Here is a 57,671-nt window from a genome sequence, read left to right as displayed (position 1 = left end):
CTTGTTCCATCCCTCTAAGATAACTTAGAGGTTATTTGTGTATCATAATGCCCCATAAATCTACTTAAACTATAAATATCGATACCGTTTCGTATTTGCTTTTGTGCGAAGTAATGACGACAATCATGTGGTGAACATTGAATTTCTTTTCTCACATCGACATTGTCACAATACTTTTTGAGTATCTCATTAATACGTGAACGAAATAAACGCATAGCAGATTAATCTAAGAAGTAATAATCCTCTGTTTCATCCGCTTGTCTATGTTTAAACCGCTCCTTCTTCATTTTTTCATATTTACGCATCACTTTACTAATGTACACTAGACGTTGCTTAGAGCCTTTTCCATGAATGAGAATGTGTCTACTTGCTACACACTTCCTCTACTTTGATGTCATACAGCTCAGAAACCCTCACACCAAGTGTCAAAAAGCATAATTAATATAGCTTGTCTCGAACATTAGAATAAGTCTCCTCCTTCACATCGTTTATAATGCGAGATACCTCATCATCATTGAAGGTTACAATGGTCGTCTTTTCCTCTTTCAAATTCTTAATCCTTCTCATTGGATTCTCTTGCTCATTAATGTATTCTGCTTTTACAAGATACTGAAAGAATACTTTAATGGTTACGAGGTAATTGTTAATTGTACTATTGTTCTCCTTCCTTACTCTTCGTCTCTCTTAAATGTATCTTTTAATGTGAAGCGGCTTCACATCCTCTACATGACTTACACCTAATTCATCTACCATGAAGTCTTTTCAAACGTTTAAGCGGTACAGACACACCCTAATATAAGCCTTTTTCCGACCTAATATTTCATGATTCAACTTAAAATCATCAATCATTTCAATTATTTAAGTCATAAAAAACTCCCTTTCATTTGCTAAATAACGCAAATAAAAGAGAGTAATTTTAAATAGTCAATTGTTGCCGGTAGTAAAAAACGATATTAAGAAAAGCGGCTAAAAGTCACTTATACCAATGCTTTCAGCTTACTTTTTATACATTGAAACTGTTAACCTATTCCCACTCGATCGTTGCAGGCGGTTTAGAAGTTACATCATAAACGATACGGTTTACGTTATCTACTTCGTTAACGATACGAACCGAGATTTTCTCTAACACATCCCAAGGGATACGTGCCCAGTCTGCTGTCATACCGTCGATGGATGTTACTGCACGGATACCTACGGTATAGGAATACGTACGAGCATCGCCCATAACCCCTACACTCTTCATGTTAGGAAGAGCGGTGAAATACTGCCAAATTTCACGATCAAGACCTGCTTTAGCAATCTCTTCACGCAAAATGTAGTCAGAGTCACGAACGATCTTCAGTTTTTCTTCTGTTACTTCGCCAAGTACACGAATTGCTAGACCCGGACCTGGGAATGGCTGACGCCATACGATCTCTTCTGGCAATCCACATTCTTCACCGACTTTACGAACTTCGTCTTTGAAGAGTGCATTCAGCGGCTCAATAAGCTCAAATCTCATGTTCTCAGGAAGTCCGCCTACATTGTGGTGAGATTTGATGGTTTGCGCTGTAGCTGTACCACTTTCTACGATATCTGTATAAAGTGTTCCTTGTGCCAAGAATGTGAAATCATCGAATTTGCTGGACTCTTCATCAAATACGTAAATAAATTCGTTACCGATAATTTTACGTTTTTGTTCTGGATCATCTACTCCAGCAAGCTTGGACATAAAGCGTTCACGAGCATCAATTTTAACCACTTTCATATCGAATTTTCCTACGAAAGTTTCCATTACGCTCTCTGCTTCTCCTTTACGAAGAAGACCGTGGTCGATAAACATACAAGTAAGTTGATCGCCGATTGCTCTGTGAAGCAGTGCTGCTACTACAGAAGAATCAACGCCGCCGCTGAGGGCACAAAGCACTTTTTTGTCGCCAACTTGTTCACGAATTTCGTTAATTTTGTCTTCGATAAAAGTCTCCATGCTCCAGTTGCCTTCGCAACCGCACACGTTATATAGGAAGTTACGGATCATATCGTTACCATTCAAAGAATGACGCACTTCTGGGTGGAACTGAACTGCATAAAATTTACGTTCTGGATGGCTCATTGCTGCAATTGGAGCACTTTCCGTTCCCGCATCAAGTTTAAAACCTGTTGGCAAGGAAACAACGTGATCTCCATGACTCATCCATACGGTTTGATTTAATTCAAGACCTGCTACAAGGTCAGATCCTTCGTTAAACAAAACATCTGCTTTACCATACTCACGTTTGTGAGCACGTTCTACTTTACCGTCTAATTGCTGGGCCATCATCTGCATACCATAGCAGATACCGAAGATCGGCAATCCCAGGTCATAAACAGCAGGGTCTACATGCGGTGCATTCTCAGCGTATACACTGGATGGTCCACCGGAGAATACGATCCCTTTTGGTGCTAGTTCACGTATCTTCTCTGCAGGTGTGTTATATGGAAGCAACTCGCTGTATACTCCGAGATCGCGGATTCTTCTTGCGATTAGTTGGTTATACTGTCCCCCGAAATCTAGAACAACAACAATTTCATTTGGCTTTATCATTACCGTGCCTCCCTCAATTCAATGAGATTAATTATACTTGCCGACAAAACCTGACGTCAAGGAAAGCTCACTTTCTTCTTATTAATAAAATAATGTAAGAAAATGTATGTTGTAAAAGGTGGTCATACCTCCCACTCTCCTTATTACTTTTAAGGGAATTATTCACAAAATTCTAGCCATCCGCAAGCAGCACTGTAAAAAAGCGATGCTCTCTCCTCGGGAAGGACTTGCCGGGCTGTAGACCATCGTTTCCCAGTCTTTGGCGAACTGCTGTAATTCCTCATGCAGGGCGTCCTCTTCCACAGGCAGACCTGCGATATATTCCCGCAGCGTAAGTCCGCTGGCCCGCTCACCATAGCGTTTAGCAAGCATGTCCCATACGGGAGTACCGATGTGAAGCAGGCGCTCTCGGTCTGGAAAAGTCCGGCGAGGCCAGATCATCCGAAGCCGGAGCTGTATAACTGGGCCATAAAAATATCCCGCTGTAATCACAGCTGCAAGCAACAGCACCACTGCAGCAGACCATGCTAGTGTACTCGGCTGAGCAATGCTTTTAAGCCCTGTCTGAAAGAAAGTCATTAACTGACTCAGATCTATAGCAAACTCGCCATTCTTCATAGTCCCCGTTTTCGGTTCATCAGCAGCGGATGCCGCTTGCAGTTCAGCTGCCGGATCGAAGCCAGGTGTCGCTTCAAATGGAAACCAGCCGGCTCCCGGAAAATACACTTCCACCCAGGCATGTGCATCCCCTTGAGTAACGGTGTACTTGTCCGGCTCTTGTTCATCTTGCTGACCTGGAGCAAACCCCTGTACATATCTTGCAGGAATCCCTTTACTCCGCAGGAGAATCACCATGGCTGAAGAAAAATGATTACAATACCCTTTCTTGGTTACAAACAGAAAATCATCCACAAAATCTTGATCTACTGCCGGAATACGTGTATTCAGTGTATACGTATAGTTCGATTTTAAATAATTCGATACAGCCATGACCGCGTCATAACGCGTATTTGTATCACTAGTTATTGAATTCGCCAGCTTCGTAACCCTTGCAGGTAAACTAGATGGAAGCTGAAGATTTGTCTTCTGGATCGAAGCGGGATCTTCTCCCACCGCTTTACGAAGCATCGTTTTGTCTTGTACAGGAATCAGTACATCCATACTATAATGCTGAATCGGCTGTGCTTTTTGCTTATCATCAAATCTTACATTCCCCGAAGATATATCGCTCCATATGTATGGAAAGTCAGACTCGTTACCGTTTCCTGTTAATCCATTTTCCTTCTTTGTACCGTCTCCCATACTATCTCCGAACGATAATCGCACAGGGACCCCGCCTACAAAAATATCAGATCCGCCTTTAGCAGGTTCCTTAAGGCTAATTGTCTGTTTTACGATATGAAAATACGGGTTCTCTTCAATCTCGTCCTCTCTGAGTCTCTGCTCCGTACTGATGTATTCAAAGGATTGACCTGCTGCTTCATTCAGCTTCCAGCTTCTCCCGTCGTAGATACTGCGAGATTGACCTCTCCAGTATGCCCGAGCAGGAGTTGTTGCCGTAAAATATACGGTATTACTCTGAATAAGCGGAGCTCCCATGTCTCTCCCTGCCGGATCATACCCTGTCGTTGAAAAAGCAGGTACTGCATTCGTCTTCGTGTCAGAACTCGACCACTCGGAGATCTTGTCCCATATCCTTGTCAGGACTTCTTTATTTTCTACTTTCGCAGGAATTGCAGAAGCAATAGACGATGTCATCATCGTCGTTACAAGCACTGTCACAATCGCTGTCCCAGCCCAGATCAAATGAGATTTTCTATCCTTTACCAGCACTTTTGCTGTCCCTAATAATCTCGGCATTTGCAATAAGGATTGTACTAACAGAAAACAACAAATCGTACGTATCATCCCGCCTGGGGAATAGATACCGCTCAGCAATTCCATACAGAGTAAATAGACAATCGTAACGACACCAAACAGAAACACGGTCCGAAGCTGAACAGCCAACATTTGAACAGAGGTCACAAAAAGCGTCCATCCGATCACAGCGGTGACCGCTCTTGTTTCTTCACTCACATTCCGAAAATGTCCTGATCTCCCCCAGCGTGCGATATCGCTTTGAAGCGTATAAACATAATTAAATACCCAGCTCTCTCCTGCAGATGGGACCAGCATCCACCATAAAAAAAACAGGGCACAACCTGCTCTTAGAAAGATCATGTATCGTAGAGGGATATGCAGACTGCCGATCAGAAGGAGCCCTGCCGTAAGGAGGAACATGACCCTCATCGAAGCAGGAATGTCGGTCTGCTCTCCGAAGCCAGCGGGCATGAGCCACTCCATAAACATGATATATAACAAAAAAGAGATGCCAACGCGGTATAACCAAGGTTCGATATATCCTTTTCCCTTTACATTTAGATCTGTTGTCTCCACCCGTGTTCCTCCTCTCCATCCTTTAGACAAGCTCAGAAAGAAGCAATCGTCTTCACCCGAATCTGGTCCTTCTCTAGCTCTGCCGCTAACGAGTTTTCTCTGATTTGATGTGTCTTATGTTCCTGTTTCCAATCTGTCATTTCATAGAGCCGAACACGTACTCCTTGTGTATTTAGCTCCCTAGCCAGCTTTGAATTTTGCTCATTTAAACTGCCGGTGACCATATATACTTCTGTCCCTGCGGGTAAGGAGAGATCCCGTGTATTACGTAACCCTTCCCCTGGTTCCAACCGGGCTAAAAAATCCAACTGATGGAGCAATTTCCCCTTAGAAAATACGGCTTCACTCGTGTTTATCTCCCCTTGAAACGATGCTCTCCCCGATTGGACAACATAAGTGGCTACTAGAGACGTTTTCCCCTTGTTATATGCATCCCTTAACATACTTGCACAAAATGAGATTGCTGAATCATAGGCTTGCCATGACAGTTCATTTCCTTGCTCCTCTTTTCTCTTATGCATGTAAGAATCTTTTCCATTATCCAGCAGGAGATATATGTTATTAGCAACACTTTTTTCTGGGATACGAACTTGAAGTTTTCCTTTTCTTGCGGAGCTTTTCCAGTGTATAAAACGAAATCCGTCACGAGGGGTATATTCCCTCACTTCATACCCTTTCCACTCTTCTACCACACTGTTTCGGGTGTGCTGCGGATGCTGCGATTCTCCGTAACCTTCTTCTAATCCCGGATGACCTGGGTGGAAGGAAGGGTGTACAATCAGCTCTCCCGGCGCATGTACACGTCTGTTGCATGTAAACCAGCCGAATGCATCTCCCCATGTGATTTTACAGTGTTCATAAGAATACACTCCCCGGTGTACTGCTTTTAGATAATAAGAATAAGAACATTCATAGCTGCGTTTGCGAGGAAAAATAATATGAGTATGTTTGAAAGGAGCGACCTCTTCTTCAATCTTTAACCACAATAAAGGCAGCCAGCTATTTATGCTGACATGAATTCTAACTTCTGCTCTCTCTCCTGCTGTCACTCTGTCCGGCTGAAATTCTCTTGTTATGTGAACATGCCGAGGACCGATAAACTGAGCTAACACACCGTAACAGATCAAGATCATACAAGATACCAACAGGAATAGCAGAGTCTTTCCGCCTTGAATCTGGTATAGAAAAAAGAGAAGGCTCGTTAGTAAAATCATAATCAGCGGACTGATCATGGTTCTCCACATAAACTCACCCCCTCATTCTTGAGGACTGTACAGGGATAGGGATGTGCTGCAACAAGTCCGCTATGATACGTTCGGCATCGGAAGTTTGCACCATCTCATATCGGGTACGAATCCGGTGCGTTAAGACAGGCAAAGCAACTTCCTTCAAATCATCAGGAATGACATAAGTTCGGCCATTCAGGTAAGCAGCTGCTTGAGAAGCAATCATCCATGCAAGACTTCCTCTCGGGCTGATCCCGAGTAAAAGGTCTTTATGTTTGCGTGATGCAGCCGCAAATTCAGCAATGTATTTTTTGATTACAGGATCTACAAAAACACCAGACACTTCACGCTGCATCTTAACAAGTTCTTCCGCTAACATGACAGGTTTTACGAGAGAACGAGAACCTGACTCCTGCCGATTCATGATCTCGATTTCCTCATCAATACCAGGGTATCCAAGACTTAATTTGATAAGAAAACGATCGAGCTGAGCTTCCGGAAGACGATAAGTACCTTCAAATTGCAACGGGTTCTGAGTAGCCATCAGCAGGAAAGGCCTCGGTAATGCATAAGTCGCCCCATCCACAGTAACACTCTTCTCTTCCATTGCTTCAAGCAACGCTGACTGGGTTCTAGGAGAAGCACGGTTGATCTCATCCCCAAGAACAATGTTCGCCATTACCGGACCCGGACGGTATTCAAATTCTCCCGTTATGGGCTTATATACAGAAGTTCCTGTCACATCAGAAGGCAACACATCAGACGTAAACTGAATTCGGCCAAAACTCGCAGAAAGGCAGGAAGCCAGTGTGCGAATCAGCTTTGTTTTCCCCGTACCCGGCACGTCTTCTAGCAGCACATGTCCTCCTGACAGCATCGCGATGAGAATGAATCGAACTTCTCGCCGTTTACCTACAATGACGCTCTCTACTCGCTCAGTCACTCTCTCAAGCAGCTCTGCAGCATATTCACTAGACTTCATATATTCCATGGCCAGCACCCCTCCTGTATCCGCAGTATGACTCGTTTTTCAACAACTCTATTTCTACTCTTCTGGTTTCTATTCTATGTTTGCTAGTATTCCCCTTACATAGAGTAAATAGACATCGAGATACAAAACAAAAAAGCCTGGAGAGAATCTCCAGACTTTACTATAAGCATGATATTCAATTACTTGGATGTGTCTGTATCTTTTACAGGTTGTTGTTCTTCGACTTCTTTAATCGCATTCTCGCCGTCCTCAACTTCTACTTTAGACGAAAGGAACCATCCGAGTGCAGCAATCGCTACAAGGACGAAATAGAATGAGATTTTCCAAATGCTGTTATGCGGGAAGTGAGAATCAATTAAGCCAACATCCGGATGCGCCAGCGTAATCACTGCAAGCTTAACCCCTACCCAACCTACGATCAGGAATGCCGCGACCTCGAGGCCCGGACGTTGCTGCAGAAGTTTCACGAAGAAGGTTGCTGCAAAACGCATAATGATGAGTCCGATAAATCCGCCGAGGAAGATAACAATGAACTGTCCTCCGTCCAAACCGCCGATGTTTGGAAGTCCACTTGGAGGCAGTGCAACAGCTAAAGCTACAGCTGCCAGAATAGAATCTACAGCAAAAGCAATATCCGCAACTTCTACTTTAAATACAGTCATCCAGAAGCCAGATTGTTTCTTGGGCTTTTTCGGTGCATCTTGTGCCTCGTCCGTCTTTGTCTTTCCTTTAAGGAAATGCTTGATGGTGTGGTTAATGGAAATGTACAGGAGATAGATCGCACCAAGCGCCTGTACCTGCCAAACGTCAACCAAGAAGGAAATCAGGAATAAGGATCCGAGCCTGAAGAAAAAGGCCCCCACTAAACCATAGAACAAAGCTTTCTTACGTCGATCTTCTGGTAAATGTTTCACCATAATGGCAAGGACTAGCGCATTATCTGCGGCAAGCAGCCCTTCTAGTACAATGAGTACAAGAAGTACCCAGCCATACTCTAAGAATAAATCCATAAATACATCCTCCTAAAATAATAAAAATAAAAAGAGACCTTGCCGGCTTGGCAAAGGTCTCCAACAAAAAAGAGACCTCTACCACAGAGTGTGGTAAAGGTCTCGCTAACAACGAATGGTTGCCAACAAAGCCGGGGATTTTCTCCCGAACTGACGACTTTGCTGTAACAGCTACTCCCCTTTAAACACGTTCCTGCTTAACTGATATGATGATCAGCTAAACCGTGTAATAAACATATAAAAATCAAAGCTTATAGTCAAGAATTATTTATAAAACTCTTCTAGCGCAAGCAGCAACATTTATCTTCCCTATATCACTGAACCCGATATGCAGACTAACTCGCTTTTATAATAAATTCAGCTTGATTCCGATCGATTGACTTAATCTTATAATCTGCGGCAGAAAGAAGATCTCGAAGGGAAACCCATAGAGAGCCCGATTTCATCTCTACTCGGCCTTCTATTGAGTCAAGCAGTTGCTGTGCCGGATCCACTGTAATCTCATTGCCAGCCCATTTAGCCGTTGCGTACCGATCGATACCGTTCCACTTCACTGTACCCCCATATCGCTCCACAAGAACTCGAAGCGGAACCAGAAGTTCGCCTTCAACTTCCTGATATTCACCAGGTGCAAGCTTCGTCACAAGTTTCCCTGCTTCAATCACAAGGGAAGGCCCTGTACCAAATAGAGCAGCATTCTCAGTGATATGATTATTTATCCATTCTTTGCTTGGCTGCATCATTTTTTCTTGAGAATTTTGCTTCTTCACTTGAAACTGAACGGGTTTCTCCGCAGGATTCAGGCTTGTAAATTCATAATTTTGCGCTTGGTAATATTCAATGATGGCAGGTAACGCTTTTACCGTCTCCACATGGCTCCCTCCATCATGCAGTAATACGACTCGATCACCACTCACTGCTGACTTTGTTGCATTCTTAATAATTTCCTTAGCAGGCACATCTTTTTTAAGTGAATCTCCACTATCCACATTCCAGTCAGTAACGACATAACCTGCTTGTTTCATGAGATCGAAATAAGTGGTATCAAAATGACCATAGGTTCCCCCGGGTGCACGAACAAGCTGAGGTCGCTCTCCTGTGATTCGCCTAACTGCTTCCTCTGTTTGCTTAATCTGTTTCCAAAAATCAGGGAAAGAGCCGTACAGTTTATCATATTTATGATCATAAGTATGATTCCCAATGACATATCCTTTTTCATGCATGCGATTAATTAATTCAGGATACACTTCGACTTGCTTTCCTAATACAAAGAATGTAGCGGGAACTTCATATTTATCAAGAATATCTAGAACAGCTTCCGTATACTTTCCCGGTCCGTCATCAAATGTTAAATACACTTTTTTCGAACTAGACAGAACGAGATCAGCTTCTTGTTTTTTGGCAGTTAAAGAGGTCGAATTTACAGGTTGCGTATGAACGGCCTGCTCTAGACTCGAGTGAACCGTAGATTTAGTTAATACCGTATGTACTACTTTTGATATTGTTTCTATTCTCGCAGAGTCCACTTCATTATCTATATACACAGCTTGAGAATTCACGACGCTCGATAAGAAACTTTTATCCTGAAGAGCAACCGCTAAAAGAATGATAAAGCCTGCGATTACTGTATAACTGAATTTTTTCCATCTGTTTTGTTTACCTATTCTTCTCATATCGCTTCGCCCCCATGGTCTTTATATGAATGGTTCATAGATTTTAAGATTTATATATTCAGTCTATGAGGGTTTCTTATAAAAAAGACTACTTTTGAGTGCTTTTAAAAAAGAGATTTATAGGTGAATATATTTACATTTCAAGCGTTTCACTTTCTCCTGTCAGGGTTGATGAATGAGTAAGCAAATAAAAAACCGACTCCTAAAGAGCCGGTCCTGATGTTAACACACGTACTATATTATATCTCACAGACTACATATGTTTAATATACTCCAGTGCTTCTTCTATATGACCTTTCACTTTCACTTTCCGCCATTCTTTCCTAAGTATGCCTTGTTCATCAATAACAAATGTCGAACGTACAATACCCATGTATTCTTTGCCGTACATTTTTTTGAGCTGCCACACATCATACAATTCAGCAACCTTATGATCCTCGTCCGATAATAGAATGAACGGCAGATTGTATTTCGCAATGAACTTTTCATGTTGTTTTATGGAATCTCCACTTACTCCTATGATGACTGTATTTAACGCTTCAAATGAGGTATGTTCATCCCGAAATTGGCACGCTTCATCTGTACAGCCCGCTGTCATGTCTTTCGGATAGAAATATAATATGACTCGTTTTCCGCGAAAATCAGACAGCTTCAAAAGCTGATCTCCCGTGCCCTTTAGCACGAAATCTGGTGCTTCAGAACCGATCTTTATACTCATGATGTCAGTCTCCTTTAAAGTTATCGTATTTCTATCAATTGATTGTATCCATAAAAAAAATTATAATGGAAGTTATCTAATGAAATTTGTGTTAATTCATCCAAAATTATACCATACTACTTTAACGCAGGAAGTCAACGGCCAGAGCCCTAACTGGCTTCACTCCATAAGATGGAAAGGGAGAACGTTACATGAACAGGAAGACGAAACGAACCGTATGGATGGTTCTCGCAGTAATCGTTGTTACTGCCGCCCTACTCGCAGTTTATTATTTTACTTCTGTTGTTAACGAACTACAAGATTTGAACAAAGAAGGAGAGAGTTCTCCTTTTTACAACGTAGAGAAGGTAGATCAGGAAATCACCCCCGATCCCCCTAAATGGGAAGGTAAAGAACCTGTTAACATCCTGCTTATGGGCGTAGATGCCAGAGGTCTAACAGAAGGGGAGATCCCTCGCTCAGATACCATGCTTGTAGCCTCCCTTAACCCAGTCAACAAAAAAATATCTCTATTCTCTCTCCTGCGTGATACATATACAGACATCCCTGGGTACGGAAGAGATCGAATTAATACGGCAATTACCCATGGCCCCAATGTAGCAATGCAGGCAGCCGGTGATCTACTGGGGATTCCAATTCAGTACTATATATATACTGATTTCCAAGGTTTTATTGAACTCGTTGACGCTGTTGGAGGCGTTGATTTTGTAGTCGAAAAAGATATGAAATATACAAGTAAAGCAGATAAACATGAGTATGATATTGATCTCAAGCAAGGAATGCAGCATCTCGATGGTGAAAAGGCTCTGATGTATGTACGATTCCGGCATGATGCTTTGTCCGATTTCTCTCGTACCGAACGTCAACGTGAACTCCTGAAAGCCATTGCCGATAAGATGCAAACAACAACTTCTATAGCTAAACTACCTTCCATTCTTAATGAAGTAAATCCTTACATTGATACCAACCTAACCCTTAACGACATGTGGAAGCTGGCCTCTGTGGGCTATCAGAGCAGCATGCAAGGGAGCGAACAAGTTCCTCCTATGAAACTTCTTGTTGAAGAGCGAATTGGCGGCGCTGCTGTCCTTACCGTGAGAGATAAGGAAGAACTTAAATCATACGTCCAAGAAGTCCTTGAGCCTCAGGTAACCGAACCAGATAACAAATCCACGGTTGATAAGTCAGCCAGCGGAGAAGAATAATACAAAAGACTCTTCCTAAGAGCTATGGTTTCACAAAAGGGAGATGTTATAATAGATATGAACTTGGTGAGGGCAGCAGATGGCTGCCCTTTTCCATTGTACATACCATACTCTTGTGGTGACTTGCTTCAAAGAAAGGATGAATACAAATGAATCGTTCCAAATCGGAGCAGTATTATGCAGAAGCACTTGAACATATTGTCGGCGGTGTAAACAGCCCTTCTCGCTCGTTCAAAGCAGTAGGCGGCGGAGCCCCTGTCTTTATGAAACGCGGACAAGGTGCTTATTTTTACGATGAAGATGATAACAAATATATTGATTACCTTGCGGCATATGGACCAATCATTACCGGTCATGCTCACCCGCACATCACCAAAGCAATTACAGAGGCAGCTTCCAATGGTACGCTCCTCGGTACTCCTACCGTACTCGAAATCAAATTAGCCAAAATGCTAAAAGAAGCGATCCCTTCCATGGATAAAGTTCGTTTTGTGAACTCAGGTACCGAAGCGGTCATGACCACGATCCGGGTAGCACGTGCATATACGAAACGTAATAAGATCATTAAATTTGCGGGTAACTACCACGGCCATTCAGACTTGGTCCTTGTAGCGGCAGGCTCTGGCCCTTCTACTCTTGGCATACCAGACAGCGCAGGGATTCCTGCAAGTATTGCACAAGAAGTGATCACGGTTCCTTACAACGATCTGAGCGGACTTGAAGAAGCACTGCAAAAATGGGGTCATGATGTAGCTGCTGTCATGGTAGAACCAATCGTTGGTAATTTCGGAATGGTTATGCCAAAACCAGGCTTCCTCGAAGGTCTGTGCAAGCTGGCACATGATCACGGGGCACTCGTTATCTATGATGAGGTTATTACCGCATTCCGCTTCCACTATGGTTCGACGCAAACGTATGGAGGGCTTGAAAACCATGATCTTATTAAGCCAGACCTTACGGCTCTTGGTAAAATCATCGGCGGCGGTCTTCCTATCGGCGCTTACGGCGGTTCCAAAGAAGTGATGGAACAAGTGGCTCCGCTTGGACCTGCTTATCAAGCAGGCACTATGGCAGGTAATCCAGCTTCCATCTCCGCAGGTATTGCATGCCTTGAGGTGCTTTCCCAGCCAGGAGTATATGAAGAGATGGAACGTCTCACTATTAAATTAACGGAGGGAATCCAGGCAGCAGCAGATCGTCACGGAATACCACTGACAATTAACCGGGTTCGCGGCTCATTCTCCACTCATTTCTGCGATCATCCAGTAACGGATTATGAGGAAGCTCAGGATACGGATGGAGAAGCATTTGCTTCCTTCTTCCAACATATGCTGAACCGAGGAGTACACCTCGCACCTTCCAAATACGAAGCTTGGTTCCTGACAACGGAACATACGGATGCAGATATTGAAGCTACGATTGAAGCTGCTGATTCATCATTTGAGGCCATGGCTAAAGAAAAATAAAGCAACATGTTAAAGAACCGCCCTTCAGCCAATTTGGAGGGCGGTTCTTTTTTGTATGAGCCTTGATTCATTGCTATCCCCTATACGGGATAAGCCATGACACTCATGAGTGCCAGTTCAGGCTGAGATGTATCAAGCCTGCTGTACTGAACAATAATGGGGATATCGCTTTCCACTATAAGTGCATAAGGAACACCAAGCGGTATAAACTCTCCATCTGCCTGAAGGCTGGCTGTCCTAATGTGAGAAGTTCGCCTAGCGGACACCTTAGTCACATTACACTCGAGCGGATCGCGATCTTCAAAAAAGACAGTAATCGTAAGATTTGCATCCTGTCTTCCTGTATTTAAGACGCAAATACTTTCATGACTTTCAAGCACACCGCTGCTCTGCGGAGGAATGTATCCATCTGGAATAACCCATACGGTGTTACCTTTTGCGGCTTCCGGCTTCATTGAGTTCATCTCTGTATCTCCCTTCTACTTGCTCCATGTAACTATGAAATAGATTCGCTGTCCATTTTTATATTTTAGGGAACATCTATTAGGCTTACTTATTTCGGTACTACCTGTCTCTCAAAGCTTCCGGTGAACGCAAAAACATCGTCAGCGGCTGAATGGCCAGTTCCGCAATAGAGGCGGCTACAATTCCAGCCATTCTTTTGGCTCCGTACTGCGAGAAATGGGTATTATCTTCAACTCCAGCAGGGAAATGAATATATTCCCCAGGCCAAGCCCACAAGAAATCAAGTTTACTGCCTTCCACCCCAGCTTGTTCAAATGCGATCTTGCTGCGAGCAGCGAGATCAATTAAAGGAACATTCTCCTTTTCTTCCAGTTCTTTCATAGCAACAATATAATCCCCGTGTGTATCCATGAGGGTTCCATCTTCGTTAAAGTATCTGCGCTGTACAGGAGTAATGAGAACCGGATAAGCCTCACGCTCTCGAGCTGCCTGAATATATTTACTCAGATATTCCTGATAGGTTGTAAATGGCTTCGTCGCTCTTAGTACATCTGACTTTTCATCATTATGACCAAACTGAATAAAGAGAAAGTCTCCGGCTTTGATGTTCGTGAGTATCGCATCCAGCCGTCCTTCGTCGATGAAACTTTTCGTACTGCGTCCTGAATGCGCATGATTATCTACCGCCACATCATGTTTGAAAAAGGATGGCAGCATCTGACCCCATCCCGCATAGGGATAGCCTGATGCAGGCTGATCACATACCGTAGAATCTCCCGCAATATAAACGGTAAGCGTCTCATTCGCTTCCATTACTTCAAGTGCATTAATCCTCGGAGCGGGTCCGGAAAAAGAAAGTCGTAACGGTTCACCTTCACGAACAACAACACTAAAATTTTCTTCAATCCATTGACCAGGCTGTGTATGAACAGGCGGCAGCATAAGTCTGCCTTCACCTGCCCTTATCTCAGTAATCGTTTCGGTATTGCTGTCACCCATTAGCGTATGGACACGATATGTACCCGGCGGAACATCAAGGATAAAAGCCGCATGAAGCGGAATGCAAAAACGGTCATGAAGTTGTTTTTTAATAGATGAATCCTTCTTAGATGAAGCAGGATCCGTTTGCTCCTGTGAACGATCTCTCCCATATACTCGGTCTATGGATTCAAATCCATAACCAAGTTCCGCATGATAGAGCGTATCTGGAAGGACCCCAGTATAGCCTTCCGCTGCCGTTCCAGGTCCAAAATCAAATTTATAATGAATCATGTAGTGACTTCATCTCCTTCATCTTCCTATCATTATCTGTCGTCATCTACCAATTATCATTTCGCTCTGCTTCGATAATCTGAGGGAGTAACCCCCGTCCACTTTTTAAACACTTGACTGAAATACTGCGGATTCCTTCCAAAACCAAAGGACTCTGCAAGTTCAAATATTTTTGCATCTTTATCTTTATGCCGCATGTAACTGCATGCCTGCTGTATCCGATATTGATTGAGATATTGAGAGAAGCCGATTCCTGTAATTCTCTTAAATACTTTTCCTAAATAGTCCGGATTCATATACAGCTTATGTCTAGCAATGGTATTTAATGAAATGTTCGAATCTGCATAATGACGGTGGACAAGTTCCAAAAGCTGATAGACAATCATTGACTGTCTACTGACTGCTTCCATATTTTTTTCTTTTGAGAGAGGTAAAGACGTATCTAGTAATGAATAGGCTGATCCTTGACTCATATGTTCCATTTGCAGTAAATCGTTCATGTACAAACGCGCCTCCTTTTAAGGAACAGTACATTAGTGTACAAACTTTCTCTGCTGTTTTCTGATGAAGTCAATCTGAATATCTACCTAGAATAAAATTGTAAGCGTTTTAAATTAGAAACATAAAAAGATTCTAAATTCATGAAAAGATCCTAAATTACCTCCTCCATATCGTTCACATTTGGAAAAATAACAAATTACCACATTTAAATCTGTGTTGTTCTTTGAATTTCTTTATTTTGATTATAAACCCAATTCCTGTATATTGTACAGTTTGGATTTGATGAAAGTGAAAAAAGGTTATCCTCAGGGATAACCTCTCAGAGATAACCTTCCTTCATTATTACCAAGCCAAAATTTAAGGATTAATAAAGACCGTTTTTAATTTGGACTGATACTGAACATCAAAACCGAGACTTTCTGCAACAAGAGCAAGAGGTACATAGGTTTTGGATTCTTTACCGACTTTCTGTAAGAAGGCTGGTGTCGCAACTGGAATCGATTGATTATTCACTAGTACGTTCTTTGATCCCATTTTAATTTCTACCGTCTTCGTACCATATGTGATTTTCGTAGATTTCGTCTGATTATCCCATTTGGATTCTGCAGATACGGCTTCTACAATATCCTGAATTGCAATATAGTTCTGATTGTTTTTAAGAACAGGCTTATAAGGAGTAACAAGCTGCTTACCGCTTACGAAAATATTCATCGGCTCCTCCCGATCAGGTATCTGAAGCTTTACATAATCTCCCCAGATCACGTTAGCAAATACTTCAGCGATAGCTTCATATCCATTTTGATTGGGATGGAAGTCACGATGCCTGATCATATGGGTCATCGTTCCCTCTCCTCCGGCAAACTCCTTCGCCACGTGAGCGACTTTTATATGGACTCCCTGCTCGTTCAGCTGGGATGCCACCGCATCCACCGTATCTGTAAATAAAGCGGCTGCACCCATCAGCTTGTTGTATAGAGCTTCATTTCCCACTTTGGGGAGAGGCTGATACTGATCTGCAATCACAAAGAGGGCATCTTCATTTAAGGCGTGCAGATTATTGACAGAAGAGGTTACCTGCTCCGAATAACGACTCAGCAGTTCCTTTACTCGCTCACTCAGCTGAGCATCTGTGAGACTTGTCCCTGTAACCAGTAACTCCGATACATCATTTCCGCCGATCGTAATAGCGATGACATCCGCCTCCGAAACCTCGGTTTGGATCTGCTTTATCTGATCTGTGAAATCTTCTACTCGCGGATCATTAAGTGCCGGCTGAATGGCTGCGGAAGACTTTTTCTCTCCCTTAGCAATCGCATCTGTAAACTGAAGCAGGCCTGTTGTTTTTAATCCCGCAATACCGTAATTGGTAACTTTCGTACGTCCATACAGCAGGGCTTGCTCTTCCAGTCGTTCAACATAACCATAAGGACTTGTTTTCAAATCTTCCATTCCCGGCTCAAAACCGACAGTAATGGAATCTCCCAGCGTTACCATGCGATATTCCTTCGTTATTTCCTGTGCCTGTGCAGACAAGGTTCCTGCCCCTAATAGTAGTCCAATCGCAATAAGCGATATAGAACATGTCCGCACCTTATTTCGAACGTTAGTCCACTTCAACATAGATGATATGTCGCCCCCTTTTCTTAATTCCTTATTTTACCACTTATGCAGGATTACGGGTACACATAAAAAAGAAGTCCTCTCTTCACCTTAAGAGAGGACTTACCAGATTATAGAAAAAGGCATTCAGAATATTCATTCTGAATGCCTTGAATGCCTTTTGTCATTTTTCCTTTTTTATTTTTCTGTTTCTGAATCTGTTTTTTCAACTAAGGGTTTGTTATCGGAAGAATGCTTGGCTTTTTCCATATAGGCGTCATAACGATCGTCTACTTCTTTAGCCATACTGCGATATTTTAACGTTTCTTCTACGATCGGATCCAGCTCGGTCTGAATTCGGATCTCATATTTAGGGGAGACCTGTTCCCGCTCTCTTTTCTCAGGATCTCCATAATCTGGATCACCGTCCGTAAGCATATCGCTCAGCTTTTTCTCAAGCTCATGTGAATCTGGCATATCTGCATTCCTCCTTCACTTGTCTTCTGCGATACCTGTGGCTTTCGCTTCTTTCAGGACAGTAATCAGTTCATGATGCAGCTTTCCATTACTTGCTGCAACATGGCGCACCGACAGATCATAAGGATGCCCCGCCGTGCTTGTTACCATACCACCTGACTCCTGAACGAGTAAGGCACCTGCTGCGATATCCCATGGATTCAGTCCAATCTCTGTATATCCGCTCAGTCTGCCCGCCGCAACATAGGCAAGATGCAGTGCGGCAGATCCGCCTGCTCGTAAATTACGGACTTTGGGAGCCAAAGCCTGCACTGCTGCCATATTCATAGGCAAGGCGAAGCTTGGGTCCGGCGGAAAACCGACGGCGATAAGTCCATCGGTTAGTTGCTCTTCTAAAGACACTTGCATACGGTTTCCATGTACATAAGCCCCTTTACCTTTTTCAGCTACAAACAACTCGTCTCGGATGGGATCATAGATCACGCCTACAATGACCTCTCCGTGATGTGCGAGCGCAATGGATACCGAGAAGAACGGAAATCCATGAACAAAATTCGTTGTTCCGTCTACCGGATCTACAATCCATAGAAACTCCTCATCTTTGACCGCTTGCAAAGCAAGATTAGAAGCATCCGGACCTGGCTCTACGCCTTCTTCCCCAAGAATAGCATGGTCTGGAAAATGAGTAAGAATTAATCGGCGGATCATTTGCTCCGCCCCTTTATCCACTTCAGTAACAAGGTCCTGCTCAGAATATTTTGTCGACATTTTCAGATTAGAACCAACTTTGCTCTTAATCCATTCCCCTGTTTTCGCAGCAGCATTAATGGCAACAGCCGTATAACTCTTACTTGAAACTACATAAGGAGTCTTCTGATTTTCATTCAAAACAATCACACTACTTTCCTCATTTCTAAGAGAACACCATGATAGAAAATATTCAGTTTGCTTACTCTTGCTTACTATACTAACGTTTCAGGAGCATATCGGTTACCCACAAAAGTCCTGATTCACAAAATTGTACGAATTAGAGTCAGGGCGTTACACGAATGGTAGCTCCATCTAGAATTTCGATGCCTTCCCCCGTCAAAGTCTTAAACGCATCCATGAGCCCAAATAACGCTTCGTCCTTACGTTTTGCTTCAATCATAACATCAAGGAACGGCGTATCCTTCGCAATCTCTCTTAAAAAAGTAAGCAGCGGTTCCAGCTCCACTCCATCTGCATGACTACGGATGTCTTTTTCACTCTTAGGACTCGAAATGTGGACTTTAGGAGCTAAAGGAGTCTCTGGCAGGGTATCCGCCTGAGCGAAGGGAGTTCTCCAGGTAGCCTGAATCTCTTTCCACAACTCCCAAGGTTTCTCTCCATTATTATTTACCCACTGGTGGTGAATATCTAAAACCATAGGAAGACCTGTTTTCTTGCAAACCTCAAGAGTCTCCACCGCGTTAAATGTCTTATCATCATTCTCAAGTGTCATTCTTTCCTTGATATCGGATGCCAAGGTACTAAAATTCTCTATAAAACGTTCAGCCGAGCGCTGTTTATTACCATAAGCTCCGCCGATATGTATATTGTTCTTTGCCGTAGCATCCAGCCCCATAGCATCCAGCATAGATTTGTGATGCTGCAGATCGCGGATCGAATTTGCCAAGACGTCCTCGCGCGGTGTACTAAGCACAGTGAAATGATCTGGATGAAAGGACACTCTCATCTTGTTCTTTTTCACAAAATCGCCTACCTCCCGAAATGATGGAGTTAATGCTTCAAACGGATTCCAGTCCTGCAAATCTGCATGTGTGGCCAGCGGGATTAGTTTCGAAGAAAAACGGTACACCCAAATCTGATAAGCGAGGTTGTGCCTAAGTAATCTTAAAGTGTTATGTAAATTTTCGGCAGCAATACGCTCAAGTTTGCGAATGGCTGCCTCTCGATCTCCAATTTTATTAAAACTAGCCATTGTCATCGTCTTGGATGGAGAAGCATTGTTTACAAGAACAGACATAGCTACATAACCAAAGCGTACGATCATATGACGAGACCTTCCTCTCACGGTAACCTTAATAGTACAGATTATACCCGTAAGAGACTTGTTAAAACCCTGTTACTTCTGCTTCAATTCTTCGTTTGTTCTCCAAAGAACATTTCATAAGCAAGCTTTGTCTGAATTCGTGACTCTTCTTCTGTAAGCTTACGCTCAAGAATCATCTCCACCTCGGTCACTTCTTGATTCTGAAAGTTAATTTCGGCAATGCAGCCTACAATTTTTACAATTGCAATCGCCACGTTATCCGGGGTATATGCAATTACTTTTTGCCCTGTAGGAAAGACGCGCAAGCCCTGTTTCACCATTTTGCCTCTTCCGTATTCTAGAAGCTCGTACAACTCTTGTTCACTCTTAAACTTACATACTGAATTAAACTCGGTCTGAAATCCCATGACTTGTCCTCCTCTTTCATTCTCTTATTTTCTTTTCGTTATAGCAAAAAGGGGAAGTCATCGCTCCCCTTCCCGCTTACTTCTTATTTATTATTTTCGTACTGCAATGCTTGTTTCAGTTCATAACGTTCTAGAGCAAGCTCAATCATACGATCAAGAAGCGCCTTATAGGAAATACCTGTTTCACGCCACAATAGAGGATACATACTGAATGGGGTAAACCCAGGCATTGTATTGACTTCATTGATAAGAATCTTTCCATCCGAACGGCGAACGAAGAAGTCTGCACGAGTAATTCCGTTTCCTTCAATTGCACGGAATGCACTCAGTGCTGCTTCGCGAACTTGATCTGCTTTCTCTTCATCAAGAGGAGCTGGGATCAGCATTTCGGATTGTCCATCCGTATACTTCGCTGCATAATCGTAATAATCGCTTGAAGATACGATCTCGCCTGGGACGGAAGCAATTGCTTCTTCATTACCAAGTACGCTGACTTCCACTTCTCTTGCATCGACAAACTCTTCTACGATGACTTTGATATCATAGCGAAGGGCATAGTCAACTGCTTCAATCAGTTCTTCCCGATTGCGTGCCTTGGAAATACCTACACTTGATCCAAGGTTTGCCGGTTTAACGAACATGGGGTATCCAAGCTGGCCTTCCATATTCACAATGAGTTCATCGCTGGAACGTTTCCACTGAATATGATTAAAATAAGCATACTCACACTGCTCAATACCAGCCTGTGCGAATAATTTCTTCATCGTTACTTTATCCATACCGGCAGCAGATGGCAGTACACCAGCACCTACGTACGGCATATCAGCCATTTCGAAAAGTCCTTGAATCGTACCATCTTCACCATACGTACCATGCAAGAGCGGAAACATAACATCGATTTCACTCTCGCCGCCGTATAGACGGCTGAATAACGTATTCAGTGCATCGCGAGTATCCTCGGGATTGCCCTTAAGTTGTAGTGCATCTACGCTTGCAGGCGGAGCTGTAAGCCTATTTCCTTTTGCCCAAGTCCCCTGCTTCGAGATATAAAAAGGAATGAGCTCGTATTTGTCATAATCAAAAGCACTTGTCACAGCAAATGCAGTCTGCAGGGATACTTCGTGTTCCCCTGATTTACCACCGTATACAATACCTACGGTCATTTTATTCTGTACCATGCCTAACCTCCGGTTTCTATTAAACGGATAGGTCTTGGAGAAATTCGTTCACTTAGAAGATTTCGTATTCGCCAAGGCCCACCGTATCTATGCCAGCAGTATATTCATCAAGAATGATGATCGTTCCGTATTATGTTCCTAGCGTATCAGAGATATGAAAAAAACGGTATCTGGTTGCAGTTGTCCAAGCATAAGAATCCTTATAGTCCCAGTAGCGATGCCGACTGCTGACGGTGTTTGCATTCACAAGCGGCATTCCTCCCGCATCAAACCCTGTCACTATGGTACTGTGCTGGTATCTTCCGTCACCATCCCAATCATAAAAAATAACATCCCCGAGCTGAAGCTCACTCGGACTGTCAACAAGGGTTGCAGTAAGACCCGTACGAGCATGAGCTAAGTAACTCTGCAAACTATGAGAAACGGCCCAGCTAAAGCTCCATAATTCTCTTCCACCTACGTAACCTCTATACCACCAGCCTGACTCTCTCCTACCAGTATAGTTGATCGGCGCTCCCCCTGCAAAGAGACATTGAGAGATATAATTGGTGCAGTTCACATCAAATTCCTCGAACTCAGGATTACCGGAATCCCACCACCTGTCTGCATAGGCTACAGCATCCTCTCTGCGATAACGGGAAGATCTTGCAGGAATGCCGGGATATAATAATTCTCTATTTAAAAGCGGTTTGTTTAAGGCTGAACTATTCTCAGCGCTTATGGAATCGCCCAGAGTTATGGGTTTACGTTCAGGGACATCATGAACAATACTCGAAATACCCCAGCGGCCTTGGTATTTGTTAAAGGTGAGTTGCTCTTTTTCAATCCGATCCTCCCTATGGGTAATACCTGACTTCATATAATAAAGCCGACGATAGAGCTGCACATCTGCTACTCCTTGATTTGGCTCATTAGATAGTACCCGAAGCAGTTTGGCCCGCGTCTCGCTTCGGACAGGATGAGATTCACGTTCATGATACCACTGCTCTAACAAAAAGAGCCGCTCTGCCCTCTTCTCGAGTATCGCCACATCTGCAATTAACTGCTCATGATGTGGTTTACAGCTGATTTCGCAAGCATTGTAATCATTAACATAGGTGTATAACGCATGATTCCATTCACGTTCCACGCCTTTTTCCCCCTTTCCCATGCCCCTAGCTATTTCCGACGTTCCAAGCTCCCTTTCTTTCATTTATATGACAAAGTATCCCAGGGTATGTTCGGGGCCTAAGCACATTTACCCTGAAAAAAACCTTTACGAACAAGTTTGAAAACGGTATACTAAACTCAAAAGTCCGTTTATGAAATAGCGTTTCACACAGTGAAACACACGACGATGGACCTATGAAATGAACTCATCCGAATATTATCAATTAGGAGGTACATGCATGTCTCAAAAGAATCATTTCTCTGCTGCAAGTTCGCTTGAAGTCGGGGGCAAAACGTACCGTTACTACAGCCTCAAGTCTTTGCAAGATCAAGGTCGTGGCGATATCTCTAAACTTCCCTTCTCTATTAAAGTGTTACTAGAAGCTGCCGTTCGCCAGTTTGATGGACGCGCAATTACAGAAGAACACGTAAGCCAGCTTACAGGCTGGGCTGAAGGCAAAGATAACAATAAAGAAATTCCATTCATTCCTGCACGTATTGTATTGCAAGATTTCACCGGTGTACCGGTTGTTGTCGATCTCGCTGCGATGCGTGATACGGTAAAAAAAGCAGGCGGCGACCCTAAAAAAATCAATCCGCTCGTCCCTGTAGATCTCGTTATCGACCACTCCGTTATGGTTGATGCTTACGGAACAAACGACGCGCTGGATTACAATATTAAAGTAGAATTTGAACGTAATGAAGAACGTTATCGGTTCTTGCGCTGGGCGCAAACGGCATTTGATAACTTCCGTGCGGTTCCTCCTTCCACAGGGATTGTTCACCAAGTTAACCTTGAATATCTCGCTTCTGTAGCAGCTACCAAAGTGATTGACGGTGAAACGGTTGTATTCCCGGATTCCCTGGTAGGTACAGACTCTCATACCACGATGATCAATGGTCTCGGCGTAGTCGGCTGGGGTGTCGGCGGTATTGAAGCAGAAGCTGGAATGCTCGGACAACCGCTTTATTTTGTAACTCCTGAAGTTATCGGATTCAAACTTACGGGCAGCCTTGCTGAAGGCGCAACAGCGACAGACCTTGCACTTACCGTTACGGAAATGCTTCGTAAAAAAGGTGTGGTTGGCAAATTCGTCGAGTTCTACGGTCCTGGACTTTCCAACATCAGCCTTGCTGACCGTGCAACCGTAGCAAACATGGCTCCTGAGTATGGTGCAACCATGGGTTACTTCCCTGTTGATACAGAAACACTCAACTACCTTCGTAATACGGGTCGCCCCGAAGAACAAGTCGAGCTGGTTGAAGCTTATTACAAAGCTCAAGGCATGTTCCGTACGAATCATACAGAAGACCCTATTTTCTCAGATACCATTGAAATGGATCTAGCATCTGTCGTACCGAGCCTTGCAGGACCAAAACGTCCGCAAGACCGTATTGAACTGACGAAGATGAAAGAAAATTGGGAAGGCATTATACGTACACCCGTCGATAAAGGCGGATATGGACTCAGTGATGAGAAGATTGCTGAGAAAGTATCAGTTACTCACTCGGACGGTACTAAGAGTGAACTCTCTGCAGGAGCAGTCGTTATTGCCGCAATTACAAGCTGTACGAATACTTCTAACCCAAGCGTAATGGTCGGTGCAGGTCTTCTTGCTAAAAAAGCAGTTGAGCGCGGACTTACTAAACCAGGTTATGTAAAAAGCTCTCTGACTCCAGGTTCTCTCGTAGTAACAGAGTATCTGACAAAAGCCGGACTTCTAGAGCCGCTTGAGAAACTTGGTTTCAACGTTGCAGGTTATGGCTGTGCGACATGTATCGGTAACTCCGGTCCACTTCCTGACGAAGTCAGCCAAGCCATTACAGACAATGACTTAACGGTTGCAGCGGTACTTTCGGGTAACCGTAACTTTGAAGGCCGTGTTCATGCTCAAGTAAAAGCGAACTACCTGGCTTCACCGCCACTTGTTGTCGCATATGCTCTGGCTGGAACCGTAAATATCGATCTTCAAAACGATCCAATTGGTTATGGTACGGATAATCAGCCTGTATATCTGAAAGATATCTGGCCTACTTCTGCGGAAATTCAAGAAGCTATTAATGTTTCCTTGAATAGAGATATGTTCCGCAATAAATACGCAAATGTGTTTACAGCGAACGAACGCTGGAATGCCATTGAAATTCCGGAAGGTGAGCTGTATGAGTGGGATGAAAACTCCACTTACATTCAGAATCCTCCATTCTTTGAAGGTCTTGGTGACGAGCTGAATGACATTCAAAATATTCGTGATGCACGTGTTCTTGCTCTCTTGGGTGATTCCGTTACAACGGACCATATCTCCCCTGCAGGGAATATCTCTCCATCGAGTCCTGCTGGAGTGTATCTAAAAGAAAACGGCGTAGAGCGTAAAGACTTTAACTCGTACGGTTCCCGTCGTGGTAACCATCAGGTCATGATGCGCGGTACCTTTGCCAACATTCGGATTCGTAACCAGGTTGCACCTGGAACGGAAGGTGGAGTAACGACTTACCTCCCAACCGATGAAGTAATGTCGATCTACGATGCTTCCATGAAGTATCAAGAAAAAGGCAGAAACTTAGTCGTGCTTGCAGGTAAAGAATACGGTACAGGAAGCTCCCGTGACTGGGCAGCAAAAGGTACCCTTCTGCTCGGCGTAAAAGCTGTTATTGCAGAAAGCTTTGAACGGATTCATCGCAGTAACCTCGTAGGTATGGGCGTTCTTCCACTTCAATTCAAAGAAGGTTATGGATGGTCGAGCCTAGGTCTGAACGGTCGTGAGACGTTTGATATCGTTGGTCTCAGTAATGATGTCACTCCAGGTCAAGAACTGACTGTAACGGCAACTAGAGAAGATGGAACCGAGTTTGATTTCCCAGTGATTGCACGTCTTGACAGTATGGTGGATGTAGATTACTACCACAATGGCGGTATTCTGCAAACTGTACTTCGTCAGCTGATGCAAAATGACGAGCAAACTGTCTAAGCACTCTTTATTCATTTCATAAAAGAAGCCGCAATCCCTTGCCTTTGGCAGGAAATTGCGGCTTTATTCTTTATCAATCTGGCTAGATCGTTTAAAATGCCTCTTGCATCTCAGAAATCACAAGGAGGACTGCTTATCTCGGTACTCTGCCGCTTTCTCCTGCATTCCAGCATGAACCGCCTCAGCCTCACTCACTCCCTTTTCAGCAGCAAGATTTCGGATATCCTGGGTAATACGCATACTACAGAACTTCGGTCCACACATCGAACAAAAATGAGCCGTCTTCGCCCCTTCAGCAGGCAAAGTCTCATCATGATAAGACATCGCCCGCTCTGGATCGAGCGAAAGATGGAACTGGTCTCTCCAGCGGAATTCGAATCGTGCTTTGGATAAGGCATCATCACGCCGCTGTGCTCCTATATGTCCCTTCGCCAAATCCGCTGCATGTGCAGCAATCTTATAGGCGATAACTCCTTCACGAACATCATTCTTATCCGGCAGACCTAGATGCTCTTTCGGCGTAACATAACAAAGCATCGAAGTACCAAACCAACCGATCATCGCAGCACCGATAGCAGAAGTAATATGATCATAACCCGGTGCAATATCAGTCGTCAGGGGTCCAAGAGTGTAAAAAGGAGCTTCCTTGCAAATTTCCATCTGTAGATCTACATTTTCTTTAATCTTGTGCATAGGAACATGACCTGGTCCCTCGATCATCACCTGGATATCGTGCTTCCAGGCAATTTGCGTAAGTTCTCCGAGAGTAGCCAATTCCGCCATCTGTGCCTCATCATTCGCATCATAGATACTTCCCGGCCGCAGTCCATCACCCAGCGAGAAGGCAACATCGTAGGTCTTCATAATCTCGCATATTTCTTCAAAATGAGTATATAAAAAATTCTCCTTATGATGGGCTAAGCACCAAGCAGCCATAATCGAACCGCCTCGGGACACAATTCCTGTCATGCGCTTGGCAGTCATAGGAATATACCTAAGCAGCACCCCAGCATGAATTGTAAAATAATCAACACCTTGTTCTGCCTGCTCAATCAAAGTATCCCGGTACACTTCCCAGCTCAGCTGATCTGCTTCACCATTCACTTTTTCGAGCGCTTGATATAAAGGTACCGTCCCAATGGGCACAGGAGCATTACGAATAATCCATTCCCGCGTGGTATGAATGTTACGGCCTGTCGATAGATCCATTACCGTATCGGCTCCCCAGCGTACCGCCCATGTCATTTTCTCTACCTCTTCCTCTATAGAAGAAGAAACAGCGGAATTACCAATGTTTGCATTGATTTTCACGAGAAAATTTCTTCCGATCATCATCGGTTCAGCTTCCGGGTGATTGATATTAGCCGGCAGAATCGCTCGTCCACTAGCAATTTCTCCGCGCACAAACTCTGGTTCCAGCCCTTCACGAATAGCAGCAAACTCCATCTCCGGCGTAATAATCCCCCTGCGGGCATAATGGAGCTGTGTCACATTCTGACCCGATTTTGCTCGCAGCGGCCTGCTTGCTTCTCCTGGAAAAACTTCGGCTGCTTGCTGAACACTTCGTTCTGACCGCAGTCCATTATCCTCCGGTTTCACGGTCCGCCCTTCATAATACTCTACATCCCCGCGCTCCCATACCCACTCATGCCGAAGCGCAGGAAGTCCTTTTGTAATATCAGCTTCATAATCGGCATCCCCCATCGGTCCGCTCGTATCATAGACACGAAAAGGTTCGTTGATCTCTACCCCTTGCGGAGTTTGAGTGGGACTAAGCTCTATCTCGCGTTCCGGGACAACAAGATCAGACCGGGATCCTGTCTTGTACACTTTACGGCTCGCAGGAAAAGGAATGTACATCGATTCACTCCCCATTCCTTCTGTAATGCCCTCTTCTTTACGATTCTTGGTACTAGCTTGTTGCTGCAAATTCATCTTTTTCGTCCTCCTCCAAAGTGGCTTACCGCCCTGTAAAAGAATCACATGAACCTTTGCTGCAAGAAGTGTATGACAACAAAAAAAGCCGACTCCCTTAGGGGAATCGGCTTCTATACAATAGTTTGTTCCTACTCTCTCCATATATTTATACAGGCATTTTTTCAAAGGTCGCGTCTTCACACGGCTCCTAATATCAAATAAGCTGCCTGTATTTAGATGGTTGAATAAGCTCCTAATGTTATCGCCAATTACTTCCCTACGCTGGTATGATCCAGATCAGGTGCAAAGAGTCCGGTATCTTGCGACACCATCTCAGCCCGGCCTTTCGGGCTCCCCTAGTAAGTTGTTATTACGTTATTGTGTTAAATCACTTCCGTTCTTCTAACGAACGGTCTCTATTAGGGTATCTCATAAAAACGAGAAACACAACCTAATATTTACATATTCCAGCTTGATAGCTGTTGCTATCTCAGCATAAGCCCCATCTGAGCTGCCGCTTTCACAAGCACTGGTCCATATTCATGCAGCGTCTCCTGAGATAATCTGCTGACAGGTCCCGAGACGGATAAAGCCGCTGCCACATTCCCTTTACGGTCAAAAATCGGAGCAGAAACGGCGGCCGCTCCCGGCTCTCTTTCTTCATAACTTGTAGCAAAACCTAAAGCTTTGATCTCTTGAAGCTGCGCTAAATAGGTTTCTTTGTCAAAAGGGATCTGGGGATCAAACTGCCTAATTAATTGTTCCTGCTCTTCAAGCGGTGCAAAAGCAACAAGTACTTTGCTCGAAGCTCCTACAGATAAAGGAAGTCTAACTCCTACAGGAGCGACCCGGCGAATGGCCTGGTTGCTTTGCACAGCCTGAACACGAATACGTTCAATGCCATCTCTTAAATACAAACTAACGGTCTCCCCTAGATTATCTCGAAGCTGTTCCATTGCAGGGAGCAGCAACACAGCGGGATCATCACTTTGCGACATATGCGCAGCGAGTTCCCATATCCGAATCCCCAGCCGATATTTCTCAGTAGCAGGATTACGGATAACAAACCCTCTTTCCTCCAGGGTCGACAACAGTCGATGCACCGTACTTTTATGTAATCCAATCTTGCTGGATATTTCGGTTAGCCCAAGGTCCGTTTGACCTGTAAAAGTGAGCAGAATGTCCAGTGCCCGTTCGACCGCTCGAACTGTTGATTTGCGATCCTGATCTTCCATGGGATCCATGCTCCTTTCATGTTTCATCACGTGAAACCTGGTTACATAAATTATATGAGAACTCGTCCTTAAAGTAAAGATATTTATTGAGAATGAATCTCATTTAGAGGATATCATCTTCTTATTAAGGCCCTCTTCTCTTCTTATGAGATTAGGGCTTGCTTCACTTGACAAGTACCTTTTACTACTAGATTGTCGAATATTACATCTGTGTAACAAATCATCTTAATGGATTGACTTTGCTACTTGTAGAACATAGGATTAAAAATAATAGCAAGAGAGTCAAGAAGTAACTAATGAAGAACATGTCATACTTTGTCGGAAATTTATGTACAATCCTACAATAACTAGTCCTTTAGTCGTGAGAGATCAAATGGTATAAGATACTAACCAGAAGGAGGGGATCTTTGAATGTTTCCTACATCCAAGAGCAATAGTCATCTTCAGCGAGACGTATCAACGATTCCTCCAGCAATCTCACCAAGGTTGATTCGTTTTAAACATATTATTGTAGCTCTTATTCTATCCATCATATTCTTTTTTGTATTCTGCTTTATTGCTCTTCATGCCTATATAGCCTGGGTACTGTCAAATCCAACAGTGGCACCCGTATACTCAAATCCTATGCTTGCCAAAGGGATGGCTTATGAGGAAGTTACGTTTCCTGCTGTCGACGGAAGCCGGAATGTGAATGGCTGGTATATTCCCGCAGAAGAAGATAGTTCGAAAACCAGTTCGAAAACCATCGTTTTGAGTCATGGTTATGGTGCTAATCGGGAGGAATCTTGGATTCCTATGTATGACCTGGCTCATTACGCTCACCAGCAAAATTTTAATGTCATTATGTTTGACTACGGATTTGCCTCACAGAACAGCCGCGGTGTTGCTACAGGAGGAAAAGCAGAGTCTAAACAGCTGCTTGGTGCAGTACAATTAGCGAAGCAAAAGGGTGCTCAGGAAGTCGTTGTCTGGGGATTTTCGATGGGAGCAGGTACGGCTTTACAGGCCGCTCTCGTCTCGGATGATATTGATGCGATGATCCTCGACAGCACCTTCTTGCTCGAGCCAGATACTTTATACCATAATATCCAGAATCAGATCGACTTGCCGAGACAGCCGACTTTACAAATTCTCACTATGTTATTTCCCATTCTTAATGGTACAAGTCTGAATTCCATACCCTATCAGGCAGTAAAAACAACAGATTATGACATTCCGATCTTATTCATTCATGGTACAGAGGATGACAAAGCTCCTTATCCTATGGCTGAACTTTTCGCTAGTAATCAAACGAATCCCAATTCAGATGTATGGATTGTAGATGATGCACACCATGAGCTTATTTTTAGAGAACATCCAAAGGAATACTTACGAAAAGTATCGATGTTCCTCGGTAATATACAACTGGCACAGCAATAACAAAATATTTCATTGAGATGGCACCTTAAACCAAGGTGCCTTTTTTGTGTATCCAAAAAAAGCTCGCAGCATGTGCTTGTATCTATTAACCAACTATCCCCCTTGCCTGTTTCATATTCTTTGACAAGTCATCATAAACCAAGCCCCTCCAAGAATAGGAATAGAAGAGATAACGTCCTCGACTAGATGCTGCGACTTTAAAAAAAGAAGGTATCCATTATTTTAGGAGGTAACCCGTATATGGAGCTGGAGTATGGTCCCTATTTACCACTGCGTGTTCTTGAGGAGATTAGTTCTTGGAAAGATGCAGAAAAGGAATACATTGATATTATTCTGTCTATTGTACCGAATCTGGAATCCCCTTATGTAAAACTGCTTGATGAATGGAAATCTGTTTTTGAGAGAACAAGCTACACAGCAGATGACTGGAAGAAGAAAACGAAGGAAGTTTCTGAGCCTGCTAACGAATATATGCTGGGTCAGATGGATGTTCTGCTTCAGACTTGTTTCTCCCAGTCCAAAGAATTTCATCGCCAGCTTGGTCATTTACTAAGCGGCAGTGAGTCAGTAGCAAAGCATCCTTCCGCGAAAGTAATACTTGAGTATATTCGAAATCAGTGTGAAAAAAACATAAATCAGTTAAAACCTTTGGATCGTCCAAATGCAGTATCTAATCTAATTAATAAACCTGTGTATACGAACGCACAGCAGCGAGACTACTGGGATGAAGAACCCTTCCCTTATCCTGAAGTAGCAGGATATGACCGGCTTGGAGAAGAAGATTTCACTGCTGCAACCACAGTTTCTTCACAAGCAGATACGTATGCTGGTGTGTCACTTGAAGCAAACGCTCAAGAAGCTTCAGGACCTCCAGAATCACCTGTACCGATCGGCGGGCACAAACTCCCTCCTCTGCCATACGCTTATAATGCACTTGAACCTTATATTGACGAGAAAACGATGCGTATCCATCATGATAAGCATCATAAAACCTATGTGGATGACCTGAACAAAGCAGAGAAGAAATTACAAGAGGCCAGAAAAGATGGAGATTTCGAACTCGTAAAGCATTGGGAACGGGAACTTGCATTTAACGGAGCCGGGCACTATCTGCATACAATCTTTTGGAACATTATGAATCCGAAAGGGGGCGGCAAACCCACCGGCTCTCTCGGCGAGCAAATCCGCAAAGACTTTGGAAGCTATGAAGCGTTCAAGAAGCACTTTACAGAAGCAGCGAATAAAGTAGAAGGCGGTGGATGGGCTGTCCTTGTCTGGAGCCCTAGGTCACATCGTCTGGAGATTCTTCAAGCGGAGAAACACCAGAATCTGTCTCAATACGATATTGTCCCATTGCTTCCTCTCGATGTGTGGGAACATGCTTATTACCTTAAACATCAGAATGAACGAAAAAGGTACATCACGGACTGGTGGAATGTCGTTTACTGGCCAGAGGTATCCGAAAGATTCATGGAAGCGCGTAAACTACGCTGGGCACCTTATTAATTATCACCAAAGTGTAGTAGAGTAGATGCTAGTTACAGCTCAGCTTAAATTAATGTACCTCTATACAGCCTACAGCCTGTGCGGTTCTGCACAGGCTGCTTTTTTCTCATCTCTATGTTCCTGATCTAGTCCCGGTCATATCTTTCTCTGAGCAGGGTAACCATCTTTTCTACTTCTTCTCTGCTTACCTTAGGCTCGGTATCAGATACATGTACCGCCTGCTTACGAAAAACTTGAATAAGCGAGTTCATGTAAGCTTCAGCTGAAGGCACGCCTGCCAGTTCACGGAGGCCTCCCATCGTTCCTGATACAACCTGTGGATAATCTTCTTTTTCACCTATCGCCGCAGTGTCGTAGAATTCACGTACTTCTGCTGCCAGGTCATCCCCATGATCCTCTACAATAATAAAAGCGGTAATGAGATAGGCTTTCGCTAAACGGCGCTGGGCTATCCCGCAAAATTTACGACCTGCTATGCTAACATCATAATCCCCCGGGCAAAAGGCCCCCTCAATTTCCCCAGCTTTGGCTACAGCTTCCCAAGGCAGTAATGCCTCTTGTATGTAACTCACCATCTTCTTAAAATCTTCATGAATATTGATGACTCGATCTGTATTTGGCATGATCAGCGATACATTAATCACCCCAGGTGTAAGTTTTACAGCAGCCCCACCCGAAGGTCGCACACAAGTACGGATTCCGCGGGTCTCATAGCTCTGCAGTACACCCGATGCCCCTTTAAGCCTGCGGTCTCTAAGTCCAATTACTAGTGCATTCTCATGCCTCCATAGATGAGCAACCGGGGGATGGCCTTGTCCAACCTGCTTACACAGCACTTCTTCCCATGCAAAAGCAGCAAGCACATCTTCTGAACTTCTCATGAGCGGAGATTCATAAATCTGTAGTTCCTCGAACATGGGATTCTGCTCCTTTTTATGTATATTTCATCTGTTTACACATACAAAAAAGCCTTGACCTAAAAGGTCAAGGCTTTCGATCCGTACTTCATATGCCAAGGCCCGTCCAACGGTATTATCCTTTAAGCAAAGAAAGAAACTCAGCACGAGAAGCTGCATTCTCACGGAATGTACCGCGCGTTGCAGATGTAACCGTCATGCTGCCCGGTTTTTTGATGCCGCGAGCACACATACATAAGTGCTCACCTTCAACGACAACCATCACACCATTTGGCTTCAAAGCTTCATCCAAAATATCAGCAATTTGGGATGTGATACGTTCTTGCACCTGAAGACGGCGAGTTACTGCTTCTACCAATCTCGCAAGTTTGCTAAGACCGACAATTTGTCCACTTGGAACGTATCCGATATGAATTTTCCCGAAAAAGGGAGCCATGTGGTGTTCGCATTGGCTGTAAAACACGATATCTTTGACGATAACCAGCTCTTCATGATTCTCATCAAAAGTTACACCCAGTACATCTTTTGGATCTACCTCGTAACCTGCAAAAATTTCTTCGTACATACGAGTAACGCGCGCTGGTGTCTCAAGCAAACCTTCACGGTTTGTATCTTCACCAATCAGCTTTAATATTTGTTCAACATGGTATTCAATCTGCTCGCGATTATCCGCAACAGAAGAATTCACGTAATCTTTAAGTCCAGCCATTTCGTATAACCTCCCCGCCGTCGCATTTGGCATTTGGCAGGCAAATTGCAGCTGCTATCTTTTTCTGCCCTGATTTTTTCGCATAGGCGGTTGCATTCTACCAGCTCCGTTACCACCTTGCTGGGATTTCATCATCTGTTGAGCACGCTGCATCTGCTTGCTATTCAAATTGTAACCCATTTGCTTAGCCATTTTTTGTAAAGCCTCAGGATCATTTTGCATTTTCTCCATCTGTTTACGCAGATAGAAAGCCCCAATAAAGAATCCTCCGATCAAGCCCACAATTAGTGTAATAATGGGTATGATAATATCCCACATACTTCTACACCCCTATTTTTAACTAAATTTCCTATCGTTTAAAAACGTTTTACAAACGATATCATAGCATGTAGAATGGCTGCTAGCAAACGGAAATTGGTGTTTATCTTACCACTTTTATATCTAATTCTGATTCTCTATCTCCATAAGCTTCTCTTTTACGGATAATCCGCCTGGATATATGATAACGCCGCCTTCATTACCCGTTACACGATGGTGTGGAATAATGATAGACAGCGGATTTTTTCCGATAGCTGCCACAACAGAACGTACTGCTTTTGGTCTGCCGATTGTATCTGCTACATCCAAACTTGATACACTTTGACCAAAAGGAATATCAGCCAGTGCTTTCCACACTTGAACTTCAAAAGGAGTTCCGTGCTGATCGAGCTTTAGTTCAAACGATTTACGTTTACCCTTTAGATACTCATCCAGCTGCGACACTGCTTCCTTAAAAGGAGTGAGATCACGTACAAAATGATACTCTCCAATCCATGTTCTCGCCCATTGCTGCAAATGAGCTTCACGTACAGCATAATTACCAAAATCCAGTCGTGCGAGGCCCTGCGGCGTTGCACATAATGTTAACTCTCCGAGGTCTGTCATCATCTCATGATAATAAATAGGCGTACCCGAATGGTTTGTAACCGTTGTTGGCTTCCAGGATTCGGCCTGACCCGGCATCTTACTTTCTATATGATCTGTCTCTGAAGCAGTTTCGCCATGTTGTTCGCTTGAACTGCTGCTTAGTACAGCTTCACTATTTGTTATTTCAGGAAGTTTAGCACCTAAACGTTCCCCCGCTTTTTGAATCATTGTTAGGACGGTTTCATGTTCTTCTCTTAAAGATGCCTTTGTTAGTGTGTTCATTGCATCGTCCCCTCCTATTTGACCGAGCGCCCATGCGGCGGTTCCTCTCAGCTCAGGCCGCGGATCGCGCAGGAGCACTTCGCTTAATTTCGGTACAGCTGACTTATCTTTAAAATTCCCGAGTCCGATCACTGCATTTCGTTGAATTGGTTTCTTACCTCGCCAAGCGGCAGAGGTGTGACCAAAGCGTTCTTTAAACTCTTTATTGCTTAAATCAAGAATCGGTAACAATAACGGCTTTACAACCTCCGGGTCTGGCTCAAATTCAGGATGATGGTTCCAGTTCTTGCCTTTGTTCTTAGGACATACAATCTGGCATGTATCACATCCATAGAGCCGATTACCGATTTTTTTCATATATTCTTCATCCAAAAATCCTTTGGTTTGTGTCAAGAAAGATATACATTTCTGAGCATTGAGCTGTCCCGGTCCAACGAGAGCACCGGTAGGGCAGGCATCAATACATTTCGTACATTCTCCGCATCCTTCCGTAACCGGTTCATCCGGTGTGAAAGGAATGTTCGTCACAAGCTCTCCAAGAAAAATCCAGGATCCGAACGTAGGAGAAATGATGGCACAGTTTTTGCCGCTAAATCCAATACCTGCTCGCTGTGAAACCGCACGGTCTACCAAAACTCCCGTATCAACCATACTTTCAATGCGAGCTTCTGGAACTCTTTCCTTAATAAAATCCGAAAGTTTATCCATCGCTGCTCGAAGAACAAGATGATAATCCTGTCCCCAAGATGAACGTGCCAAAATCCCTCTATACTTTCCCGGTTCTGACTTCGGTGGATCTTTCATCTTTGATGGATACGCAATGGCGATCGCAATCAAGGAAGCTGGTTTCGCGTCATCTAAAGCAGGGTTCACTCGTTTCTCTATATCTCGCTCTTCAAACCCTGATTCATAACCTTTTGCCCGGTGCTCTTCTAGAATTGAACGTAAGGAAACAAAAGGATCAGCGGCCGCAAACCCGATATCATCAATACCGAGTGACGGCGCTGCGGCAATAATTTCTTGCTTCAACCATTCGTAACGTCCATCTGGGCTCGGTACTGACTGTCCGCTAATCATACTCTCACCTCTAAGTTTAAATTAAGTTATATAATGTATGTTTCTGTCATACGTTGTATCGTTCAGAGTCTTTTCATACTCTCCTTAGGCCAAAAAATAAATTCAGCCTTCCCTACGATCTCATCTGCTATAACACTTCCGAATAAACGACTATCCTTACTCATTCCGGCATGGCGATTATCACCCATTACAAAGTAGTGATCTTCCTGGAGTTTGATCGGTCCAAAATCTGGATCTTCAACGATTGTATCCGTGTAAGACTCTTGCTGGGCTTCCCCATTCACATATAATACATGATCCCTGATCTCAACGAGATCACCTGGAATCCCAATGACTCTTTTCACTAGAAACTCTTTACGGTCAGGTCCGCTACTTGGATCATGAAGCACAACTACATCTTGTCGCTGCGGCTGTTCAAACTCATATATGATTTTGTTTATGAATAGTCGATTTTGTTCGGTAAGAGTAGGCTGCATGGATTCACCCTTAACGATGGAAATGTTAAACACAAATAAGTTCAGAAGCAGCATAATGACTAAAGCGATGGAAATTGTTTTAAACCATTCCTTTAGCTCTCTTGAAAAGCTAGAGGAGGATGGTTTCACCGGACGATCTTTTTTTTGCGGTACATGACGATTCATCCCTTAAGTCACCTCGATCATCTGTAAGTGCCATTTTTATCTTTATTCTAAAAATGCCATATGAATAGAAAAGCATATCTCGGTTCCATTTGCAACGGAAGCCAAGATATGCCTGATATGATGAATATTAGTTCTATTTATTTGTGTCTATTTTTTATGCCTGATTCTCTAGTTAGTTGTGGACCAGAATACTCAGATTCTGAAAAGCTTTCATAATCTGGTTGGCACCATATCCCATTGCCTCGTACAAAGGCATCGCGGCCTTGTTATGTTCATCACCTGCAACCCATACGCGGGTTACTTTGCGCTGCTGAAAACGTTTCTCCACAGCTTTAACCAAAGCTTTGCCCACTCCACGGCGTCTAGCATCTGGATGAATGGCAATCCGATAAATGTAACCTTGATTCTGATCGATAGTCCCAATTAGTGCACCTACAAGTTCTCCATCTTCCTCAGCAACCATGATTAGGTCCGAGTCCCAGGATAATTGTCTTGCAAAAGGCCCAATCGTGTTCTCGTAGCAATCTTCCGACAAAGCAACTTGCAGCAGCTCCGTCACGCGATTTGCGTCACTCAACTGAAAGGAACGAATGTTCATCTGTTAATCTCCCTTTTCGTTAACTTTAGTGAGGTTTTACAAAAAAGGCATCCCTTTTTACCCAAAACCCGATGATCACTTTTCTGTATGTATTTAGATACAATCAGAATGTGCATTTAAATACAGGCAGAAAAACCGACATAGAGCCGGCTGGAACATCTGTCACGCCATAAAGGCCAACTAGAAATGTTCAGGAAAATATAATTACGACAAAAAACGAAAAGTATTTACTTCTTGGTTCATTAAACCACATTTTATTACAGAAAACACGCAATTTTTTTCTGAAAGCGCTTCATTTGTAGCGTTTACATTTTTAGGCTTCCATTTCGACCAACATCTGTTATCTATGTCAAGTTACTTAGCATAAGATATTTTTTTAATGTAAACTTTATGTAAATTATAAACCCTTATATAACAACTTATTCAACAAAAATGTTGATTAAATACGCTGAATACGGTTTAATAGAAATGACGAGGGGTAATTCTTACATAGAGACTGTACCTTTCATTTAAAACTATTTTATTAGGAGGAATTTCATTATGGCATTCCAATTACCAGCACTTCCTTACGCAAACGACGCACTAGAACCACATATCGATGCTCAAACAATGGAAATCCACCACGACCGTCATCACAATACTTATGTAACTAACTTGAACGCAGCTTTGGAAAACGCTCCTGAGCTTCAAGGTAAATCCCTTGAAGATCTGATCGCTAACCTTGACAGCGTACCTGAAAACATCCGTACTGCTGTTCGTAACAACGGCGGCGGACATCATAACCACAGCCTATTCTGGGAAATTATCGGACCTAACGGCGGCGGCGCTCCTACAGGTGCAATCGCATCAGCGATTGACAGCGAGCTTGGCGGCTTTGATAAATTCAAAGAAGATTTCGCTAAAGCAGCAACAACTCGTTTCGGCAGCGGCTGGGCTTGGCTGGTTGTAGGTAAAGACGGTAAACTTGCAATTACAAGCACACCTAACCAAGACAGCCCTATTATGGAAGGACTGACACCAGTTCTTGGTCTTGATGTTTGGGAACATGCTTACTACCTGAAATATCAAAACAAACGTCCTGATTACATCGCTTCCTTCTGGAACGTAATCAACTGGGATGAAGTAAATAAACGTTACGAAGCTGCGAAATAATTCAATTCATAACTGTTCGAAACAGCCGCCTTGTTATATAACAAGGCGGCTGTTTTTTAGGTTATATTCTTCAGGTTATATTAAGCAATGGATTCTGCTTCTTCGATAAGTTCATTATTTTATCCAGTTCGGTATAACTCATAATAATGACCACATAACTTCATCAAATCCTCGTGAGTGCCCGTCTCTACGATTCTTCCCTCATGCATAACAACGATTTTGTCAGCATGCTGAATGGTAGATAAACGATGAGCTATGGCTACCGTTGTTCTTTTGTTCATCAGCTGCCTTAGTGCATCCTGTACCAATTGTTCCGATTCATTATCAAGTGAGGCAGTGGCTTCATCTAGAAGAAGAACAGGTGCCTTCTTAAGAATCGCTCTGGCTATAGCAATCCGCTGACGTTGTCCACCTGACAACTGGCTACCCTTCTCCCCCACTTGCGTATCCAGTCCCTCAGGAAACTGCTCTATGAACAAATGCGCATTCGCATGTACCACTGCTTCCTTCATATCTTCCTCCGAAGCTTCCGGATTACCATATAAGATATTCTCACGAATGGTACCAGTAAAAAGCTGCGGCTCTTGCGGTACAAGTGCATAAAGAGCTCGTATTTCCTGTAAAGACATATCCGAATAGCTCACCCCATTCACACAAATGTCTCCTTGATCAGGATTATAAAATCCGAGTAACAATCGGAATAACGTGCTTTTTCCGCTGCCGCTTGCTCCTACTATTGCCGTGAATTTCCCATGTTCAATCTCTATACTGAAATGATCCAGCACCTTACGATCTGAATAGGCGAAATCGATTTGCTCAAGGGAAACATGGACTTCCTTCTTATCCTGGTTACTCCTTAATAACGATTCCTGTTGCTCCAATTCTTCTGGCTGCTCTTTAAGCACTTCCTGTATTCGGTCCGCGGCTCCTAGTGAAATCTGCAGTTCTCCCCAAGTAGAAGCAAATGTCGTGAATGGCATAATGACATAGTTCATCAGCTGAACAAAAGCCATGAGACTTCCGATCGTAATTACATCATTAGCTACAAGATAGGCTCCATATGTAATGGCAAGAACAAAAGCCGAGAAACCGATCATATTCGATAAAGATTGCAAAATACTCGTGGTGGTGCCGAGCTTTATTTCCTGCTCTCTTACTGCTCTAGACTGGGTGCTGAATTTTTGATTAAAAATGGATTCCAGTCGAAACACCTTGAAAATCATACTCGCGCCTGCCACATCCTGCACAAAGGAGGTCATGCTCCCCCACTTTTGCTGTGATACTGTGGATCTCTCACGGATACTGCGCCCAAGCAGGACACCGCATAATAAAATGGTCGGTCCAATCAGCAAGGAGATTAAAGCCAGCCGCCATTCAATGATGACGAGGTAGATAAAAGCACAAAGAGCCATAAGCGGATTTTTGATCAATTCAATCAGGGTATGACCAAGTGCTCCGCCGATCGTCTTGTTGTCTGTTGTAATTCGGGACAAAAGGTCTCCTGAATGATGCTTGTCGTAGTAGGATTGTGAAAGCCCTAGCATTTTGCGAAAAGTCAGGGTACGGAGCTCATCCTGTACATTTGCAGATACACGAGATTTTAAATATCCATTCACATATTGATTAATACCCATGATGAGAATCAGTGCAATTCCGACGTACAGCAGAGGAAGAAATTTGGATGTATTACGGGATACAGCTGTTTCTGTTAAGTTCCCAAAAAGCCACGCGATGGATAAATTCATCGTGATATCAATAACCGTAACCACACCAAGCACAACATAGAAGTACCAATACTTGCGGATTAGACCTTTAAAAACAGCCACCTGGACAGCCCCTTTTATCTGGAAGTTTGGATTTCCTTAATCACTTCTTTCACTTCTTTGCTTGCCTTTAATACGCCAAAATGCTGGATGTGCTTCACTGTGTCACGTATGAGTTCTGCATCGACATCCTTAGTAAATACGAGTTGGCCTATAAGACGAATCTCGATCTTTGTGTTGGATTCCCGTAACATTTCAAGATCATGCCGCTCATAAATCACCACACCGACTGCTGTTATTTTACGTGTGACATAATCCTGTATGTCCTTCCGATGTGTCTCCAGTTGATTCCGAATGGCTGTTCTAATAAAATCAGTCCGGTTTGAATAAAAGGCTTGATCTACCAAAAGATCCATTTGGCCTAAGTCTACAATCCCTACATTTACGGTCACTTTCTCGATTTTATCTTGATCATTCATTGCGGAAATTCCTCTTTTCCTAGATTCATACTCTGTATGGAGTATACTCACCTTATTTTATAACATTAAATTCCATTTTATGCAATTAATTTATTTTTCGTTAACAGAAGAAAAAGCCTGCTTCAACGAAGCAGGCTTAGTGTAAGAAATATTTATATTTATAAGGCAAAATGTTCTTTAATTAATTTCAGGAATACATTCGGAAAAGCCATGGTTTCCATATCTTTAGGTCCAATCCACTTATAGACATACCCTTCGGTCTTATAAGATTCGTTTCTCTCTGCTACCATCGCAGGGCTTACTATATGTTCTGTCTGTTCACAGTGATACACTTGAAGATTCCAATGAATATGACTAAATGTATGCTCCGCAATCTTCCAGAACTCTTTTGGATTTACCGCGTAACCTTCTTCTAGCAGATGACCTTTCATCATGTCCATAGCCGGCTCATCCGGCACCTGTGAAGCAAGTCCGCCTGGCATAGAAGCAAGTACATGCGGCAGCTCCCACATTCTAGCAAGCAGCCCAGTTTGCGGACGCTGACGAACAAGAATCTTACCTTCGTTTGTTGAAGTCCCTGTAACTAAGGCTGCAATGCGCTGCTCTGGGCGAGGAGGTTTTGCTTTCTTCTTCACAGGCAAAGTATCTTCTCTGCCTTCAAGCCGTCCTTTGCACATCTCCATCACAGGACAAGTCAGACAATGCGGTGATTTCGGTGTACATACAAGAGCGCCCAGTTCCATCAGTGCTTGATTAAAGTCACCTGCTCGCCCTTGCGGAATAAGCTCCGCCGCCAAAGTCTCCATTTTGACCCGCGTACTGCCTTTCATAATATCATCTTCAATTAGAAAGTACCGCGATAATACCCGCATAACATTTCCATCCACAGCAGGCTCAGGCTGATTAAAAGCAATACTGAGAATGGCACCTGCTGTATACGGACCTACTCCCTTGAGGTTAAATACGGCATCCTTTTCATTAGGCACCTCTCCCCCATGGAGCTCAAGGACTTGCTTTGCTGCCGCTTGAAGGTTGCGTGCGCGAGAATAATAACCAAGCCCTTCCCAAAGCTTCAGCACATCTTCCTCTGGTGCTTCGGCCAGGTCCGTCAGAGCCGGAAAGCGAGTAATGAACCGTTCAAAATAAGGTTTAACGGTTTCTACCCTGGTTTGCTGAAGCATAATTTCAGATACCCAAATATAATAAGGGTTGCGATGGCGACGCCAAGGCAAATCCCGTTTATTCTGCATATACCAATTCAGCAGCTCCGTGCTGAAGTATTGTTTTGCTATACGTTGATCCATTTCCTGTTTGTTCTCCCATCCTTGTTTGTACATCTATCGAAAGCTACATTAATCTGCCGTTTTGTCTATTCGTTCCACAATCGCAAAAGCTGCGGCTACAGCGGGTTGATGTGAAATACTCAGATGAATAAGATACTCCTGTTCCCCGGTGAGATCAAGACGCTGCCAAGCATCTGCAGTTAATGAAACAACAGGTTTCCCCTTCTCATCAGGCAAAATTTCGAGATCTTGAAAACCAATCGTTTTTCCGATTCCGCAGCCAAATGCTTTTGTTATCGCTTCTTTAGCAGCAAATCGTCCCGAGACATAAGCCAGCTCATTTTTATTTCGTGTAAAAAGAAGATCCTGCTCTTTTTTCGTCAGAAGCCTGTTAATAAACGATATTCTCCGATCACTTTCTAAAATACGCCGAATTCGCTCTGTTTCCAGTACATCATTGCCGATGCCATAAATCATCTGAGATCACCACCCTTCTATATGAAGTCCCATCTATTGTAACAGTCTGACTCACTAGAATCTATGTTCTAGAGATGACAAAAACCCCCGTTTTCGGCATAAGCCAGAAATAACGGGGGCAACATATACGTAAGACTTCCCTATCGTAATTATAGTAATGTGTTAAATGCCTGGAATCGCATTACGTTTGTGGCCGGTACGCTGATAAGCTGCTTCGAGCTTCTCTTTTGCTTCCGCAGGAATTTCTTTTCCTTCCAGATAATCGCTGTTATCTTCATAGGAAATTCCCAGTTCATCCTCATCGGTTTGGCCTTCCCATAGTCCTGCTGTAGGTGCCTTATTAATAATCTCATCAGGTACACCAATATGAGCAGCAACCTGGCGAATTTGACGTTTATTCAGACTAGATAGCGGAGTGATGTCAACTGCACCATCTCCCCATTTTGTATAGAATCCAGTAATCGCTTCTGACGCATGGTCTGTACCCACAACGAGCAGATTCATTTCGAAAGATAATGCATATTGCATAACCATTCGTGTTCTCGCTTTTACATTTCCTTTGCCCTGCGGTGACATATGACGAGACATCCCCATCTTTTTAAAACCATGCTCCACTTCAAGTGCGATTTCATTCACAGCTTCTTCAATATTCGTCTCCACTGTATATTTAAGGTCAAATGCTTTCGCCGTAGCATAACTATGTTCAATATCCGCCTGTTCGCCGTATGGTTGGAATACGCCAAGGGTTTTGTATTCTTCCCCTGTTTCCTTCGTGAGTTCATCGGTTGCTAGTTTACATAGTCCTGCTGCCACTGCACTATCAAGTCCACCGCTAATCGCAATGAGAAGTCCCTTCGTATGTGATTGTTTTACATAGTCCTTTAGAAAATCCACACGTTTACGAACTTCTTCTTCCGGGTTAATGCTTTTCTTTACTTTTAATTCAGCAATGATTTGTTCTTGTAAACTCATCATCCACACCTCGGTTTCTCCATGATATTTAAAGGCAATAAGAAAAGAAAAAGCCAAAACGCCCCAAGAGCGTTCGGGTTTTAACCGAAAACCTAGGGGCGTTATGTAACTAACTATTTGCAGTAACGATTAAAAGCGTCTGTCAGATCATCTGCAATCTCTTCTGCAGAACGATTTTCTACCTGATGACGTTCGATAAAGTGTACAAGTTCCCCGTCCTTGAGCAGGGCTATAGAAGGAGATGATGGTGGATACGGAGCAAAGTACTCACGCGCTTTTGCTGTTGCTTCCTTATCTTGGCCTGCAAATACGGTGAATAAATGATCCGGTTTCACCTCATTTTCCAGTGCTTTACCAACTCCAGGACGTGCTTGACCTGCTGCGCATCCGCATACAGAATTGACAACGACCAGTGTTGTTCCTTTTGCTTCTGGCAAATTCGCTTCTACTTCTTCCGCAGTGCGAAGTTCCTTTATACCAAGGTTTGTAAGTTCATCCCTCATTGGCTGAACCATATCTCTCATGTATTGATCAAAAGACATAGACATGTTCTATTCACTCCTTATGAATATCTGTATATTAGATTAATCACTTTTAAAAATCGATGCTAACCTTATTATACATTCATAAGTTGTGAACGCAAGGGAGGATGAAAGCTCATCAAACCTTGGATCCTCTTCATAGATACACAAGGATTTGAATACTTTGCAACCTAGGTTGCAGGGAAATTGTCACCTTGCAGCTTCTTGTCCGTTACTTGACCTTTAGAATGGCTCTTTTTGTTGGATTCCTTTTGCAGCTGTTGTTGTTTAGAATCATTTTTTGACACAGGGAATCCCTCCTCTCTTCGTCACAAAGTTATCTATTATGCTTAAGCCACACACCTTAAAGCATGATGGCAAACTTATTATGACTCTGAATCAGGTTTTTTATCCCCTCTTAACTTATGCCCCTAAGTTCTTATGTATTGATACACGAATCTGCCCTTAATTAAACAGGTCGCCATCTTATTACTTTTTAAAAATCACATGAAAAGTAGTGCCTCCCCCTTCTTCTGATTCAATTCTGATGATTGCATTATGTCTTTCGGCGATGCCTCGGCATAACGATAAACCAAGTCCCGTTCCTTCTGATTTCGTTGTAAAAAATGGCTCGAAGAGTTTACTTTGCGTTTCAAGAGGAATTCCCTCACCACTGTCACTTACACTGAGTCTTACATCTCCCTCATCCAAAGCCGTACTAATAATCAGCGTTCCTTTATTCCCCATTGCTTCCATTCCGTTACGTGCCAAGTTCAGTATCAGCTGTTTAATTTCCTTTGGGTCAACATATCTGCTTGGAATATTGTCATCTAATATAACTTCTATGGATTGACCTCTCATGTTTGCATCTGCGAGCAGTAAAGGAGTCAGCTCCTTAATGATATGATGAAGATGAACTTCTTCTTTTTCAGAAGCATGATTCTGAGCCAGAGAAAGAAAGTCATTAATAATACTGTTTGCACGATCTAATTCATCCATCACAATATGGTAATAATGATCAAGAGACTGGGGGCTCTTCTCCCTAAGCAGCTGAAGAAATCCTCTGACTACAGCCATCGGATTACGCACCTCATGTGTAATACTGGCTGCCATTTGACCGACAACACCCAGCCTCTCTACATGGGCAAGCTCATTTCGAAGTGTCTCAAGTTCCGTTATATCCTGAAGAACCATTGATGATCCGATCATTCTTCCGCTAATCGGACTTTTAACGGGAGATATGGTAGTGAAATAGGTACTAGTTCCTACTCTCAGGTACTCTGAGGTGATCTCACCAGTTTGGCTTGCATTTCGAATTCGTTCAGTTACACGCAGTCCATGTTCAATACCAATGATGGCTTCAATTCGTTTTCCAATCATTTCTTCAGGGGAATTTGGCATAAATTCCTTGGTCTTCATCTGAGTAAGCATCCGTGTATTGGCATTAACAATATTCCCTTCCATGTCAAATGCAACGACCGACACAGGTACGGTATTTAATAAATGTTCATTCATATCTAATTGATGACGATATTCTTTCCAGCGGATTTCAAGTTCAGCAGCAAAGCTGTGATATACCAAAATTTTTTCCATTAGATGAATTGCAGCTAGAAGAACAAACAGTGAGGAAAAGATGTATAGCGATGAATAAAGCGCATATTCAATCTGTTCTGTCCACTCAAAATTATATTTCCACAGAACAATTCCATAACAAGGAATCGTGTAAGAAAACCAAATCACTGAAAATATTTTCTTTTTACTAGATAGACTTGCTTTTTTAAAATATTTTACGAACAATAACATGATAGGATAAAGTAATGCACCTGATCCCAAAAAGATAGCGGGTTCTGTCCAATAGTCGGAGATAAAAAAGAAGGCTGCCATTGAGATCATCGAGATTAAAATCCCAATTGGGTAGGATCCGTACAAGATGGATAAAGTGACGGGAATCAGACTTAAATTCAGATATATCTTTTCTAATAAGACAGATGAAAAAAGAAAACATAAGCAAAGCGTAATAAAACAAGAGAGCAGTAAGCTACGCTGGATCTGCACAGACGATGATGCTTTTTTCATCTCCTGAAATTCGGTCCCGAGTCGCCCTAAAAACAGGAAAAATAAAAGCGGAGTTATACCAGCAAGCAGGACTTGCAACAAAATACCTTTGACCGCAAACATGGGCTGTTATTCCTCCTTCGCGCAACGTTACCGAGGCACATCCTTGTGTAACCTGATTAAAACATAGCAGGCATTATTTTACAATATTTTCTGTGTGTAGATACGCAAAAATACCGATATTCATCAAGTTCTTTTGTCTTTATTCCATATAAAAACAAATTACGACATCGTTTCGACTTCATCTCATGGTTCTGATACGATAGATAAGAGACCCACCCTGAGACCTGCCCAGGGTTTTGAAGTTCGTAATAAGGTATAGAAAGAGGTTAATTCATACAATGAATGTAAATGTAATTGTAATTGGCGGAGGACCATCCGGTCTTATGGCTTCTGTTGCAGCAGCGGAACATGGAGCTTCCGTTCTTCTTATAGATAAAGGTAATAAACTTGGACGGAAACTTGGAATTTCTGGAGGCGGCCGTTGTAATGTAACTAATGCCAAAGAACCAGACGAGCTGATCCGCCATATACCAGGAAACGGAAAGTTTTTGTACAGTGCTTTTCAACATATGGATAACAGAGGAATTATGCGGTTCTTTGAGGATCTTGGCATCGCTTTGAAAGAAGAAGACAATGGAAGAATGTTCCCGGTATCCGACCGGGCCAAGACAGTAGTCGATGCACTCATTGGAAAAGCAACAGCTCTCGGGGTAAAGATTTATACGGACTCACCCGTGTCCGAAATTGTGTATGAGGATCAGAAGGTTGCCGGGGTGAAGCTTGCATCAGGTAAGATGATTCGTTCGGAAGCAGTTATTGTCGCGACAGGAGGAAAATCAGTACCTCAAACCGGTTCTACAGGGGATGGATACCCATGGGCTGAAGCGGCGGGGCATACCATAACCGAATTATACCCTACTGAGGTACCTATTGTTTCAGGCGAGCGTTTCATTCAGTCTAAAGAACTGCAGGGACTGTCTTTATCGGGCGTTGCCCTCTCGGTTCACGATGCAAAAGATAAAGTCGTCATTCGTCATGAAGGAGATATGATTTTTACTCATTTCGGTTTATCTGGACCTATAGCTCTAAGGTGCAGTCAGTTTATTCGTAAAGTACAGAAGAAAACAGGTTCACATCAGGTAACGATGAAGCTTGATCTGTATCCCTCGAAATCTCTTGGAGAAATGACACAGGAACTGAAATATAAACTTGAACAGGAGCCGAAAAAAGCGATCAAAAACTCGCTGAAAGGAATTGTTCCTGAGCGGCTTATCCCTGTAATCCTGACAAAAGCCGAGATTGAAGAAGATACGACATATCACCACCTTCCTAAAGGTGCAATGGAAACCCTTGCGAATCTAATAAAAGGTTTTCCTATTGTCGTAACTGGAACTCGTTCTCTTGCTGAAGCATTTGTGACAGGAGGCGGAGTAAACTTAAAAGAGATATACCCAAAAACAATGGAATCCAAGCTCATGCAAGGACTTTATTTTTGCGGAGAAATTCTTGATATTCACGGCTATACCGGAGGATATAATATCACGGCTGCCTTCTCCACCGGATACACCGCAGGTAAACACGCCGCAGAACAAACTGCTGGAGCTTAAGCAGATCTTAAAGATCTATTAGAGCTATGCACATACAAAAAAGAAGCAATCATTGCGGAATGATCGCTTCTTTTTTGTATTGTTACGCTTTTACACTACCCGAAAAGCCGCCGTATGCTGCCCCAAAATCATCATAGTCCGTACTATAATTACGCTCTTCCTCCAGGAAGTTATTTCCGAAAGGATTGTCGCTCCGTCCAGATAAATAAGCTTCATCTAAATCTTCATTGACCGTGTGGGCCGGAATGGACAGGTATGCAAATTCGGTATCATCTTTAGCATCGAAGCTAGGAGTAATCCTCTCTCGATTCCCATTCTCATCCTGTATCTTTCCTTCAAAAACTTCGATGATTTCAAGAGCTGTCGTAATGTCCTGTTGCTCTATTTTTACATCCATAAGACCTGACCCGAGCATTTCTGGTTTATATCCTAGCTCTAGTAACGTTTCAAACGCTCCGCGAGCTTTTGTCTGATCAGGAAACTGAGTCAGGATTGCAGGTTCCTCCACGTCGCTCATCCTCTCTTCATCATATCTAGAATTCAAGAATGCCTGTCACGCTGTTTCTTAGTATGCCGCTGTTAGCTTCTATTTATGAAAGAGGAAGAAAAAAATAATATCACATCGATTATGGAGTTAACGACTGGTCTTCGTCAGTCACAGGTTCAGGCGCTGCATTTCGCAGACCAGCAGTCACAAGAAAAGCAACAACGGAGATGATCATCATAATAACAAAAAGTGAATGTAAACTGAGTTCAAGTACATTTTGCAGCATCATCTTGAGATGATCTGGCATAGTAGCCGTGCCATGCGGAGCAAGGATTTGATTAATATCTGCTTGTGTGATGCCTTGCTGCGTCAAATGATATTCATCAGAAAGAGCGGCAATTCGCATATTTAACCAAGTACCAAACGCAGCAGCTCCGATGGTTTGTCCTAGTGTCCGTGTAAAAGTATTCAGCGCTGTAGAAGCCCCTCTTTGACGATGACCTACAGAAGACTGGGCAATAATCGTAAACACGGTAAAAGAGAATCCAAAACCAATACCATAGATAAAAGTATATACATACATCACCCATTCTGGTGTGCTGGCCGCTACAAATAGTAAACCAACCGAACCGATGACAATAGCCGTAAGCCCAATCAATGTGGTTTTACGTGAGCCGAGCCGCACAAGAAGCCTGCCTGCAATAATTCCTCCGATTAACCATCCAATTGACATGGGCGCGAGCATTAAACCGGAAGAAGTAGCGTTTCCTCCACGTACTCCTTGTACCCACAGGGGAAGGTAACTCGAAAGACCAATAAGCAGAGCGCTGATGAGCATGCCAGAAATATTAGATAAGGTAATATCCCGAATACGGAATAGATTCAGCGGAACAAGCGGTTCCTCTGCTTTACTTTCGATATAAACAAATAAGATCAGAACACTGATTGCACCAATAAGTAGAAAAATAATAAACGGTGAGGTCCATGGGTAAGACTGACCGCCGAGTGTGAGTACAATTAATAACGAAGTAATCCCAATAATAAAAGTAAAAGCACCAGCAAAGTCGATTTTCGTATTTCGTTTAACTACTTCTTCTTTAAAGTACCTGGCAACAAACCACATCGCTAGAAGACCAAAGGGAATATTAAATCCAAAGATCCACTGCCAACCCAGGTAATCAACAAAATAACCGCCGATCAGGGGACCAACTAACGAAGAAATTCCCCATACCGAACTGATCAATCCTTGCACCTTGCCGCGTTCTTCAATACTGTAAATGTCGCCGATAATAGTGAACGTCACAGGAACTACTGCCCCGGCTCCAATCCCCTGAATGGCACGAAATGCAATCATACTTTCCATATTTACAGAAAAGCAGCATAGTATACTGCCTAATAAAAACAAGGCTACACCGATGAGAAACACGGGTTTTCTGCCGTACAGATCGCTAATTTTACCAAATATCGGGGTGCTGACCGCCATCGTCAGCAGGTAGGACGTAAAGATCCAGCTTAGCAGCGAAACATCACCAAGATCGCTCACGATCGTTGGTCCTGCAGGGCCGATCACAGTCCCTTCAATTGCAGACAAAAATGTGGCCAGCAGCACACCAATTAAGATGAGGCCGCGGCCATTTATTTGATTTGTATTCGTCATGAAAATTAATACCTTCTTTCCTTTGTTTGCTTTCACGCAAACCTACTTCATATTACCATTCCCTTACTCCCCATGGAAGAAAGCATCTAATTTTATTCACAGGAAATGATTTGAAGTGTTTTTTTAAGTTTTATTTTTTCAAGTACTTCCATTCTTCAAACAAAAGGGAGTGCATCTGCATATCCTTATAACCTGTAGATGTATATTGCAGCTGCCGAAGAATCCCTTCACAGGTAAATGACAGGGATGAGAGCAGCTTGGCAGAAGCATCATTTCGAGGATCAACTAAAGCTTCTATGCGGTTTAACTCCATGGTAGTAAAACCGAGATCCAGCAATGCGCTTACCGCTTCTGTCATGAGTCCTTGCCGCCAGTGCGAAGAAGCCAGTTCATATCCAATCTCACCGCGAAAAGCACCTTCAAGCTGCCAATTGTTAAATCCGCAGCTGCCAATAATCTTACCACTGCTTTTTTCTATAATTGCGAAACGGAAACCCTCTTCATTCTGTGAGCACTCTTCGAGGAGTTCAATCATTTCCTCTGCATCCTCTTTGCTGTGCATGGACTCAATATTCATATATTTTGTGACGGCTGGATCAGACCATACCTGGAAAATCGCTGCGCTATCCTGCTTCCGCAGCTTTCGCAGCCACAATCGTTCTGTATGTAATTCAGGGAGGTGACCTGAGCATCTATACATGTTAATTCCTCCTATTTATCCTTTCTGCAGTAAAACAGCTTCTTGCTCTAGTCATCTAATCACAGGAAGAAAAAGAAGACAAGTGGATAATCATAGGTACGGGGATATCAGACATAAATCAAGGGGTATACTACGGTCAGTATCCATGGAAGGAGGAACGACCCACGATGTATCAAATTGCTTTCATTTTGCTTTCCTTCTTACTCTTAGTGGAAGGACTTCTTACGTATACTTTTAGAAAAATGATGCGTATGAAGGTACGGAGTGAAGATTATTTGTTCTCCATGCTTGAAAAGGCAGGTGTCTATCACCGATCAGCCTATAATGAACTGGCTAAAGAAGATGTATGGATTAAAAGCCAAGATGGTCTTAAGCTCCATGGCGTCATCGTCGAACCCAACCCTTCTTCCCATCGCTGGATTATTATAGTACACGGTTACACCGCATCTCACTCCATATCAACGCAGTACATTACGATGTTTTCCGAGCTCGGGTTTAATTTACTGCTCGTTGATCAGCGGAGACATGGAAAAAGTGAAGGCATTTATACAACGTTTGGATACAAAGAGAAGTATGATGTAGCAGCTTGGGTGGATCTTTTACGCGAACGCGTTGGTCAAGACTGCCTTATCGGTCTGCACGGGCAATCTTTAGGCGGTGGCACGGTTCTCGAGTATTTGTCCATTGCAGACCCTTGCGTGAAATTTGTAATTGCCGATTGTCCTTACTCTGATTTGACTGAACTTATGAAATACCAGATTAGACGAGTCAAACTTCAAGTTTTTCCCTGGTTTTATACGATCATGCATCGACGTGTACTAAAAAGAGCCGGATTTCGAATAGAACAGGTATCGCCGCTGCGCGCGGTAGAAGAAAGCGAGCTCCCTGTCATGTTTGTTCACGGCATAGAGGATCGATTTGTTCCTACCTATATGAGCGAGGATTTATTCTCCCGTAAAATTGGATTCAAACGTTTATTATTAGTGGAAAAAGCAGAGCATGCGAATGCTTATATGACTAATCCGTCCTTATACCGTATGGAAGTTATGGATTTTGTTAATGAGATTTTGTACAAAGAAGAAAATTTCGTATGTAAAGAAGCAACCCATGAAATTCATCCCGCTTTTTCTTCCGAATCAGCCAAGGGAGTAGATCCTCTTACCCCACTGGAAGCTTAGTAAGTCCTTTGTATCGTCCTATTTAATTCATGTGTCAGAAAAAAGAAAAAGCGCGTGAGCCCCTTTTGTCTATAGAGGTGCACGTGCTTTTTCTTTTTCGTATCATATGATGGATGGGAACGAATTAGACAGTTTCTGTTTCTACAACCTCTGCCGCGACCGATCCAAGCAGGGTACGAACTTCTTTAAATTCTGCAATTCCTGCTCCTGTGATACTAAATTTATCATCGTGAGAAGTCAGAAAATTTTCTTGGGTAAGTCTCTCCAGCTCTTGTTTCACTTCACGCTCACCTACTCTGTAACCTTGTGTTTCAAGTGTGGTGAGTACGCCAGTTACCGTTAAATCTTCACTTTGAGCCATGTGAAGCATGTGAATTCGGATAAATAAATTTTGTGTATCTGCTAACATATCATAACTCCTCTCTCTGATTAAAATAGCTTGCCATCATAGAATGATATTCCATTGTACTCGTTAGAAAACTTCCTTCGTTTACTTCATCATTACCCTTGCTTACGTGAGATCAATCACATACAATTAATTAGATATATTAATGATTTTTTGCTCATATCCACATGTGAAACATAATACTAGCGACTATCTGGAAGGGGATTACACATGTCATTTCAAACTACTGCCTACGAAGGAACACGTGAGGAACAATACCATACCGTGCTCAGTCAATTAAAAGGCCTAATCTATGATGAACCAAATGCAATAGCCAATATGGCAAACGCTTCTGCTTTGCTTAATGTATTCTTAACCGATATCAACTGGGTTGGATTTTATATTTATGACGGTAAGGAACTCGTCTTGGGACCTTTCCAAGGTCTTCCCGCTTGTATTCGAATTGGTATAGGAAGAGGCGTATGCGGAACTTCCGCTGAGCAGCGCCGCACGATACGTGTGGAGAACGTGAATGAATTCCCTGGACATATTGCTTGTGACGAAGCAACCAAAAGTGAAATTGTCGTTCCTATTTTGAAAAATGGAGAATTGTTCGGTGTACTGGATATAGACAGCCCTCATTTATCCCGTTTTGACCAAGCGGATCAGGAATTTTTGGAGCAATTCGTGGAAATTTTATCAGCACAGCTATAATATAAATAAAGCGTTAAAAAACAGGCACCCCGAGACTTTTCTCAAAGTGCCTGTTTTTTTATAGGATTACACTCACTTCAGTTCCCGATCCGCCAGCACGAGCATACTGTCACGCATATACTCTGCCATACCCGGATGGTAACGATTATATATCTCCCTATACTGTATCTTGTCCACGTAAAGATCTGCCAGGCCTTTATATATCGTTGCTGTCGGCGTATAAAATTGCTTAACCCAATCTAAGTGAATTCGTACCGTTCTTTGTACTTCCTCACTTGCAGGAGTGAGTCCCCTCTCCATCGCTTGTTGAAGCTGTTCATTAATCATATCCAGTGTCTCTTGGGATGATACATATTCCTCCTGCACCCGAGTAGTAGAGTTACTTAACTCCATTTCGATTTCGCTTGGGGAGAGGCTTGGTCCCTTCTTTTCGCTTCGTTCCTCCTCGCTGAAACCTTTAAATAAATGATCTGGTTCGATCTCTTTATGAAGTTCTAGCGACTCAATCGTTTCATCTACGGACTGAATTAACGTATGAATTCGAGAAGATTCTCTGAGTAAATGCAGCCGATGATCATGCAGTCTGCCCAGCAGTTCCTTCGGTTCCGATTGCATTCGTTCTTTAATTTGATTGACTGATAAAGACCGTTCCCGGTATAACATAATCTGCTGAAGTGCAAGCAAGCTATCATATCCATACTTTGGTGCATGATCTACGTCGCCGTGGGATTCAAGCAAACCTTCTTTCTCATAGGAAGTTAACGTCTCTTGATCCACTCCTGTAAAAGAGGAAAGATCATCTAATGTATACTGCAACGCTCACACCCCCTTCCTGTTGTTTTTTAATTTGTAATGATTGCTTACTGTCGGTCATGTTCTATAGGATTAAGGACATTTGAACGTCTGAGCTTCTCATTTTACTATATATGGTTAGTTACCCATTCTCTTCAGAATGAACCTAGTTATAAGAAAAAAGAACATGAAACAGCGTTCTAATTTCGATTAATAACAACAAGTTTAAGTTCCGTCATTGCATCCAGTGCATATTTGATACCTTCTCTGCCAAACCCACTTTGTTTCACACCCCCGTAAGGCATATGGTCTACACGAAAAGTAGGAATATCATTAATCATCACGCCGCCCACTTCGAGTGTATCTGCTGCTTTCATCGCATCATTGATGTTTTGTGTGAAGATACCTGCTTGAAGTCCATACATGGAATCGTTCACCAGCTGGATTGCTTCTGTGACCGAGTTCACGCTATGAACTACCATGACCGGTCCAAATACCTCCTGACAGGAGACTTTTGCAGAAAGTGGAACATGGGTTAGGATTGTAGGTTTAAGCACTCGGCCTTCCACCTCTCCGCCAATCACTACTTTCGCCCCCTCTGCCTTCGCTTCCTGAATCCAGTCCCTTACTCGCTGTGTATCCTCCTCTGTAATGAGCGCTGATACATCCGTATTTGGGTCGGAAGGATCGCCTGTACGCAGCTTAGAAACTTTCTCAGCTAAAAGCTTGGTGAAGGGTTCGGCAATCTCTTCATGAACATAAACTCGCTGCACGGAGATACATACCTGGCCTTGGTAGGAATAAGCGCCGGCTGTCACCCGCTCTGCAATGGCTTCTAAATCTCCTGGTTCTTTATCGATAATGACCGCAGCATTCGAGCCAAGTTCAAGTGTCATCCCTTTTAAGCCTGCTTTCTCTCGAATTCCCATTCCGACTTTTGGACTCCCTGTGAATGTGATATGCTTCACACGCGGGTCAGTAACCAGCTTATCCCCGATCATTTTCCCATTCCCGCTAATCACCTGAAGTGCACCTTTGGGCAAGCCTGCTTTTTCAAATAGCTCAGCGATGAGATAAGCAGATAAAGGCGTCTGTCCTGCAGGTTTTAACACGATCGTATTCCCAGCTGCGATGGCAGGTCCAAGCTTATGTGCAACCAGATTCATCGGAAAATTAAATGGCGTGATCGCTCCGACCCCACCGACAGGTTCTTTTACCGTGTACGCAATCCTTCCCTCTCCGCCAGTTGCGGCATCCATAGGAATCGTCTCGCTCTGAATTCGTTTTGCTTCCTCTGCTGCAAAACGATACGTTTCAATCGTCCGATCCACCTCAGCCTTTGCTGCCTTGAGAGGTTTTGCAGCCTCTTTAGCGATCTGCTCAGCAGCTTCTTCTTTCCGCTCTTCTAAAAGCTCTGCAACTTTTGCAAGGATGCAAGAACGTTCGTGTGCAGGCATCTTGCGCATCACTTTAAAGGCTTCCGCTGCACCTTCAACAGCATCTTCTACCTCTTGTTCTGATGCAATAGCAACTTGTGCGATGGTTTCTTCACTGTAAGGAGAAAGCAGTGTCGTATAGGATTTTGCTTCTCTCCATTGTCCGTTAATATATAAATGCTGTAGTAACATCTTAGAACCTCCATTCAAATTAGTAGTTAAAATGATCTATGAAAAAAAGAACTGATCTAATTGTTATCCTCTTATAAAGTAATATCCCGCTGACAGTAATTAAAACAATAATTACTAACATTTTTCGCCTATGTATATAGGTTTAGAAGAAGAATTGTCTCAGGAGATCTAAGTAGCAACTGGATTTTGGTGAATGGAAAAACTTAAAACAAACCGCAAAAAAGCCTCCTCCAGTAAAAAGGAAGAGGCTTCGTTTTATAGTGTTAATAGGTTGCTATTTAACTGCTGAAGCAGGTTCTTTGTATCCCAAGATACGCATAGCGTTCAGTACAGCAAGAACAGTCACACCCACATCAGAGAAGACAGCTTCCCACATGGTTGCTATGCCGAATGCACCGAGAATAAGGAAAACCGCTTTAACACCCAGTGCAAAGATAATATTTTGCCACACAATAGTTCGCGTCCGTTTCGCAATACGAATCGCCGTTGCAATCTTAGAAGGTTCATCCGTCATGATGACAATATCAGCAGCTTCAATCGCCGCATCCGATCCGAGACCTCCCATCGCAACACCTACATCAGCTTGGGCAAGAACAGGCGTATCATTAATGCCATCACCAACAAACATCACTTTATCTTTCGCACCTTTTGAAGCAGTAATCCGTTCCATCTGTTCCACCTTATGCTGTGGAAGCAGTTCTGCATGCACCTCATCTACTCCAAGTTCCTTGGCAACAGATTCGGCAACAGATCGAACGTCCCCAGTAAGCATCACTGTCTTATGAATCGAGAGGGATCGAAGATCATCCAGCGCACGGGCAGCATCTGCTTTGATTCGGTCCGAGATAACAAGGTGTCCTGCATACGTACCATCAACTGCCACATGAATAACCGTACCGTATGCTGCTGCCTCCTCGTAAGCAACTTCTTGCTGTTTCATGAGTTTCGTATTCCCTGCAAAGATGATATGTTCATCCACCCTGGCCCTGATTCCATAACCTGATAATTCCTCATAATCTGTAACCCGCTCTTCTTGAAGCACCTCTTGATATGCTTTTCGAATAGATGCCGCGATTGGATGATGGGAATGCAGTTCTGTATAAGCTGTATATTCTAATAACCGTTGTTTGGCTTCCTCTTCTGAACCAGCAGAAGCAAGAAACTGACGAGAAGGATAAATTCCGGCTACTTCAAAAACGCCTTCCGTAAGAGTTCCCGTTTTATCAAACACGACTGTCTTTACTTGACTCAAAGCTTCGAGATAATTTCCGCCTTTTACAAGTACACCTGCTTTGGATGCTGCTCCGATGCCTCCAAAAAATCCAAGTGGGATGGAAACAACAAGTGCACAAGGACAGGAGATAACAAGAAAGATCAGCGCCCGATAGAGCCAATCTGAAAATTCAGCACCACTAATCACTAGCGGCGGGATGACAGCTAACAGCAGGGCAACAATGACGACAATCGGAGTATACACCCTTGCAAATTTATTAATAAATGTCTCCGTTGGTGCTTTTTTGTTTGATGCATTTTGGACAAGATCTAGAATTTTCGATACCGTTGACTCACCGTAAGTTTTGGTTACTCTTATTTTTAAGACACCATTTAGATTAACAAATCCACTCAGCATCTCACTGCCCGGCTCTGCTTCTCTAGGAAGAGACTCTCCTGTCAGTGCAGAGGTATCAAGCATAGAGGTGCCTGATATTACGACTCCATCAAGCGGTACCCGCTCTCCGGGCTTCACAACAATAGTATTCCCTATTTCAACTTGTTCAGGTGAGATTTTATGAGTGCCTTGGTCTGTCTCCACGTTTGCATAGTCCGGCCGTATGTTCATTAATGACTGAATGGACCTACGTGAACGGTTCACAGCAAGACTCTGAAACATCTCTCCAATCTGATAAAACAACATGACAGCAACAGCTTCCGGGTATTCCCGAATGGCAAACGCGCCTAATGTAGCAATGGACATCAGGAAAAATTCATCAAACACCTGACCTCTTGCAATGTTGCGAACGGCTTGCCATAAAACATCACCGCCAATCAGCAGATAAGCAAGCACAAACAAGGAGACCTCAGCCCAGCCACCGATCGGCAACATTGCTGCGAGAACAGCAAGTATCGTCCCTGCACCAAGCCGTACAGCAACTTTACGCATCTGGGCTGAACTATGATCATGACGATGTCCTTCATGCCCGTCCGCTTCGCCGTGGCTGTGATGATGTCCGTGGTGATCATGGTCATGTTGATCTTTTCTGCCCTCTTTTTGAGGGGTTCTCTCTCCTATGACGGAAACTTTAATATGTGAATCGAGCTGTTTGATTTTACGTTTTGCTTCCGTAATGACTTCTTCTTTCGTCTCATCTTCTGCAGTAAGAATCAATTTACATGTTGCAAAGTTAACCGTTGCAGACGTGACTCCTTGCAGTTTACTAACTCCATTTTCAATCTTCATTGCACAGTTCGCACAGTCAAGACCATCCAAAAGCAGTTCATATTTTACTTGTTTGGTTTCATTACTCACGCTCTGTCATCTCCTCTGACTTCCCATGGAAATCGTTAAAAGTAATATATGAGCAACTGTTCATATGTTTATGGATTTATTATATGCATCTGTCGAAGATGAAGTCAATGATACTTGGAACAATAAATATATATTTATACACTTCCCCTTATTTTGGCTATAATAAAACAATATAAGAGGCGGTGATACACATGGAAAATCAAAAAATAATACCGATCGAAGATTGTGATGCAACATGCTCTGGTTCAGATACTTCACTAGACAACCTTAGAAACTCCTTGCTTGATAAAACAACGTCGGCACAAATGGCAGACTGGTTTAAGGCATTTAGTGATCCGACCCGCCTTCGTATTATTGATGCATTGTTACAGAGAGAATTATGCGTTCATGATCTCACAGTACTTTTGGATATGGGACAATCCGCCATCTCTCATCAGCTTCGTTCCCTGCGCAACATGCGTATCGTGAAGCGGCGTAAAGAAGGAAAAACCGTATATTATTCGCTCGACGATGGACATATTGAACAAATCTTCATTCAGACTCTTCAGCATATTAAACACGAGTAGCATCGGTTTACCTTTCTTCGAAAATAAAAAGAAGCATCCATGCAGTTAACTGAACCGAACCCTATCAAGTAGACAGTTTAAAAAAAAGGATGTGCCGCTATTTAAGCGGCAATGAGATGGC

The 57,671-nt window shown here is 43.2% G+C and carries 50 protein-coding genes and 1 riboswitch; of the genes, 10 read left to right on the top strand and 40 right to left on the bottom strand.

Annotation, left to right across the window (positions count from 1 at the left end):
* Positions 1–14 precede the first annotated feature (14 nt).
* The 8 genes from GQY27_RS22095 to bcp form a co-directional block, all read right to left on the bottom strand.
* Positions 15–215, bottom strand: coding sequence for a tyrosine-type recombinase/integrase (locus GQY27_RS22095; protein ID WP_160036560.1), 201 nt, complete (start codon positions 213–215; stop codon positions 15–17).
* Positions 216–1,024: 809 nt separating this feature from the next.
* The gene (guaA, locus tag GQY27_RS17560) at positions 1,025–2,563 is read right to left on the bottom strand and encodes a glutamine-hydrolyzing GMP synthase (RefSeq protein WP_160036559.1); all 1,539 of its coding nucleotides are present in this window, start codon (positions 2,561–2,563) and stop codon (positions 1,025–1,027) included.
* 162 nt (positions 2,564–2,725) lie between these two features.
* Positions 2,726–4,999 carry a transglutaminase-like domain-containing protein gene (locus tag GQY27_RS17555; RefSeq protein ID WP_160036558.1) on the bottom strand — a complete coding sequence of 758 codons (2,274 nt, stop codon included), beginning with the start codon at positions 4,997–4,999 and terminating at the stop codon, positions 2,726–2,728.
* 32 nt (positions 5,000–5,031) lie between these two features.
* Complete coding sequence (locus tag GQY27_RS17550) at positions 5,032–6,243, bottom strand: DUF58 domain-containing protein (protein WP_160036557.1); 1,212 nt, start codon at positions 6,241–6,243, stop codon at positions 5,032–5,034.
* Between the two features lie 4 nt (positions 6,244–6,247).
* Positions 6,248–7,216 (bottom strand): AAA family ATPase, encoded by a 969-nt coding sequence (locus GQY27_RS17545; protein ID WP_160036556.1) that lies wholly within the window; start codon positions 7,214–7,216, stop codon positions 6,248–6,250.
* Positions 7,217–7,395: 179 nt separating this feature from the next.
* Positions 7,396–8,226 carry a MeeY/MeeF family manganese export membrane protein gene (locus GQY27_RS17540; protein ID WP_160036555.1) on the bottom strand — a complete coding sequence of 277 codons (831 nt, stop codon included), beginning with the start codon at positions 8,224–8,226 and terminating at the stop codon, positions 7,396–7,398.
* Between the two features lie 335 nt (positions 8,227–8,561).
* Positions 8,562–9,899, bottom strand: coding sequence for a polysaccharide deacetylase family protein (locus GQY27_RS17535; RefSeq protein ID WP_160036554.1), 1,338 nt, complete (start codon positions 9,897–9,899; stop codon positions 8,562–8,564).
* A gap of 253 nt (positions 9,900–10,152) precedes the next feature.
* A complete protein-coding gene (gene bcp / locus GQY27_RS17530; RefSeq protein WP_160036553.1) occupies positions 10,153–10,617 on the bottom strand; it encodes a thioredoxin-dependent thiol peroxidase in 465 nt (154 codons plus the stop codon).
* A gap of 191 nt (positions 10,618–10,808) precedes the next feature.
* On the opposite strand from bcp, the gene GQY27_RS17525 reads away from it, so the two are divergent.
* The gene (locus tag GQY27_RS17525; RefSeq protein ID WP_160036552.1) at positions 10,809–11,822 is read left to right on the top strand and encodes an LCP family protein; all 1,014 of its coding nucleotides are present in this window, start codon (positions 10,809–10,811) and stop codon (positions 11,820–11,822) included.
* A gap of 149 nt (positions 11,823–11,971) precedes the next feature.
* Entirely contained in the window at positions 11,972–13,288 is a 1,317-nt protein-coding gene (locus GQY27_RS17520; protein ID WP_328803024.1) for a glutamate-1-semialdehyde 2,1-aminomutase, read from the top strand.
* An 80-nt stretch (positions 13,289–13,368) separates the two neighbouring features.
* Here the strand turns inward: GQY27_RS17520 and GQY27_RS17515 are convergent, their stop codons facing one another.
* The 10 genes from GQY27_RS17515 to GQY27_RS17470 all read right to left on the bottom strand — a co-directional run bounded on the left by GQY27_RS17515 (position 13,369) and on the right by GQY27_RS17470 (position 22,372).
* A complete protein-coding gene (locus tag GQY27_RS17515; RefSeq protein WP_160036551.1) occupies positions 13,369–13,752 on the bottom strand; it encodes a sensory rhodopsin transducer in 384 nt (127 codons plus the stop codon).
* Between the two features lie 100 nt (positions 13,753–13,852).
* On the bottom strand, positions 13,853–15,025 hold the full coding sequence (locus tag GQY27_RS17510; protein ID WP_160036550.1) for a rhamnogalacturonan acetylesterase: 1,173 nt from the start codon (positions 15,023–15,025) through the stop codon (positions 13,853–13,855).
* Positions 15,026–15,081: 56 nt separating this feature from the next.
* On the bottom strand, positions 15,082–15,525 hold the full coding sequence (locus GQY27_RS17505; RefSeq protein WP_160036549.1) for a helix-turn-helix transcriptional regulator: 444 nt from the start codon (positions 15,523–15,525) through the stop codon (positions 15,082–15,084).
* A 358-nt stretch (positions 15,526–15,883) separates the two neighbouring features.
* Positions 15,884–17,146 carry a stalk domain-containing protein gene (locus GQY27_RS17500; RefSeq protein WP_160036548.1) on the bottom strand — a complete coding sequence of 421 codons (1,263 nt, stop codon included), beginning with the start codon at positions 17,144–17,146 and terminating at the stop codon, positions 15,884–15,886.
* A 177-nt stretch (positions 17,147–17,323) separates the two neighbouring features.
* Positions 17,324–17,602, bottom strand: coding sequence for a hypothetical protein (locus GQY27_RS17495; RefSeq protein WP_160036547.1), 279 nt, complete (start codon positions 17,600–17,602; stop codon positions 17,324–17,326).
* 15 nt (positions 17,603–17,617) lie between these two features.
* Entirely contained in the window at positions 17,618–18,490 is an 873-nt protein-coding gene (locus tag GQY27_RS17490; RefSeq protein ID WP_442950917.1) for an inositol monophosphatase family protein, read from the bottom strand.
* Positions 18,491–18,635: 145 nt separating this feature from the next.
* Positions 18,636–19,637: a UV DNA damage repair endonuclease UvsE gene (gene uvsE / locus GQY27_RS17485; RefSeq protein WP_160036546.1), complete on the bottom strand. Its 1,002-nt coding sequence runs from the start codon at positions 19,635–19,637 to the stop codon at positions 18,636–18,638.
* Between the two features lie 83 nt (positions 19,638–19,720).
* Entirely contained in the window at positions 19,721–20,044 is a 324-nt protein-coding gene (locus tag GQY27_RS17480) for a hypothetical protein (RefSeq protein WP_160036545.1), read from the bottom strand.
* A gap of 83 nt (positions 20,045–20,127) precedes the next feature.
* Entirely contained in the window at positions 20,128–21,222 is a 1,095-nt protein-coding gene (locus GQY27_RS17475) for a D-alanine--D-alanine ligase (RefSeq protein ID WP_160036544.1), read from the bottom strand.
* Between the two features lie 130 nt (positions 21,223–21,352).
* The gene (locus tag GQY27_RS17470; RefSeq protein ID WP_160036543.1) at positions 21,353–22,372 is read right to left on the bottom strand and encodes an amidase domain-containing protein; all 1,020 of its coding nucleotides are present in this window, start codon (positions 22,370–22,372) and stop codon (positions 21,353–21,355) included.
* A 238-nt stretch (positions 22,373–22,610) separates the two neighbouring features.
* Between GQY27_RS17470 and acnA the strand changes: the two genes are divergently transcribed.
* On the top strand, positions 22,611–25,337 hold the full coding sequence (gene acnA, locus GQY27_RS17465) for an aconitate hydratase AcnA (RefSeq protein WP_160036542.1): 2,727 nt from the start codon (positions 22,611–22,613) through the stop codon (positions 25,335–25,337).
* 117 nt (positions 25,338–25,454) lie between these two features.
* Here acnA and thiC read toward each other — a convergent pair whose 3' ends face one another.
* Positions 25,455–27,212, bottom strand: a complete 1,758-nt coding sequence (gene thiC, locus GQY27_RS17460) for a phosphomethylpyrimidine synthase ThiC (RefSeq protein ID WP_160036571.1) — start codon at positions 27,210–27,212, stop codon at positions 25,455–25,457.
* A 299-nt stretch (positions 27,213–27,511) separates the two neighbouring features.
* Positions 27,512–27,622, bottom strand: a riboswitch (TPP riboswitch).
* A gap of 117 nt (positions 27,623–27,739) precedes the next feature.
* Positions 27,740–28,489 (bottom strand): IclR family transcriptional regulator, encoded by a 750-nt coding sequence (locus GQY27_RS17455; protein WP_160036541.1) that lies wholly within the window; start codon positions 28,487–28,489, stop codon positions 27,740–27,742.
* Between the two features lie 411 nt (positions 28,490–28,900).
* Between GQY27_RS17455 and GQY27_RS17450 the strand changes: the two genes are divergently transcribed.
* On the top strand, positions 28,901–29,908 hold the full coding sequence (locus GQY27_RS17450) for an alpha/beta hydrolase (protein WP_160036540.1): 1,008 nt from the start codon (positions 28,901–28,903) through the stop codon (positions 29,906–29,908).
* A gap of 240 nt (positions 29,909–30,148) precedes the next feature.
* Positions 30,149–31,414 (top strand): superoxide dismutase, encoded by a 1,266-nt coding sequence (locus tag GQY27_RS17445; RefSeq protein ID WP_160036539.1) that lies wholly within the window; start codon positions 30,149–30,151, stop codon positions 31,412–31,414.
* A 125-nt stretch (positions 31,415–31,539) separates the two neighbouring features.
* Here the strand turns inward: GQY27_RS17445 and GQY27_RS17440 are convergent, their stop codons facing one another.
* The 6 genes from GQY27_RS17440 to GQY27_RS17415 all read right to left on the bottom strand — a co-directional run bounded on the left by GQY27_RS17440 (position 31,540) and on the right by GQY27_RS17415 (position 36,544).
* Complete coding sequence (locus GQY27_RS17440) at positions 31,540–32,331, bottom strand: lipoate--protein ligase family protein (protein WP_160036538.1); 792 nt, start codon at positions 32,329–32,331, stop codon at positions 31,540–31,542.
* 115 nt (positions 32,332–32,446) lie between these two features.
* Entirely contained in the window at positions 32,447–33,040 is a 594-nt protein-coding gene (gene folE, locus GQY27_RS17435; RefSeq protein ID WP_160036537.1) for a GTP cyclohydrolase I FolE, read from the bottom strand.
* Between the two features lie 54 nt (positions 33,041–33,094).
* The gene (locus GQY27_RS17430) at positions 33,095–33,358 is read right to left on the bottom strand and encodes a YneF family protein (RefSeq protein ID WP_160036536.1); all 264 of its coding nucleotides are present in this window, start codon (positions 33,356–33,358) and stop codon (positions 33,095–33,097) included.
* 123 nt (positions 33,359–33,481) lie between these two features.
* Positions 33,482–35,305 (bottom strand): tRNA epoxyqueuosine(34) reductase QueG, encoded by a 1,824-nt coding sequence (queG, locus tag GQY27_RS17425; RefSeq protein ID WP_160036535.1) that lies wholly within the window; start codon positions 35,303–35,305, stop codon positions 33,482–33,484.
* 62 nt (positions 35,306–35,367) lie between these two features.
* Complete coding sequence (gene lepB / locus GQY27_RS17420) at positions 35,368–35,946, bottom strand: signal peptidase I (protein WP_160036534.1); 579 nt, start codon at positions 35,944–35,946, stop codon at positions 35,368–35,370.
* 172 nt (positions 35,947–36,118) lie between these two features.
* Positions 36,119–36,544 carry a GNAT family N-acetyltransferase gene (locus tag GQY27_RS17415; RefSeq protein ID WP_160036533.1) on the bottom strand — a complete coding sequence of 142 codons (426 nt, stop codon included), beginning with the start codon at positions 36,542–36,544 and terminating at the stop codon, positions 36,119–36,121.
* A 540-nt stretch (positions 36,545–37,084) separates the two neighbouring features.
* On the opposite strand from GQY27_RS17415, the gene GQY27_RS17410 reads away from it, so the two are divergent.
* Positions 37,085–37,696, top strand: coding sequence for a superoxide dismutase (locus GQY27_RS17410; protein WP_160036532.1), 612 nt, complete (start codon positions 37,085–37,087; stop codon positions 37,694–37,696).
* Positions 37,697–37,815: 119 nt separating this feature from the next.
* Here the strand turns inward: GQY27_RS17410 and GQY27_RS17405 are convergent, their stop codons facing one another.
* The 7 genes from GQY27_RS17405 to GQY27_RS17375 all read right to left on the bottom strand — a co-directional run bounded on the left by GQY27_RS17405 (position 37,816) and on the right by GQY27_RS17375 (position 45,369).
* The gene (locus GQY27_RS17405; protein ID WP_160036531.1) at positions 37,816–39,522 is read right to left on the bottom strand and encodes an ABC transporter ATP-binding protein; all 1,707 of its coding nucleotides are present in this window, start codon (positions 39,520–39,522) and stop codon (positions 37,816–37,818) included.
* A 14-nt stretch (positions 39,523–39,536) separates the two neighbouring features.
* Positions 39,537–39,938 (bottom strand): ribbon-helix-helix domain-containing protein, encoded by a 402-nt coding sequence (locus GQY27_RS17400; protein WP_160036530.1) that lies wholly within the window; start codon positions 39,936–39,938, stop codon positions 39,537–39,539.
* 158 nt (positions 39,939–40,096) lie between these two features.
* Positions 40,097–41,242, bottom strand: coding sequence for an A/G-specific adenine glycosylase (mutY, locus tag GQY27_RS17395; protein WP_160036529.1), 1,146 nt, complete (start codon positions 41,240–41,242; stop codon positions 40,097–40,099).
* A gap of 48 nt (positions 41,243–41,290) precedes the next feature.
* A complete protein-coding gene (gene acpS / locus GQY27_RS17390) occupies positions 41,291–41,698 on the bottom strand; it encodes a holo-ACP synthase (RefSeq protein ID WP_160036528.1) in 408 nt (135 codons plus the stop codon).
* Between the two features lie 162 nt (positions 41,699–41,860).
* Positions 41,861–42,670 carry an NAD(+) synthase gene (nadE, locus tag GQY27_RS17385; RefSeq protein ID WP_160036570.1) on the bottom strand — a complete coding sequence of 270 codons (810 nt, stop codon included), beginning with the start codon at positions 42,668–42,670 and terminating at the stop codon, positions 41,861–41,863.
* Positions 42,671–42,783: 113 nt separating this feature from the next.
* Positions 42,784–43,218 carry a BrxA/BrxB family bacilliredoxin gene (locus GQY27_RS17380; RefSeq protein WP_160036527.1) on the bottom strand — a complete coding sequence of 145 codons (435 nt, stop codon included), beginning with the start codon at positions 43,216–43,218 and terminating at the stop codon, positions 42,784–42,786.
* Positions 43,219–43,680: 462 nt separating this feature from the next.
* Entirely contained in the window at positions 43,681–45,369 is a 1,689-nt protein-coding gene (locus tag GQY27_RS17375) for a two-component system sensor histidine kinase NtrB (RefSeq protein ID WP_160036526.1), read from the bottom strand.
* Positions 45,370–45,647: 278 nt separating this feature from the next.
* On the opposite strand from GQY27_RS17375, the gene GQY27_RS17370 reads away from it, so the two are divergent.
* Positions 45,648–46,916 carry a BaiN/RdsA family NAD(P)/FAD-dependent oxidoreductase gene (locus GQY27_RS17370; protein ID WP_160036525.1) on the top strand — a complete coding sequence of 423 codons (1,269 nt, stop codon included), beginning with the start codon at positions 45,648–45,650 and terminating at the stop codon, positions 46,914–46,916.
* Positions 46,917–46,998: 82 nt separating this feature from the next.
* Here GQY27_RS17370 and GQY27_RS17365 read toward each other — a convergent pair whose 3' ends face one another.
* From GQY27_RS17365 to GQY27_RS17355, 3 genes are all read right to left on the bottom strand, one after another.
* The gene (locus GQY27_RS17365; protein ID WP_160036524.1) at positions 46,999–47,433 is read right to left on the bottom strand and encodes a hypothetical protein; all 435 of its coding nucleotides are present in this window, start codon (positions 47,431–47,433) and stop codon (positions 46,999–47,001) included.
* Between the two features lie 109 nt (positions 47,434–47,542).
* Positions 47,543–49,060: an MDR family MFS transporter gene (locus tag GQY27_RS17360; RefSeq protein WP_160036523.1), complete on the bottom strand. Its 1,518-nt coding sequence runs from the start codon at positions 49,058–49,060 to the stop codon at positions 47,543–47,545.
* A 130-nt stretch (positions 49,061–49,190) separates the two neighbouring features.
* A complete protein-coding gene (locus GQY27_RS17355; protein WP_160036522.1) occupies positions 49,191–49,760 on the bottom strand; it encodes a GNAT family N-acetyltransferase in 570 nt (189 codons plus the stop codon).
* A gap of 167 nt (positions 49,761–49,927) precedes the next feature.
* Between GQY27_RS17355 and GQY27_RS17350 the strand changes: the two genes are divergently transcribed.
* On the top strand, positions 49,928–50,938 hold the full coding sequence (locus GQY27_RS17350; protein ID WP_160036521.1) for an alpha/beta hydrolase: 1,011 nt from the start codon (positions 49,928–49,930) through the stop codon (positions 50,936–50,938).
* A gap of 124 nt (positions 50,939–51,062) precedes the next feature.
* On the opposite strand, the gene GQY27_RS17345 is transcribed toward GQY27_RS17350, so the two are convergent.
* Positions 51,063–51,347 carry a hypothetical protein gene (locus GQY27_RS17345; protein ID WP_160036520.1) on the bottom strand — a complete coding sequence of 95 codons (285 nt, stop codon included), beginning with the start codon at positions 51,345–51,347 and terminating at the stop codon, positions 51,063–51,065.
* A gap of 207 nt (positions 51,348–51,554) precedes the next feature.
* On the opposite strand from GQY27_RS17345, the gene msrC reads away from it, so the two are divergent.
* Positions 51,555–52,037 (top strand): free L-methionine (R)-S-oxide reductase MsrC, encoded by a 483-nt coding sequence (msrC, locus tag GQY27_RS17340; RefSeq protein ID WP_160036519.1) that lies wholly within the window; start codon positions 51,555–51,557, stop codon positions 52,035–52,037.
* Between the two features lie 72 nt (positions 52,038–52,109).
* Here msrC and GQY27_RS17335 read toward each other — a convergent pair whose 3' ends face one another.
* The 3 genes from GQY27_RS17335 to GQY27_RS17325 form a co-directional block, all read right to left on the bottom strand.
* Entirely contained in the window at positions 52,110–52,853 is a 744-nt protein-coding gene (locus tag GQY27_RS17335; protein WP_160036518.1) for a MerR family transcriptional regulator, read from the bottom strand.
* A gap of 176 nt (positions 52,854–53,029) precedes the next feature.
* Complete coding sequence (locus GQY27_RS17330) at positions 53,030–54,457, bottom strand: aldehyde dehydrogenase family protein (protein WP_160036517.1); 1,428 nt, start codon at positions 54,455–54,457, stop codon at positions 53,030–53,032.
* Between the two features lie 274 nt (positions 54,458–54,731).
* Complete coding sequence (locus tag GQY27_RS17325) at positions 54,732–56,984, bottom strand: heavy metal translocating P-type ATPase (protein WP_236570648.1); 2,253 nt, start codon at positions 56,982–56,984, stop codon at positions 54,732–54,734.
* Between the two features lie 191 nt (positions 56,985–57,175).
* Between GQY27_RS17325 and GQY27_RS17320 the strand changes: the two genes are divergently transcribed.
* Positions 57,176–57,550 (top strand): ArsR/SmtB family transcription factor, encoded by a 375-nt coding sequence (locus GQY27_RS17320; protein ID WP_160036516.1) that lies wholly within the window; start codon positions 57,176–57,178, stop codon positions 57,548–57,550.
* Positions 57,551–57,671 lie beyond the last annotated feature (121 nt).

This window comes from Paenibacillus sp. An7 (genome assembly GCF_009870785.1).
Lineage (GTDB): Bacteria > Bacillota > Bacilli > Paenibacillales > Paenibacillaceae > Paenibacillus.
The sequence above is the reverse complement of the archived record's forward strand: the minus strand, read 5'-3'. Positions and strand labels throughout refer to the sequence as shown.

Excerpts from the sequence above, each read along its gene's own strand:
- GQY27_RS17540 (WP_160036555.1), bottom strand. The coding sequence starts at position 8,226 with ATGGATTTATTCTTAGAGTATGGCTGGGTACTTCTTGTACTCATTGTA.
- GQY27_RS17440 (WP_160036538.1), bottom strand. The coding sequence starts at position 32,331 with ATGTTCGAGGAACTACAGATTTATGAATCTCCGCTCATGAGAAGTTCA.
- GQY27_RS17455 (WP_160036541.1), bottom strand. The coding sequence starts at position 28,489 with ATGGAAGATCAGGATCGCAAATCAACAGTTCGAGCGGTCGAACGGGCA.
- lepB (WP_160036534.1), bottom strand. The coding sequence starts at position 35,946 with ATGAATCGTCATGTACCGCAAAAAAAAGATCGTCCGGTGAAACCATCC.
- GQY27_RS17445 (WP_160036539.1), top strand. The coding sequence starts at position 30,149 with ATGGAGCTGGAGTATGGTCCCTATTTACCACTGCGTGTTCTTGAGGAG.
- GQY27_RS17480 (WP_160036545.1), bottom strand. The coding sequence starts at position 20,044 with ATGGGATTTCAGACCGAGTTTAATTCAGTATGTAAGTTTAAGAGTGAA.
- nadE (WP_160036570.1), bottom strand. The coding sequence starts at position 42,670 with ATGAGTTTACAAGAACAAATCATTGCTGAATTAAAAGTAAAGAAAAGC.
- thiC (WP_160036571.1), bottom strand. The coding sequence starts at position 27,212 with ATGGGGAGTGAATCGATGTACATTCCTTTTCCTGCGAGCCGTAAAGTG.
- GQY27_RS17470 (WP_160036543.1), bottom strand. The coding sequence starts at position 22,372 with ATGGGAAAGGGGGAAAAAGGCGTGGAACGTGAATGGAATCATGCGTTA.
- GQY27_RS17510 (WP_160036550.1), bottom strand. The coding sequence starts at position 15,025 with ATGATTCATTATAAATTTGATTTTGGACCTGGAACGGCAGCGGAAGGC.
- GQY27_RS17505 (WP_160036549.1), bottom strand. The coding sequence starts at position 15,525 with ATGAACGATTTACTGCAAATGGAACATATGAGTCAAGGATCAGCCTAT.
- GQY27_RS17545 (WP_160036556.1), bottom strand. The coding sequence starts at position 7,216 with ATGGAATATATGAAGTCTAGTGAATATGCTGCAGAGCTGCTTGAGAGA.
- GQY27_RS17360 (WP_160036523.1), bottom strand. The coding sequence starts at position 49,060 with ATGACGAATACAAATCAAATAAATGGCCGCGGCCTCATCTTAATTGGT.
- GQY27_RS17370 (WP_160036525.1), top strand. The coding sequence starts at position 45,648 with ATGAATGTAAATGTAATTGTAATTGGCGGAGGACCATCCGGTCTTATG.
- GQY27_RS17345 (WP_160036520.1), bottom strand. The coding sequence starts at position 51,347 with ATGTTAGCAGATACACAAAATTTATTTATCCGAATTCACATGCTTCAC.
- GQY27_RS17500 (WP_160036548.1), bottom strand. The coding sequence starts at position 17,146 with ATGTTGAAGTGGACTAACGTTCGAAATAAGGTGCGGACATGTTCTATA.
- acpS (WP_160036528.1), bottom strand. The coding sequence starts at position 41,698 with ATGATTTATGGCATCGGCAATGATGTACTGGAAACAGAGCGAATTCGG.
- acnA (WP_160036542.1), top strand. The coding sequence starts at position 22,611 with ATGTCTCAAAAGAATCATTTCTCTGCTGCAAGTTCGCTTGAAGTCGGG.
- GQY27_RS17495 (WP_160036547.1), bottom strand. The coding sequence starts at position 17,602 with ATGCCAGATTCACATGAGCTTGAGAAAAAGCTGAGCGATATGCTTACG.
- GQY27_RS17355 (WP_160036522.1), bottom strand. The coding sequence starts at position 49,760 with ATGTATAGATGCTCAGGTCACCTCCCTGAATTACATACAGAACGATTG.
- GQY27_RS17365 (WP_160036524.1), bottom strand. The coding sequence starts at position 47,433 with ATGAGCGACGTGGAGGAACCTGCAATCCTGACTCAGTTTCCTGATCAG.
- queG (WP_160036535.1), bottom strand. The coding sequence starts at position 35,305 with ATGATTAGCGGACAGTCAGTACCGAGCCCAGATGGACGTTACGAATGG.
- GQY27_RS17375 (WP_160036526.1), bottom strand. The coding sequence starts at position 45,369 with ATGTTTGCGGTCAAAGGTATTTTGTTGCAAGTCCTGCTTGCTGGTATA.
- guaA (WP_160036559.1), bottom strand. The coding sequence starts at position 2,563 with ATGATAAAGCCAAATGAAATTGTTGTTGTTCTAGATTTCGGGGGACAG.
- GQY27_RS17410 (WP_160036532.1), top strand. The coding sequence starts at position 37,085 with ATGGCATTCCAATTACCAGCACTTCCTTACGCAAACGACGCACTAGAA.
- GQY27_RS22095 (WP_160036560.1), bottom strand. The coding sequence starts at position 215 with ATGCGTTTATTTCGTTCACGTATTAATGAGATACTCAAAAAGTATTGT.
- GQY27_RS17520 (WP_328803024.1), top strand. The coding sequence starts at position 11,972 with ATGAATCGTTCCAAATCGGAGCAGTATTATGCAGAAGCACTTGAACAT.
- GQY27_RS17515 (WP_160036551.1), bottom strand. The coding sequence starts at position 13,752 with ATGAACTCAATGAAGCCGGAAGCCGCAAAAGGTAACACCGTATGGGTT.
- GQY27_RS17430 (WP_160036536.1), bottom strand. The coding sequence starts at position 33,358 with ATGTGGGATATTATCATACCCATTATTACACTAATTGTGGGCTTGATC.
- GQY27_RS17525 (WP_160036552.1), top strand. The coding sequence starts at position 10,809 with ATGAACAGGAAGACGAAACGAACCGTATGGATGGTTCTCGCAGTAATC.
- GQY27_RS17450 (WP_160036540.1), top strand. The coding sequence starts at position 28,901 with ATGTTTCCTACATCCAAGAGCAATAGTCATCTTCAGCGAGACGTATCA.
- GQY27_RS17380 (WP_160036527.1), bottom strand. The coding sequence starts at position 43,218 with ATGTCTATGTCTTTTGATCAATACATGAGAGATATGGTTCAGCCAATG.
- GQY27_RS17415 (WP_160036533.1), bottom strand. The coding sequence starts at position 36,544 with ATGAACATTCGTTCCTTTCAGTTGAGTGACGCAAATCGCGTGACGGAG.
- GQY27_RS17550 (WP_160036557.1), bottom strand. The coding sequence starts at position 6,243 with ATGTGGAGAACCATGATCAGTCCGCTGATTATGATTTTACTAACGAGC.
- GQY27_RS17475 (WP_160036544.1), bottom strand. The coding sequence starts at position 21,222 with ATGGTACAGAATAAAATGACCGTAGGTATTGTATACGGTGGTAAATCA.
- bcp (WP_160036553.1), bottom strand. The coding sequence starts at position 10,617 with ATGAGTATAAAGATCGGTTCTGAAGCACCAGATTTCGTGCTAAAGGGC.
- GQY27_RS17350 (WP_160036521.1), top strand. The coding sequence starts at position 49,928 with ATGTATCAAATTGCTTTCATTTTGCTTTCCTTCTTACTCTTAGTGGAA.
- GQY27_RS17400 (WP_160036530.1), bottom strand. The coding sequence starts at position 39,938 with ATGAATGATCAAGATAAAATCGAGAAAGTGACCGTAAATGTAGGGATT.
- mutY (WP_160036529.1), bottom strand. The coding sequence starts at position 41,242 with ATGGATCAACGTATAGCAAAACAATACTTCAGCACGGAGCTGCTGAAT.
- GQY27_RS17320 (WP_160036516.1), top strand. The coding sequence starts at position 57,176 with ATGGAAAATCAAAAAATAATACCGATCGAAGATTGTGATGCAACATGC.
- uvsE (WP_160036546.1), bottom strand. The coding sequence starts at position 19,637 with ATGATCGTACGCTTTGGTTATGTAGCTATGTCTGTTCTTGTAAACAAT.
- GQY27_RS17330 (WP_160036517.1), bottom strand. The coding sequence starts at position 54,457 with ATGTTACTACAGCATTTATATATTAACGGACAATGGAGAGAAGCAAAA.
- folE (WP_160036537.1), bottom strand. The coding sequence starts at position 33,040 with ATGGCTGGACTTAAAGATTACGTGAATTCTTCTGTTGCGGATAATCGC.
- GQY27_RS17535 (WP_160036554.1), bottom strand. The coding sequence starts at position 9,899 with ATGAGAAGAATAGGTAAACAAAACAGATGGAAAAAATTCAGTTATACA.
- msrC (WP_160036519.1), top strand. The coding sequence starts at position 51,555 with ATGTCATTTCAAACTACTGCCTACGAAGGAACACGTGAGGAACAATAC.